This window comes from Aquitalea sp. LB_tupeE (assembly GCF_013391415.1).
Taxonomy (GTDB): Bacteria; Pseudomonadota; Gammaproteobacteria; order Burkholderiales; family Chromobacteriaceae; genus Aquitalea.
The window spans coordinates 1-56,186 of the sequence record NZ_JACAXB010000042.1; the positions used below are offsets into that span (position 1 = coordinate 1).

At 56.8% G+C, this 56,186-nt stretch carries 56 protein-coding genes, 1 tRNA gene and 1 other RNA gene; 26 read left to right on the top strand and 32 right to left on the bottom strand.

Translation table 11 applies throughout. From position 1 onward, the window contains the following. Together HWX34_RS19830 and HWX34_RS19835 are read left to right on the top strand one after the other, a co-directional pair. A partial coding sequence (locus HWX34_RS19830; protein ID WP_178973901.1) for a LysR substrate-binding domain-containing protein occupies positions 1–652 on the top strand: 652 nt, incomplete at its 5' end. A 1,294-nt stretch (positions 653–1,946) separates the two neighbouring features. After that, entirely contained in the window at positions 1,947–2,576 is a 630-nt protein-coding gene (locus tag HWX34_RS19835) for a hypothetical protein (RefSeq protein WP_178973902.1), read from the top strand. A 343-nt stretch (positions 2,577–2,919) separates the two neighbouring features. On the opposite strand, the gene HWX34_RS19840 is transcribed toward HWX34_RS19835, so the two are convergent. The 3 genes from HWX34_RS19840 to HWX34_RS19850 form a co-directional block, all read right to left on the bottom strand. Next, entirely contained in the window at positions 2,920–3,057 is a 138-nt protein-coding gene (locus HWX34_RS19840) for a hypothetical protein (protein ID WP_178973903.1), read from the bottom strand. Positions 3,058–3,080: 23 nt separating this feature from the next. Further along, positions 3,081–3,323, bottom strand: coding sequence for a hypothetical protein (locus HWX34_RS19845; RefSeq protein ID WP_178973904.1), 243 nt, complete (start codon positions 3,321–3,323; stop codon positions 3,081–3,083). Between the two features lie 67 nt (positions 3,324–3,390). Continuing rightward, on the bottom strand, positions 3,391–3,792 hold the full coding sequence (locus HWX34_RS19850) for a hypothetical protein (RefSeq protein WP_178973905.1): 402 nt from the start codon (positions 3,790–3,792) through the stop codon (positions 3,391–3,393). Between the two features lie 81 nt (positions 3,793–3,873). On the opposite strand from HWX34_RS19850, the gene HWX34_RS19855 reads away from it, so the two are divergent. The 4 genes from HWX34_RS19855 (at position 3,874) to HWX34_RS19870 (ending at position 6,794) form a co-directional block, all read left to right on the top strand. Further along, on the top strand, positions 3,874–4,188 hold the full coding sequence (locus tag HWX34_RS19855) for a helix-turn-helix domain-containing protein (RefSeq protein WP_255497615.1): 315 nt from the start codon (positions 3,874–3,876) through the stop codon (positions 4,186–4,188). 541 nt (positions 4,189–4,729) lie between these two features. Further along, complete coding sequence (locus HWX34_RS19860) at positions 4,730–5,383, top strand: hypothetical protein (RefSeq protein ID WP_178973906.1); 654 nt, start codon at positions 4,730–4,732, stop codon at positions 5,381–5,383. Between the two features lie 283 nt (positions 5,384–5,666). Continuing rightward, a complete protein-coding gene (locus HWX34_RS19865; RefSeq protein ID WP_178973996.1) occupies positions 5,667–5,969 on the top strand; it encodes a cupin domain-containing protein in 303 nt (100 codons plus the stop codon). 192 nt (positions 5,970–6,161) lie between these two features. Further along, entirely contained in the window at positions 6,162–6,794 is a 633-nt protein-coding gene (locus tag HWX34_RS19870; protein WP_178973907.1) for a transcriptional regulator, read from the top strand. A 66-nt stretch (positions 6,795–6,860) separates the two neighbouring features. On the opposite strand, the gene HWX34_RS19875 is transcribed toward HWX34_RS19870, so the two are convergent. Then, positions 6,861–7,802: an ornithine cyclodeaminase family protein gene (locus tag HWX34_RS19875; protein ID WP_178973908.1), complete on the bottom strand. Its 942-nt coding sequence runs from the start codon at positions 7,800–7,802 to the stop codon at positions 6,861–6,863. After that, positions 7,799–8,770, bottom strand: a complete 972-nt coding sequence (locus HWX34_RS19880; RefSeq protein WP_178973909.1) for a threonine/serine dehydratase — start codon at positions 8,768–8,770, stop codon at positions 7,799–7,801. The genes HWX34_RS19875 and HWX34_RS19880 overlap by 4 nt, the downstream gene beginning before the upstream one ends. Positions 8,771–9,289: 519 nt before the next feature. Between HWX34_RS19880 and HWX34_RS19885 the strand changes: the two genes are divergently transcribed. Continuing rightward, positions 9,290–10,570 carry a HipA domain-containing protein gene (locus HWX34_RS19885; protein ID WP_178973910.1) on the top strand — a complete coding sequence of 427 codons (1,281 nt, stop codon included), beginning with the start codon at positions 9,290–9,292 and terminating at the stop codon, positions 10,568–10,570. A gap of 56 nt (positions 10,571–10,626) precedes the next feature. On the opposite strand, the gene HWX34_RS19890 is transcribed toward HWX34_RS19885, so the two are convergent. The 3 genes from HWX34_RS19890 to HWX34_RS19900 all read right to left on the bottom strand — a co-directional run bounded on the left by HWX34_RS19890 (position 10,627) and on the right by HWX34_RS19900 (position 13,811). Beyond that, entirely contained in the window at positions 10,627–12,372 is a 1,746-nt protein-coding gene (locus HWX34_RS19890; RefSeq protein WP_218645266.1) for a site-specific integrase, read from the bottom strand. Positions 12,373–12,526: 154 nt separating this feature from the next. Then, positions 12,527–12,617, bottom strand: a tRNA-Ser gene (locus HWX34_RS19895). Positions 12,618–12,680: 63 nt separating this feature from the next. Continuing rightward, positions 12,681–13,811 (bottom strand): GNAT family N-acetyltransferase, encoded by a 1,131-nt coding sequence (locus HWX34_RS19900; RefSeq protein ID WP_370459804.1) that lies wholly within the window; start codon positions 13,809–13,811, stop codon positions 12,681–12,683. 73 nt (positions 13,812–13,884) lie between these two features. Between HWX34_RS19900 and HWX34_RS19905 the strand changes: the two genes are divergently transcribed. The 3 genes from HWX34_RS19905 (at position 13,885) to lolA (ending at position 17,325) form a co-directional block, all read left to right on the top strand. Then, positions 13,885–15,480, top strand: coding sequence for an NAD+ synthase (locus tag HWX34_RS19905; RefSeq protein ID WP_178973912.1), 1,596 nt, complete (start codon positions 13,885–13,887; stop codon positions 15,478–15,480). Positions 15,481–15,548: 68 nt separating this feature from the next. Further along, positions 15,549–16,556 carry a hypothetical protein gene (locus HWX34_RS19910; protein ID WP_178973913.1) on the top strand — a complete coding sequence of 336 codons (1,008 nt, stop codon included), beginning with the start codon at positions 15,549–15,551 and terminating at the stop codon, positions 16,554–16,556. A gap of 160 nt (positions 16,557–16,716) precedes the next feature. After that, positions 16,717–17,325 carry an outer membrane lipoprotein chaperone LolA gene (lolA, locus tag HWX34_RS19915; RefSeq protein WP_178973914.1) on the top strand — a complete coding sequence of 203 codons (609 nt, stop codon included), beginning with the start codon at positions 16,717–16,719 and terminating at the stop codon, positions 17,323–17,325. A gap of 30 nt (positions 17,326–17,355) precedes the next feature. Here lolA and HWX34_RS19920 read toward each other — a convergent pair whose 3' ends face one another. Next, the gene (locus HWX34_RS19920; protein ID WP_218645267.1) at positions 17,356–18,231 is read right to left on the bottom strand and encodes an alpha/beta hydrolase; all 876 of its coding nucleotides are present in this window, start codon (positions 18,229–18,231) and stop codon (positions 17,356–17,358) included. Positions 18,232–18,386: 155 nt separating this feature from the next. Between HWX34_RS19920 and HWX34_RS19925 the strand changes: the two genes are divergently transcribed. Both HWX34_RS19925 and serS read left to right on the top strand, forming a co-directional pair. Beyond that, positions 18,387–19,697 (top strand): replication-associated recombination protein A, encoded by a 1,311-nt coding sequence (locus tag HWX34_RS19925; protein WP_178973916.1) that lies wholly within the window; start codon positions 18,387–18,389, stop codon positions 19,695–19,697. A 312-nt stretch (positions 19,698–20,009) separates the two neighbouring features. Then, a complete protein-coding gene (gene serS / locus HWX34_RS19930; protein ID WP_178973917.1) occupies positions 20,010–21,296 on the top strand; it encodes a serine--tRNA ligase in 1,287 nt (428 codons plus the stop codon). A gap of 102 nt (positions 21,297–21,398) precedes the next feature. On the opposite strand, the gene HWX34_RS19935 is transcribed toward serS, so the two are convergent. Continuing rightward, the gene (locus HWX34_RS19935; RefSeq protein ID WP_178973918.1) at positions 21,399–22,310 is read right to left on the bottom strand and encodes an N-acetylmuramoyl-L-alanine amidase; all 912 of its coding nucleotides are present in this window, start codon (positions 22,308–22,310) and stop codon (positions 21,399–21,401) included. 263 nt (positions 22,311–22,573) lie between these two features. After that, on the bottom strand, positions 22,574–23,353 hold the full coding sequence (locus tag HWX34_RS19940; protein WP_178973919.1) for an enoyl-CoA hydratase: 780 nt from the start codon (positions 23,351–23,353) through the stop codon (positions 22,574–22,576). Between the two features lie 299 nt (positions 23,354–23,652). Between HWX34_RS19940 and HWX34_RS19945 the strand changes: the two genes are divergently transcribed. Beyond that, entirely contained in the window at positions 23,653–24,324 is a 672-nt protein-coding gene (locus HWX34_RS19945; protein ID WP_178973920.1) for a sulfite exporter TauE/SafE family protein, read from the top strand. Positions 24,325–24,532: 208 nt separating this feature from the next. On the opposite strand, the gene HWX34_RS19950 is transcribed toward HWX34_RS19945, so the two are convergent. Genes HWX34_RS19950 through HWX34_RS19975 form a run of 6 tightly spaced genes read right to left on the bottom strand, consistent with a single transcriptional unit; the run spans position 24,533 to position 28,614 of the window. Then, on the bottom strand, positions 24,533–25,420 hold the full coding sequence (locus HWX34_RS19950; RefSeq protein WP_178973921.1) for a metal ABC transporter substrate-binding protein: 888 nt from the start codon (positions 25,418–25,420) through the stop codon (positions 24,533–24,535). A 9-nt stretch (positions 25,421–25,429) separates the two neighbouring features. Beyond that, the gene (locus HWX34_RS19955; RefSeq protein WP_178973922.1) at positions 25,430–26,305 is read right to left on the bottom strand and encodes a metal ABC transporter permease; all 876 of its coding nucleotides are present in this window, start codon (positions 26,303–26,305) and stop codon (positions 25,430–25,432) included. Further along, positions 26,305–27,048, bottom strand: coding sequence for a metal ABC transporter ATP-binding protein (locus tag HWX34_RS19960; RefSeq protein WP_178973923.1), 744 nt, complete (start codon positions 27,046–27,048; stop codon positions 26,305–26,307). Before HWX34_RS19960 ends, HWX34_RS19955 begins: the two co-directional genes overlap by 1 nt. Then, complete coding sequence (locus tag HWX34_RS19965; RefSeq protein WP_178973924.1) at positions 27,045–27,257, bottom strand: hypothetical protein; 213 nt, start codon at positions 27,255–27,257, stop codon at positions 27,045–27,047. Before HWX34_RS19965 ends, HWX34_RS19960 begins: the two co-directional genes overlap by 4 nt. Positions 27,258–27,265: 8 nt before the next feature. Beyond that, complete coding sequence (locus HWX34_RS19970) at positions 27,266–28,192, bottom strand: GTP-binding protein (RefSeq protein ID WP_178973925.1); 927 nt, start codon at positions 28,190–28,192, stop codon at positions 27,266–27,268. Beyond that, complete coding sequence (locus HWX34_RS19975) at positions 28,180–28,614, bottom strand: Fur family transcriptional regulator (protein ID WP_178973926.1); 435 nt, start codon at positions 28,612–28,614, stop codon at positions 28,180–28,182. Before HWX34_RS19975 ends, HWX34_RS19970 begins: the two co-directional genes overlap by 13 nt. A gap of 145 nt (positions 28,615–28,759) precedes the next feature. On the opposite strand from HWX34_RS19975, the gene HWX34_RS19980 reads away from it, so the two are divergent. Both HWX34_RS19980 and HWX34_RS19985 read left to right on the top strand, forming a co-directional pair. Continuing rightward, positions 28,760–29,200 (top strand): cytochrome c, encoded by a 441-nt coding sequence (locus HWX34_RS19980; protein WP_178973927.1) that lies wholly within the window; start codon positions 28,760–28,762, stop codon positions 29,198–29,200. A 93-nt stretch (positions 29,201–29,293) separates the two neighbouring features. Beyond that, positions 29,294–29,731, top strand: a complete 438-nt coding sequence (locus tag HWX34_RS19985; RefSeq protein WP_178973928.1) for a cytochrome c — start codon at positions 29,294–29,296, stop codon at positions 29,729–29,731. Positions 29,732–29,807: 76 nt separating this feature from the next. Here HWX34_RS19985 and HWX34_RS19990 read toward each other — a convergent pair whose 3' ends face one another. Further along, positions 29,808–30,461 carry a cytochrome b/b6 domain-containing protein gene (locus HWX34_RS19990; protein WP_178973929.1) on the bottom strand — a complete coding sequence of 218 codons (654 nt, stop codon included), beginning with the start codon at positions 30,459–30,461 and terminating at the stop codon, positions 29,808–29,810. Positions 30,462–30,738: 277 nt separating this feature from the next. Here HWX34_RS19990 and tyrS point away from each other — a divergent pair, with 277 nt between their 5' ends. From tyrS to HWX34_RS20015, 5 genes are all read left to right on the top strand, one after another. Continuing rightward, positions 30,739–32,016: a tyrosine--tRNA ligase gene (gene tyrS, locus HWX34_RS19995; RefSeq protein WP_178973930.1), complete on the top strand. Its 1,278-nt coding sequence runs from the start codon at positions 30,739–30,741 to the stop codon at positions 32,014–32,016. Between the two features lie 120 nt (positions 32,017–32,136). Continuing rightward, positions 32,137–33,054, top strand: a complete 918-nt coding sequence (locus HWX34_RS21650; protein WP_370459805.1) for an NAD(P)-dependent oxidoreductase — start codon at positions 32,137–32,139, stop codon at positions 33,052–33,054. Then, positions 33,048–33,836, top strand: a complete 789-nt coding sequence (locus tag HWX34_RS20005; RefSeq protein ID WP_218645268.1) for a hydroxypyruvate isomerase family protein — start codon at positions 33,048–33,050, stop codon at positions 33,834–33,836. Before HWX34_RS21650 ends, HWX34_RS20005 begins: the two co-directional genes overlap by 7 nt. A 363-nt stretch (positions 33,837–34,199) precedes the next feature. Beyond that, complete coding sequence (locus HWX34_RS20010; RefSeq protein ID WP_218645269.1) at positions 34,200–35,555, top strand: DEAD/DEAH box helicase; 1,356 nt, start codon at positions 34,200–34,202, stop codon at positions 35,553–35,555. A 172-nt stretch (positions 35,556–35,727) separates the two neighbouring features. Next, complete coding sequence (locus tag HWX34_RS20015; protein WP_370459806.1) at positions 35,728–37,515, top strand: aminopeptidase P family protein; 1,788 nt, start codon at positions 35,728–35,730, stop codon at positions 37,513–37,515. A gap of 72 nt (positions 37,516–37,587) precedes the next feature. Here HWX34_RS20015 and argS read toward each other — a convergent pair whose 3' ends face one another. From argS to HWX34_RS20065, 10 genes are all read right to left on the bottom strand, one after another. Then, positions 37,588–39,306 carry an arginine--tRNA ligase gene (gene argS, locus HWX34_RS20020; RefSeq protein WP_178973933.1) on the bottom strand — a complete coding sequence of 573 codons (1,719 nt, stop codon included), beginning with the start codon at positions 39,304–39,306 and terminating at the stop codon, positions 37,588–37,590. A gap of 141 nt (positions 39,307–39,447) precedes the next feature. Beyond that, positions 39,448–40,512 carry an MBL fold metallo-hydrolase gene (locus tag HWX34_RS20025; RefSeq protein WP_178973934.1) on the bottom strand — a complete coding sequence of 355 codons (1,065 nt, stop codon included), beginning with the start codon at positions 40,510–40,512 and terminating at the stop codon, positions 39,448–39,450. Positions 40,513–40,601: 89 nt separating this feature from the next. Then, complete coding sequence (locus tag HWX34_RS20030) at positions 40,602–42,074, bottom strand: DUF3138 family protein (RefSeq protein WP_178973935.1); 1,473 nt, start codon at positions 42,072–42,074, stop codon at positions 40,602–40,604. Positions 42,075–42,208: 134 nt separating this feature from the next. Beyond that, positions 42,209–43,054, bottom strand: a complete 846-nt coding sequence (locus HWX34_RS20035) for an ABC transporter permease subunit (protein WP_178973936.1) — start codon at positions 43,052–43,054, stop codon at positions 42,209–42,211. Then, positions 43,051–43,959 (bottom strand): ABC transporter permease subunit, encoded by a 909-nt coding sequence (locus HWX34_RS20040; RefSeq protein WP_178973937.1) that lies wholly within the window; start codon positions 43,957–43,959, stop codon positions 43,051–43,053. Before HWX34_RS20040 ends, HWX34_RS20035 begins: the two co-directional genes overlap by 4 nt. 286 nt (positions 43,960–44,245) lie before the next feature. Continuing rightward, positions 44,246–45,346 (bottom strand): polyamine ABC transporter substrate-binding protein, encoded by a 1,101-nt coding sequence (locus HWX34_RS20045; RefSeq protein ID WP_178973938.1) that lies wholly within the window; start codon positions 45,344–45,346, stop codon positions 44,246–44,248. An 887-nt stretch (positions 45,347–46,233) separates the two neighbouring features. Continuing rightward, the gene (yegQ, locus tag HWX34_RS20050) at positions 46,234–47,580 is read right to left on the bottom strand and encodes a tRNA 5-hydroxyuridine modification protein YegQ (RefSeq protein ID WP_178973939.1); all 1,347 of its coding nucleotides are present in this window, start codon (positions 47,578–47,580) and stop codon (positions 46,234–46,236) included. Continuing rightward, complete coding sequence (locus tag HWX34_RS20055; RefSeq protein WP_178973940.1) at positions 47,574–48,014, bottom strand: hypothetical protein; 441 nt, start codon at positions 48,012–48,014, stop codon at positions 47,574–47,576. The genes yegQ and HWX34_RS20055 overlap by 7 nt, the downstream gene beginning before the upstream one ends. A 165-nt stretch (positions 48,015–48,179) precedes the next feature. Continuing rightward, the gene (locus HWX34_RS20060) at positions 48,180–48,392 is read right to left on the bottom strand and encodes a hypothetical protein (RefSeq protein ID WP_178973941.1); all 213 of its coding nucleotides are present in this window, start codon (positions 48,390–48,392) and stop codon (positions 48,180–48,182) included. Positions 48,393–48,520: 128 nt separating this feature from the next. Next, positions 48,521–49,348 carry a ferritin-like domain-containing protein gene (locus HWX34_RS20065; protein WP_178973942.1) on the bottom strand — a complete coding sequence of 276 codons (828 nt, stop codon included), beginning with the start codon at positions 49,346–49,348 and terminating at the stop codon, positions 48,521–48,523. Positions 49,349–49,513: 165 nt separating this feature from the next. Between HWX34_RS20065 and fliW the strand changes: the two genes are divergently transcribed. Both fliW and HWX34_RS20075 read left to right on the top strand, forming a co-directional pair. Beyond that, complete coding sequence (gene fliW, locus HWX34_RS20070; protein WP_178973943.1) at positions 49,514–49,957, top strand: flagellar assembly protein FliW; 444 nt, start codon at positions 49,514–49,516, stop codon at positions 49,955–49,957. A 40-nt stretch (positions 49,958–49,997) separates the two neighbouring features. Then, positions 49,998–50,585, top strand: a complete 588-nt coding sequence (locus HWX34_RS20075) for a DNA-3-methyladenine glycosylase I (protein ID WP_178973944.1) — start codon at positions 49,998–50,000, stop codon at positions 50,583–50,585. On the opposite strand, the gene HWX34_RS20080 is transcribed toward HWX34_RS20075, so the two are convergent. The 3 genes from HWX34_RS20080 to argE all read right to left on the bottom strand — a co-directional run bounded on the left by HWX34_RS20080 (position 50,576) and on the right by argE (position 53,716). After that, positions 50,576–50,815: a hypothetical protein gene (locus HWX34_RS20080; protein ID WP_178973945.1), complete on the bottom strand. Its 240-nt coding sequence runs from the start codon at positions 50,813–50,815 to the stop codon at positions 50,576–50,578. The two genes, HWX34_RS20075 and HWX34_RS20080, sit on opposite strands and share 10 nt — an antisense overlap. Positions 50,816–51,021: 206 nt before the next feature. After that, complete coding sequence (locus tag HWX34_RS20085; RefSeq protein ID WP_178973946.1) at positions 51,022–52,410, bottom strand: sodium-dependent transporter; 1,389 nt, start codon at positions 52,408–52,410, stop codon at positions 51,022–51,024. A gap of 124 nt (positions 52,411–52,534) precedes the next feature. Continuing rightward, positions 52,535–53,716 carry an acetylornithine deacetylase gene (gene argE / locus HWX34_RS20090; RefSeq protein ID WP_178973947.1) on the bottom strand — a complete coding sequence of 394 codons (1,182 nt, stop codon included), beginning with the start codon at positions 53,714–53,716 and terminating at the stop codon, positions 52,535–52,537. Positions 53,717–53,885: 169 nt separating this feature from the next. Here argE and ffs point away from each other — a divergent pair. Beyond that, an RNA gene (gene ffs / locus HWX34_RS20095) (signal recognition particle sRNA small type) lies at positions 53,886–53,984 on the top strand. 273 nt (positions 53,985–54,257) lie between these two features. Continuing rightward, positions 54,258–54,581, top strand: a complete 324-nt coding sequence (locus HWX34_RS20100; RefSeq protein ID WP_178973948.1) for a DNA-binding transcriptional regulator — start codon at positions 54,258–54,260, stop codon at positions 54,579–54,581. 103 nt (positions 54,582–54,684) lie between these two features. On the opposite strand, the gene HWX34_RS20105 is transcribed toward HWX34_RS20100, so the two are convergent. Continuing rightward, on the bottom strand, positions 54,685–55,134 hold the full coding sequence (locus tag HWX34_RS20105; RefSeq protein ID WP_045848646.1) for a universal stress protein: 450 nt from the start codon (positions 55,132–55,134) through the stop codon (positions 54,685–54,687). 119 nt (positions 55,135–55,253) lie between these two features. Here HWX34_RS20105 and HWX34_RS20110 point away from each other — a divergent pair, with 119 nt between their 5' ends. Next, positions 55,254–55,679: a thioesterase family protein gene (locus HWX34_RS20110; protein WP_178973949.1), complete on the top strand. Its 426-nt coding sequence runs from the start codon at positions 55,254–55,256 to the stop codon at positions 55,677–55,679. A gap of 17 nt (positions 55,680–55,696) precedes the next feature. Then, positions 55,697–56,110 carry a TerB family tellurite resistance protein gene (locus HWX34_RS20115; protein WP_178973950.1) on the top strand — a complete coding sequence of 138 codons (414 nt, stop codon included), beginning with the start codon at positions 55,697–55,699 and terminating at the stop codon, positions 56,108–56,110. Positions 56,111–56,186: the final 76 nt, after the last annotated feature.

Consider the following 56,186-nt stretch of genomic DNA (forward strand, 5'->3'; position numbering starts at 1 on the left):
CCGCCAGGTCACATTGAGCGTAATCCCGTTGTTTGGTTTGGGTTGGCTTATTCCCCGACTGAATCGGCTGAATTTTTCTACTCCTCACGTTGACCTCAATCTGCTCTATGCACACCACCGCCACTACTTGAGTGACGCAGCAGACTTGTCTGTACGTTTTGGCAACAAACAATGGAAAGACTATCGCAGCACCTTTCTCCTGCCTGGTGCCGTTGTGCCGATTTGTAGTGCCACATTCCTCGAAGAATACGGTCCATTCCATGACCCTGCAGACCTCATGTCGGTCCCGTTGCTACACGACGAGGATCGCGGGACGTGGGGGCTATGGTTCGAAAACGCGGGAGTCGCTGACCCCGGACGTGCAAGTGGACTTCTGTTTGAGGATGGTTTGCTGACAATGGAAGCAACGAAAGCCGGACTGGGTTGCGCCCTGCTGCGAGAGGCTGTTATTTACGACGAGATTGCATCAGGTGCCCTGATAAAGCCGTTCGACCTACCCTACGATGACGGGCGTCACTACTACTTATGCAGTCGCTCAGACAATGCATTATCACCAGACGCACAACGGTTATGCGACTGGCTGGAGGCAGAAGCAAAGGAATTCATGCATGACTCGCAAATATCAGGAACTTGCAGTGGACTATCCCAATAATTCATTGAATCACTGGCATTGACCGCCAAAATCTGAACGTGGTAATTCTTTCCCAAAGGTGGGGATTGCATCGTTGGTCAAAAACAAGCCAGAGGAACCACCCCGCAAAGCGGGGTGGTGAGAGAATGAGTGAATACAGAGCAACATATCCACCCGGGTTTACCTTCATCAATATGCCTGCTTTGCTCGCTGACCGGCCAAGATCAGCATTCATCCCGCTCGCTGCCAGGCGAGCAGGATGGCACATCGCTACAACGGGCTGCCAAGCCCAACCACACACTTCGCAAAACACTCTAACCTTTCGGAACACGGTGCCGCCGTGTCGCTGCGATGCAGCTCCCAATACGCTTCGGTCGTATCACGTATCAGTCAAACCCTACTCAGTAGTCTCCCTCTCTCAGTTTCATTCTGCACGGTGCCACCCGATACAGTCCGTGAGAGACTCCCACGTTAGTAACCAGCTACTGCGCAACGCAGCGCCACTGCCTCCACATTCCCCTAGTCTTTCGACTCCCCGCAGGTTTCCCCAGCCCGATGTTCCATAGCGGCTCAGGTACTCAGTTCATGCTTCATCGACTACGAACCACGGCTCAATGCCTATGGCTCTACGTTGCTCCGCACAGCACCCTCGTGGGTGCCGTTACAGGTTTGAGCTATCCATCGACCCTCGGTTTCCCGAGGTGCCAGCTGCGCCAGGTTTCCCCTTGCAGCCCTCGTATGTCGCCATACGCTCAGAAGCCATCCTGTGCGGTACGGGTTACGCTCTTCCGATACGTCCCCCGAGTCGGCCTTGCACCGACTTTCACATAGTTACAGGTCAACAGGCCATTTCCTGCCTGCCGCCGTTTCCGTGTCGCCCAACCTCATACAACTCCACCGGTTGTACGGATCGGGTCGAAAAAGGGAATTTCACCCTCCTGCGCCCGTCGCAGCCGCACCAGCCCTACTAGAGGCATGCAGCTACAGTGTTTGCTCGATTCCAGACTGGCGATCTGGAATCTTCCGGGGTGGCGCCCCGGCATGTCCTTTCGGACGTGTGTGTTTGCAGTTGGCAGCCTGCTCAGTACGCCCTCCTCGCCCCAAAGGCGCACTGGGCAGGCTGCCGTGCGTGCAAATCACCTCGGTTTTCACCGAGTCCATTTCCTGCATTTTTGGATGTTCTGAAGCTGTATAGCGAAAAGCGCTGAAAATCTCGGAACATCATTACGTACGAGTCGTAGCTACCGAATCACATTGCACAGATATACGTTTTCTTCGCTATACAGCGCATCAACAACTGAATGAGAGAACTTGTATGTCTGCTTCAACACCGATTGCACGCAGTAAAACCGCAGCCCTGGCCCGCATTCTCGATAACGTCCCCAAGGGCTATCACCGCTATACCTGCGGTACCGTGGCAGCACGGAAAGCCGAGGCCCTGGCGCAGAAATTTCATACCTTATATGGCATAGGCTGCTCACCCGCTCAGCGACTCATCCGAAAGGGTAAAGGGCTGGCCAATGTGGTGTTGGTCATGCACTGGCCGGTGGATGCAGAAAAAGTGGAGTGGCTACTACTGGCTACGGATGGCAAAGGGCTGGAAACGGAAACCTTGCGGGATGTAAGCGATAAACAGCGCTTGAAATGGCTTGGCTATGAATTGGCGCGTCACACCAACCGGGCGAAAGTAATGTGGACGTGGAGACGGACAAAAGAGGAAATGACAGAACTGCATGCGCTGATTGCCATGCAAGCCAACCAGCACAACACCGAGGCAATATCAGAAACGCTGGAACGCATCGCCAGGCAGCCTGGATTTCGCGGTGTACGAACCCAGTCGTGGGCACTATGCGAGGCGGCGCTACAGCGTGGATATGATGGACCACTGCCGCATCTGTATTTTGTGCAAAAGATAAGTCATGGGGAACGTCTGCCGCTGGACTAGCCTGAACGGTGCCTCACTGATACCCCAAGGCAGGAAAGCATTATCTTGGGGCTTTGGAACAAAGCGTCTTCACGTGCTGGATACCATCTGGGACACCAGCAGCAGGTGCGTGACACATGGCCATTCTCTGGCTGCAAAAATGGAGTTCACGCACAAATAGGTCAAAGCTGCGCGTTTCAACGGTGACTGACGATTGCGTCTGAAAATCCGCCTGTGAGCACTCTGCTCCAGCCTTGAAATCAGTTACAGCAGTGCTTCGGTGTCGGCACTGGCACTGCTTGCAACTGAATCAGCAATACACAGACGAGGCATTGCATCGTCAGATACCAGGACGAATCTGCGGTCAGGGTTGGCTATCTGCTTTGGCTGCCAATTGCTCGGCTTCCTGTAGCAGTGTTGAGGCAGGGTCGCCCAGCGCATCCGCAATCTGCCAAAGCGTGCCGACTGACATCGCGACATCACTTCGTTCAATGCGTCCCATGACGTTCCTGTGCAGCAATACAGTCAGCGTGATCGTGGCTCAAAGGTGCAGTGAATGCGCCTTCCGGCATGTAGCACCATATCAACCAGCTTATCAATCGTGAAGTCACTGGTCTGCTGCTGCAGAATCGCTAGTCTTTGTTGAGCGGTGATGCCGAGATTTATCGCCTCGTTTTCCGTTGAGACAAATTGTTTGAGCTCGGCTATCAGTGATTTCTTGATGTCCTCTGAAAGACTAGGGATGCTGGGGTCTGGGCTATGGTGCATAACATTTCCTTTCGGCTCACTTCTCCCACCCGTATTGGTTGGTTTGAAGCACCTGCTATCCCTATTTTCAAGCAGCCTGGCTGTGTATCTGCTTGTACTTGAGTATGGCTCGTAGCGCGGCATCTGCGTACGACACACCTTCTGCTACTACATCATTCACGACACAAATTACTTTGTCGCCGCATACATTGAAACTTGCACCTTCTTCTTGCACGCTCTTGAGTACCCCAAAAAGAGAGTCTGTTTGATGAGCGACCATATGGACCCTGTCAGGAGATTCCGCGAAGATATACAAGGCTTTCTTATCGGCATGATAGGTGGCAAATGCATGCGCGGGGTCTCCGACCACGGCCACACCTTCCAGATGGTGCATGTGGTACAGCATTTCTAACGTGGTCAGGTCGAGATTATCAATATCGAGTGTGTTTTCCATCGCAAAATTCAGTCCTGAAGTATGTGCCTTGGCCATGCCGTAACCACCAGTGGCTGTTGATGTATCTACAGCCGGGCAGAGGCAAGTTTGGTTGAATGTCTCATTCAATAGTCGATTTTGGACTATTCGATTTTGGACTGCAAGCTGACTGACCAAACTATTTTCAGTCCTGAGATGGAAAAATCGATTTATACGAGGGAGTACACGCTCCTGCTTGAAGTCCTTCGGACTGCACGTGAGCGCGCTGGGCTTACTCAAGTTGAGCTTGCATCAAAGCTGGATGTAACGCAGACGTTCGTCAGCAAGTGTGAACGTGGCGAACGACGCCTGGACATTATTGAACTGCGCAACTGGTGTGCTGCGCTTGGCATCACGCTGGATGAGTTGATTCGTAGCCTGGAGTTGGCTATCTCAGGTTCTGCTGAGAGCTGAGGGCTCGGCTCGGGTCGGCTTCAAAGGAGAGATTTGTCGTGAGTCCGAGCGAGACTTGGAAATGTGGAGATTGCGGTGAGCCGTGCATCCCCGTCAGTGTGGGCCAGCCAAGACCTCCTTGTAGTCGATGCGGGAGCTTTGCGAAGCATATCCACCTAGTGTTCGTCGAAGAAGCTAACCTGACGGTGACAGACTTTTTAGACGTTCAATCCAAAAATGTGAACATGACGGGCAAGCGGAAAATCCGGCGACACCTTCAGACGGGAAGCCAATGGAGCGTGTCCCGGGAGAAGTTTGTTGACAAGGTGCGAGATATCGATCGAGATGCTGGCACTTACTACGAGCGCGTCGTAGATCCTGAGACCGGGGAGGTGCTTAGACACTGCGAAGAGCCGTTAAGCGAACATTTCGGACGGGGGTCGGCGAAGCCCCGGTCGGAGTAGCCTCGCGAACGGCTGAGCAATCGAGCTTTCGCTCTTTCTCCGCACTGGGGCTTGTCAAAATACTGCAACTTCGGCGCCAGCAAAATTATGAAGGGACTATGGACTCCGGCATCGTTTATGTCAAAAGCTACAAGGAAGGATCAGATGTCGTGGACTTTCTCAAAGAAGTCTATAAACATCCAGAATTCTCTCATTTTCTCGTTGCAAGATTCGATGCGATCAATGCTCGCGATTACTTTCGCGAATATATTGTTGAGAATGGAATTTCCTCTTTGTTCAATTTTTCGCTGGCTTGCGATGCTGTGATGCATGGAGGGATCCATGTAGATGAAATCGCGGACATCGTTCTTCAATTTGTTGAAAAATTGAAAGGCGTAAGGGATCTTTTCATTATTGATCCCTATTTTTATTCCGATGACCCTGATTGTGTCGCCCTTTTTGGAAAAATGATGTCCGTGCTCTCCGAGCAGCTATGCTCCGTGACATTCTTCACGAACGGTAGTAGGGCGAGTAAGAAGTCGACTATGCATTCGGTCCTGATGGCAGTTGCACCAAATGTTTCGATCAAGGACGTTGTTACCGACGAATTCCATGATCGTTTTTGGGTAGATGCAGCAAACATGGTCGGAATTGTTATGGGCACCTCCTTGAACGGGATTGGAAAAAAAATCGCGCTGATTGATCACCTATCGAAATCCGATGCGTGCGAGATCGCCAAACTGGCACGCCAACTAATCAATCCCACAACATAGGGCGGCAACCCTACATTCAACAGGATATACTCTGGCGCTCCTCTTCCGGGCATCATTTCATTCTGCCTGGAGTCCCTACTCGGTTGTATGCTGGCAACTCAAACGTTAGCCATCTGGAGACCGCTTTGGTCGACCAACAGTCGGTGGTGAAGCCTGGTCGGCGGCTGTTCGGTCTTAGCGGTCACTCGACAGGTAATTGTGGAGCGACAGGTTTACACGGAATAACGGACACGTCCCCCCGTCGATTCATGTAATCGAACAAAAGGACATTCCAGTGCTCTGGATGGGACCAGAGGGAGGCAGCGCACGTTTGCTGGCAGGAACCAGTGGCCCTGACATGGTGGAGTTGTGGCGCTGGGAAATGCACCCTGGAGAGGTATTTACCTCCCTAGGTCACCCGCATGGCACATTTGAACTGTTCCATGTCGAACAAGGCATATTGGAATTGTGCGTGGTGGATACGGTGACAACCATAGGTGCTGGCAATGCTGCGGTGGCCCGTACCGATTCACCACATCATTACGCTAATCGTGGTGATGGCTTGCTGATATTTACCATGACGGTTGCAGAGCCAGGCTCATTATGAATAGAAATGCATAGTGCCGCATTGTAATATCTCTGGCATGCCGGTCATAAAAGTATTTCTCACACATGCCGCCATCAATAAAACAGTTGTAATTGTTGTAATGTGACAGGCTCAAATTGACTGGAAGCAAGGTAATCTTATATAGTTTTTATCGCCTTACCTGGTTGAAGATCATCCATTTAGGTGTCCTTAATGAATAAAAAAGACAAATCTCAGGTTAATGAAATATTGTTAAAACGTTATGGCAGCGTAGCTGATGGCATTGCTACTTTATTTTTTCCCTACGCGGAAGTTGTCATTCATGAGTTAGTCAGCCAGTCTGTGCTTTATTTGGCGAATAATCTTTCCAAGCGCTCGCTGGGGGATGATTCAGCTTTGGAGGAAATTGAACACTCCAAGCAAGAGGATGTCATCGGTCCTTACGAAAAGCTTAACTGGGATGGCCGAAAGATGCGCTCAGTGAGCATGGTGTTGTTTGATGATGCTGAAAATGCTATCGGCATGATGTGTATCAATTTTAACGTGGCGGTGTTCGAAGATGCCAAATCTGTTCTAGATACATTCATCAAGGGTGTTGGTGTAGTCGCACAACCGGCCGAACTTTTTAAGGACGACTGGCAAGAGCGTATCAATACCTTCTTGCACCGCTGGCTACACGAGCATCAGGTTAGTCTGAATTCGTTGACTCGAGATCACAGGCGTGCGCTTGTTGAGGCATTGTTTAAAGAGGGGGCGTTCAACGGTAAAAGCTCTGCTGACTATATTGCAAAGGTACTAAATATGGGACGAGCTACTGTTTACAAGTACCTGAAAGAAATGAAGTAGAACTGCCTCCCCACAAGAGTAAAGAGGTGCCGTTGCACCTCTTTACTCTTACAAGTATTAAGCAGGTTAACTTACAACACTTTCTGCGATCTGAGCATCTTGAACTGCCACTCCAGTCAGGTCTGCAATTGTTATCTGCATTTCGTTCACATCGTCACGAGCGCGGCCCCCTTGTGACAAGACGTTACCCAGCTCCTTCAGCATGTCAAGTTGAATCAAACCTGCATCTACTGCATGTGAGACTTCCCCGTATTTACTGCACTGCTCGATTGAGTCGACGACTATTACACCTGCCCGAGCCACAATTTGTGGATCCAATTCCTGCTTACCCTGACTATCAGCGCCGACTGCCGTAATGTGTGTCCCCGCACTAATCCATTCCGATTTAAGCAGGGCTTCGCGAGAAGGAGTTGCAGTGACGATAAGATTTGCATTCCTGGCTACGGGTTCGGGTGATTTGTGCAAATGGACTGTAAAGCCTTGTGCTGTCATGACTGTAACGAATCGCTCTCCCTGCTGGGCATCTGGTCCCCATACGTGCACTTCACGGCAAGTTGTCACAGACTTAAGGTATTCCAGTTGCAGTCGGGCTTGGTCGCCGGTGCCGATGACACCAATACCTTTAACAACTCGTGGAGCAAGGATGCGAGCGACTAGTTGACCAGCAATCGCCGTCCGCACACCTGTCAACCAGCCTTCATCCTTAAGTAACGCAACAGGCAGCCCCGTTTTTGCTGAAAAAATCATCACGAGTCCACTATTGCTCGGTAAGCCTATTGAGGAATTGTTATAAAATCCGGCGGATACTTTAACAGCAAAATTTTCACTACCCTCAACATAGGCAGACTTAATACAGCAATCACCATTAGCAGTTTTGAAATAAAAGTTTTGCACCGGAGGGACGAGTACGGCCTTCTTTGAGTAAGCAACGAAACCTTTCTCAATTAAATTAGTGGCCCGATCTATATCAAACTTGGCAATGATTTCTTCTTTGTTCCAGATTTTCATTTTACTGCCTCAATAAATTTTTCCAGCATGATGTTCCTGCCACATAGAACAACCACAACGTTGCGCCCTTGATAGTTGTGAGACTGTTTCAACATTGACGCCAGTGCAACACCCGCAGCCCCTTCTACCATCCAACGATCCGTCTGCGCGAGAAGCTTCATTGCGGCCTTGATTTGCTCTTCAGTCACCAGTTCAGTGCTGGAAATAACTTCCTGCCCAATTGCTAGAGTAATGGTGTCAGATTCGATCCCCCCCGCAGTACCGTCCGAAATGGTGTCGAGCTCTTCACTTTCAACAACTGTTCCGGCTTTCAAGGAGCTATAGAGAGCAGTCGAATTTGCGGGCCAGCACCCCACTACCGCTGTTTGAGGGCGGAAGTTCCGGATTGCAGTACCTATGCCTGAAATCATTCCTCCACCACCAACTGCTACGAAAACAGCGGCTAGTTCGATTCCTTCGATACTCGCTTGCTCATGAATCTCCATACCGATCGTTCCCTGGCCTGCAATAACATCAATGTCGTTATAAGGGTGTACGAACGCAACTCCTTGGAGGGTGGCTTGACGTCCAGCTTCTATCTCAACAGCTAGAGAGGTATCGTCGATCGTAATGACTTGTGCACCTAATGCACGAATCGCATCTAGTTTGACCGGGGAGGCCGAAGTTGGGGCGTAGACCGATACTTGAACACCTGCAAATTTACCAGCCAAAGCAACCCCCTGGCCGTGGTTCCCAGTCGAAACAGCAAGCACCCCTTTATTGCGAATAGCTGGATCAAGCAAACGAATCTTGTTCGTTGCACCACGATATTTGAATGCACCGGTATGTTGAAGGTGCTCGCACTTAAGGTATACGTTGCAGCCAGTCAGTTTGGACAGCATCGGACTGAACGTAAGTGGCGTCACCGCAACATGCGGACGAATCCCATGGTGCGCATCCTCAATCCGCTCTAACAGATTCTTTGTCACGCTAAACCTCACTAATTCTTCAATCGTTGAAAATTGCCTTGCAACCCTACTTTAGGTGCTGCTGCAGGAACAGAGCGGTGCTTATCACTTTAAGCACCTTACTCAATGCAGTATGAAAGGCTGCCGCATGGCGTGTACATTAAGTCTATAGTAGACAAAATTATCCATCAATAGAAAAATTATCTACATGCTGCCCATTTCACCTTGGTTACTCAGATCCAGGATGATGGCGGTATGTAGGGTTTTGACCGAGGTCGAACTAGGGCTTCGCTTTCAGTTAACGAAATTGCTGCAGACTTCGATGTGTCCACTAAGTCGACCAGCAGGTTCAAAAAAGTGGTGTAACGCTGTTAGAATTTTCAGTTGAAACGGCCCAAAACGACCAGTATGCGGCTGAAAGCCGACGCTATGAGCTAGCATATGGAGGACTGCTTTGGCCGACTCACTGCCATCTGTTTTGATGCCAGCAGTCATTCAGACACTGACCTTGGTACACTCCTTCACCAAGGAGAGCGGACCATGCAGTTGCAAATCGAGAAGTGCATAGACGGGGTGTGGTGGTTGGCAGCGACGCTGCACATCGACCATCCGGCCATGGGGCTGGCGTCGAGCTGCACGCTGGAGTACCTGCCCGACTATGTATTGGAGTTTCTTGATCGCAGCGACGAAGCCAGTCTGGATTTCCGGCACCCTCTTTCCTTCAGCCACTATCGCTGTGATGGGTGGCCTGCTTTTTTCCTGGACTTGCTGCCAAGCGGCTATGGCCGGGATGCCCTACTGACGTTGCTGAATGGCAGTGCCCGCGATGGCGCGCAGTACGACGCCAGTGTCTTGATGCATGGGGCCAGTCAGCCGCCTGGCTGCATGCATATTCGCGAAGCGCATCAGTATTTGGCTGATGCGATGCCTCAAGGCTTTGGGGGCTGGTCTGAGGCGGAACTGGCGGATGTCGACACCGGGCTTGAATCGCTGCTGCAAGAACATGATGTCCTGCATGGCGTCACTACCATGTTGGGGCAAGCCCCCAAGCTATGGATGAGCCGCGCCAGGGATGGCCGGTTTTATCCGGATGCCTGCCTGGCCGAAGACGATATCGTCGAGCGCTTTCTGGTCAAATTCCCCCGTAATCGCGAAGAGCAGGTTTTGCTGGAGCATGAGCTTTTCTGGCTGAAACTGGCCAAGGCGGCGGGGCTAGGCGTGCACGGCCAGCCTTTCATGCTGGGCAGCTTGCTGTTCATCCCGCGCTTTGATTGCGCTTTGGTGCGGGGGCAATGGCAGCACCATCATCTGATGAGCATGTATACCCTGCAGGATGCGCAGCAGCATGGGCTGAAGCTGTTTCATGAAGACGTGCTGACGAACTGGCAGGCCCATGCCGAGCCAGACGAATTCCTGCCTCAAGTGGCTGAGTATTTACGCCGTGACGTGCTGTCCTATTGTCTGAAGGCGGAAGACAACCACGGGCGTAATACCGCCTTTCTGAAGCATTGCAGCCGTTTGCAGCTCAGCCCGCTTTTCGACTTTTCTCCGATGTTCCTGACCCGTGACCCACCTACCCGCCTGACTAGCTGGCGTAGCTTTCCGGTAGGTCAGCATCAGCAATGGCCGCTGCTGTTTGAGGCATTCCTGCCCACGCTTCTTGGCGAGGCGGCATGCCATACCCTGCGCACCTCCATGCGTGACTGGTGCTCCACACTCGCCGAGGTGCAGCAGCAGTTCGCTGCGCTGAAGCTGGACGAGCGCACGGATGCATGTCACATCCGTTTTGCGACGGCATTGGCGGCGCTGGACTCGCTGTAAGCGCTGAGTATCCGCATCTCAGCAGGATTCAGCCTGCTCGGTCGAAAGCCTCCCTGTTAAGGCTTGTCCGCCCGAATGAACTCCACTTCCGGGAAGGTGATGCGCGACAGGATTTCCAGCTTCTTGTCGACCGGCAGTTCACCGCGGTATTTCTTCACCACCGCCGAGGCTTCCTGATTCACCTGTCCGTTCTGAATGGTTTCGATGCTGGTGATGTTGCTGGCATGGCCGGTGATGGTTTCCGCGCTGACCACACCGAGCACCATCGCTCGATGCAGGAAGGTGGAGCGGAAGGCATGCATGCCGACAATGCGAGCATTCGGGGTTTCGTCGCGCAGCCCGATTTCCTGCAGGAATTCGGTGAACCACTTCATCGCCTTGGGCGAGGCGCGACCTGCTGCGGTCGGGAAGGCCTGGAACAGCAAGGTGTCGCCACGTTTCTTGGCTGCCGCCACATAGTCGAGGAAGCCCAGCTCAATCAGTTTGGGATGGATAGGTAGCTTGCGTTTGGAGCCACCAGTCTTCACCGATTTGTCGATGCGGGCATCCCCTTCGGACTCATCGGTAATGTCCATATACCAGGTGCCTGTTTGCGCATCCTGTGTGATATCGACTTGCGGGTTCAGTTGGCAAAGCTCATTGACCCGTGCGCCGGTGAACAGGCCCAGATGGGGGAGCCAGTATTTGTGGGCCATGGCTGGTCGTCTGGCAAAGCGTGCCATTTCCGGCCCTTCGAACAGACGCTTCAGTTCTGCCGATTCAAAGGCCCGTTGACCGCCTTCGGGGTCACGGCGGGAGCCGAGGTATTGCACCCCTTCGGTAGTCAGTGTCATCGGCCAGCCGTGGTCCTGCCACTTGCGGCGGCAGTACTTGATGAACGGGGTCATCACGGCGAGGTAGGTGCCGTCGAAGGTCCCCTTGCTCATCTCGCCGCGTTGCTGCTTGGCCAGTTCCAGTGGTCGCAGTTTTTCCTGACGGCAGATGTCTTTCCAGCGCGGTGGCAGGGTTTGCACCGCTTCGAAGTAAGCCTCAAGGTCGGTTTGCTTGAGCAGGCCGATGGGTTTGTCGCCGATGATATCCACCAGCAGTGGCATCACCGCTGTCACCTTGCGCAGCATCGCCACCTTGTCCAGCTTCTGGTAGTAGGCCAGATAGCTTTGGGTGACTTCTGACAGCATCGGCGTTTCCAGCCGCTGCGCCATCACCGGGGTTGGCACTTCCTTGCCGTCATAACGACTGAGCAGTTTCTCGTTGGTACGGATGGCCATGCGGCCATAGGCCAGTGCCAGTCGGCGCATTTCGGGTTCAGTAGCTTTGAGCTGGTAGCGATACAGCCGCAGGAATTGCTCCAGCGGGCCACGCAGCAGTTCGTAGTCACCAATAGCCACCGCGCCTTTGAGAATGCGGTTGGCCTCGGTATAGCCGGTCTGGTATTCCTCGACTTCGTCCAGCGTGTAGTGACCGTTTTCGCGGCGAGCTTCATCGCCAGCCAGGCTGACTGACTCAGCGTGCAGGCAGATGGCGTCGATGACGTCAGGAGTGAGTGCGTCGATGTGGGTAATAGCGGCGAGTTGCGTACGCGCGTAGCGCTCCGCCTGCCGTTGTCGTTTTTCCTCCCACTCGGAGGTCAGACGGGCTTCTTCCGCGCGATGGCGCTCGACGGCCGTACGGTAGTCTTTGGTGCGTAGCGAAAACGTGATTTCTTTTTTGCCGGGGTAGCAAACAAGAACGTCAGTAGGGATGCGACGACGAAGATAGTAAGTGCCGGATTGGGGGTGGCGTTGCAGGCCTGTGGGTAACATTGGCATCGTTCATTGAGTTCCGATCCAGAGTATAGGAAGCCAAGAAGAAAATTGAACTCTTATCGCCAATGTGTAGGAGTGTTGTGTAGAACTCAGGGGGAAAAAAGCCTTATACAACCTGAATTTACTGTAAAAACAACACTTTAGGGGTGTTTGGCGGAGAGGGGGGGATTCGAACCCCCGTTAGGGTATTACCCTAAACACGCTTTCCAGGCGTGCGACTTAAACCACTCATCCACCTCTCCAGATGGCTGCTGAGGCTGTGTTTACTGCGTTTCGGCCTCAGAGGCTGCGCAGTATATAAGCCCTTATTGCGTAGTGCAAGGGGTTTTATAGGCAGCATGTAAAAAAAGCTGTTGCTGGTAGTCGCCAATGGCCTCGCGCTCGCGGGCCAGCCAGTCGGCAATGGCGCGGCGAAATTGCGGGTGGGCAATCCAGTGGGCCGAGTGGGTAAGCACCGGAGTAAAGCCGCGCGCCAGTTTGTGCTCGCCCTGCGCACCACCTTCGAAGCATTGCAAGCCATGCTGGATGGCGTATTCGATGCCGCTGTAATAGCACAATTCAAAGTGTAGGCAGTCCACGCTTTGCAGCGCGCCCCAGTAACGGCCATACAGTGTGCTGCCGTCTTGCAGACACCAGCTGGCGGCAATCGGCTGGTTTCCTCTGCTGGCGATAAACAGAACGCAGTGGCTGGGTAGCACCTGCCCTGCCATACGGAAAAAATCCAGATTCAGATAAGGCGGCGAGCGGTGTTCCAGGTAAGTCTGGCGATAGCAACGTTCGAAAAACTGCCAGTGCTGATCATTGATTTCCGCGCCTCGCAGTACTTCTATGCTGATACCTGCATCGCGCACCTTGCGCCGTTCCTGGCGGATTTTCTTGCGCTTGCTTTGCGACAGCGCCGCCAGAAAAGCATCGAAATCTGCGTAGCCCTGGTTTTGCCAGTGAAACTGCACCCCATGGCGAATCAGCCAGCCGGCCTGCTGCAACAGCGCCAGTTCTTCTGCCACAGGAAACAGCACATGGGCGGAGGACAGTTGATAATCCGCCACCACTTGTTGCAGGCCGCCGATGAGCGCGGCTCTGGCTTCGCCCTGACCCAGCAGGCGGCTGCCCGTCACCGGAGTAAAGGGTGAGGCCAGCAGCAGCTTGGGGTAGTAATCCAGCCCTGCGCGTTGCCAGGCTTCGGCCCAGGCCCAGTCAAACACGTACTCGCCACGCGAATGGCTTTTGAGCCAGGCGGGTGCCAGGCCTTGCAGCTGACCCTGCTGTTCGGACCAGACGGGCAAGGGTTGCCAGCCAGTGGCAGCAGTGGCACAGCCACTATCGTGTAAGGCAGTCAGCCACTGCCGCTGCATGAACAGGCCGGCATCAGCGGCAAGCTGGTCCCAGTCTTCAGCATTCAGGGCGTTGAATTGGTCGGCCAGATGCAGATTCACGTGGTTTCCTTTCGGGCAAGTGCGCATTCTTGGGGTAAAATCGTTGCCATCCAAACCCATGGTTGTGTTCAACATGCGTATTGCGCTCGCTCAGTTCAACCCCGTTGTTGGCGATATCGCCGGCAATACCCGAAAAATTCTCGATCTGGCCCAGGCTGCCATCGCCCAGGGGGCGGATGTGCTGGTGACGCCGGAGCTGGCTCTCACCGGTTACAGCCCGGAAGACCTGCTGCTACGTGACAGCTTCTATCAGGCCTGTTCAGCGGCCATGGACCAGTTGCTGGAACTGGATGGCATTACGCTGGTGATTGGCCATCCGGTCAAGCTGGGTCATGAACGTTTCAATGCGGCCACCGTGCTGCGCGACGGCAACCGCCTTGGCCAGTATCACAAGATGCTGCTGCCCAATAACGAAGTGTTTGACGAGTGCCGCTACTTTACCCCGGGTGCCACACCGCTGGTATTCCAGCAGGGTGCCCACAAGGTGGGCGTGCTGATTTGTGAGGACGTGTGGTCGGTAGACCCTGCCGCCGAAGCCGCCGATGCCGGGGCCGATGTGGTGGTGGTGCTCAATGCTTCGCCTTTCCATCGCAACAAGATTGAAACCCGTCATGAAGTGCTGCGCTATCGCAGCGAGGAAACCGGCCTGCCGTTTGCCTATGTCAATCTGGTGGGTGGTCAGGACGAACTGGTGTTTGATGGCGCTTCGTTTGCCGTCAACAAGGCAGGCGATGTGATTGCCCAGGCCGCCGCCTATGACGACGAATTGCTGCTGGTGGATTTTGCCGATGGCGACCTGCAAGACGCTCCCGCCAACGCTGCCCTGCCAGACCCGCTGGAGAGCGTATACCGCGCGCTGGTGGTAGGTGTGCGCGACTACATCAACAAAAACGGCTTCCCCGGCGTATTGCTGGGTCTGTCCGGCGGTATTGATTCCGCCCTCACCCTGGCCATTGCCGTGGATGCGCTGGGCGCGGACAAAGTGCATGCAGTGATGATGCCGTCGCGTTATACCGCCGATATTTCCGTCATTGATTCGCGCGACATGATAGGACGCGTCGGCGTGAAATACGACGAAATTGAAATCTGGCCGATGTACGAAAGCTTCATGAATGCGCTGGCCGCCAATTTTAACGGCCTGGCGGAAGACACCACCGAAGAAAACCTGCAGGCACGCATTCGCGGCACCTTGCTGATGGCCTTGTCCAACAAAACCGGCAAGCTGGTACTGACCACTGGCAACAAATCGGAAATGACCACCGGCTACTGCACGCTGTACGGTGACATGGCCGGTGGTTTTGCCGTGCTGAAGGATGTGGCCAAAACACTGGTGTTTGCGCTGTGCCGCTGGCGCAATACCCAGGGTGAAATCATTCCGGAGCGCATCATCACCCGCCCGCCTTCTGCCGAGCTGCGTCCGGACCAGAAAGACCAGGACAGCCTGCCGCCTTACGAAGTGCTGGATGCCATCATGGCGCGCTATGTGGAAGAAAACCTGTCTGCCGAGCAAATCATCGCCGATGGTTTTGCCGAGGCGGATGTACGCAAGGTGGTACGCCTGCTCAAGATCAACGAGTACAAGCGCCGTCAGGCACCGGTTGGCCCGCGCGTTACCCAGCGTGGTTTTGGCAAAGACTGGCGCTACCCCATCACCAACAAGTTCAGTTGAAGTCAGGCGGGCTGCACAGCCATGCTGCCCGCTCCCCTGCAAACATAACAAATGACTCCGGGATAACCATGAACCTTCGCCCTGCACTCGCCGCTCTTCCGCTTGCCGCTTTGTTGCTCACCGGCTGCGCCAGCCCGCTAGCCGGAAAACCGGCAGACCTCGCCACCCGCCAGATATTGCGCGACAACCTGCAAAACGCCAGTTACAACTACAGCGGCGAGCTGGGCTTTACCTCGCTGCACGGCAGTAGCGCCGACGATGCCAAGCCGCAACTGTCCTACACCATCAATCAGATAGCACGCTCCACCAAGGTGGCCTTCAATGGCGCGCTGGACCAGTCCACCAAGCGGATGGAACTGATTCCGTCCTTCCGTTTTGAACGGCGCAATCTGCAAGCCAGCCTCAGCCTGCCGCTGGAATTGAACCTGCAGGATTTCTCACTGTTGGTGGACCCCTCCGCCTTCGACTTGTTCGTGCCCGAGCTGTATAGCGAGCAAACACGTTTTGTCCGCTTCAAGCTGCCCAGCGATATCGCCGCCAGAATTCCGCTGGATGCCATGATAAAAGCCCTGCCCGGCCTGGTGGATGAAGGTTACGGCACGGTGGACAAGCAGGTATTTGCACTGGAGCCGCTGGATGCCACCGCCCGCCAGCTCGGTGCCAGCTACCAGTTGCGCATTGCCATGAATCCGCTGCAGGAAAGCCAGGTTGTGGTGCATATCGTGGATGGCCTGGTCAAGGTCATTCAGCAGGAAGCCGAACGCCAGGGCCGCCCGGAAGATGGCAAACAAGCAGCATCTGCCGCGCAATTGATACGCGCACTGACCCAACGCTCGGCCACCGACATGCAAGCCAGTCGCACGGTATCGCACCTGTATGCCAACCGTCAGGGCCAGCTGTTGGGGGTAAATCAGGAAATCACGCTGGATTCCCCGCAGCTGCGTGGCCTGGCCTATATCCACATGCGCTACAGCAATCACAGCAAGCCGGTGTTTGCCTACCAGCCGACGGCAGCAGACATCATCGATTACGACAAGCTGCCCAAGCCGCAATGGCTGCAGGACTTGACCAAGTAATCGTTCCCAACACTCCTTAACAGCATGATCCGAACCGCCGCCCCCACTTGCTGTCACACTTTGCTGCCCAGCAAGGTGAGCATGACGGGGGCGGCGATTGCCATCCGGCCCCTGCCGGCACTGTCATGACAGTCACCTGCAATTGCCTCAAGGACCCCAGATGAAAAAATTTGCCCTGGCCATGCTGGCCACCGTGCTGACCTTGCCAGTACAGGCTGCGGCCATTGCCCAGCTCAAGGCCTTTGTCAATGACACCAAAACCCTGTCCGCCAACTTTACCCAGGTGGTGAGTGCCAAAAACAAGAAAGAAGAAGTCTCCGGTCAGCTGGAAATCTACCGTCCCGGCAAATTCCGCTGGAGTTACAACAAACCGTACGAACAGCTGATTGTGGGGGATGGCAAAACACTGTGGATTTACGACAAGGATCTGGCCCAGGTCACCCGCAAGAACCTGGATGGCGCGCTGGGTAGCAGTCCGGCCGCGCTGCTGGCGGGCAATAATGCCATCGAACGCGACTACATCCTGAAAGAAGCGGGCAAACAGGGCGACGTAGAGTGGCTGAACGCCAGCCCGAAAAAGCAGGACAACACCTTCAACGCCATCCGCATGGGCTTTAGCAACAAGATGCTGGTGGAAATGGAGCTGACCGACAGCTTTGGCAATAACACCCGCATCCGTTTTGCCAATCAGCAGAAAAACCCGGTCATTCCTGCCAATCATTTCAGCTTTACGCCCCCCAAAGGTGCGGATGTGGTCAGTGGCGACTAAGCCTCAAGCAGCAGACCGGATGACGCCGGTTCAGGGTGACACCATCCAGCCGGTTTGCAGCAAGAAGCGGTCTACCTGCCGGGTATAGTCGCCAGCCACGCCTAACTGCTGGTTGATCTGGCCGTGGCTGAGGGCCTGCGGCAGCACCTGCACCATCACCCCAAGCTGGCGGCCCCTGTCGGCCAGGCCCTCGGCCTGCGCACAAGACTGTGCCCGTTGACTGGAGCACACTGCCAGCAGCGGCGGACTGTGCCCATTGAGCAGCGCGGTGGGCGACAGCCGCTCCCAGCGAGCGGCATCCGTGCCAAAGGCCTTGTCATACAAGGGGAAATGCGGGCCGCGCATGATGCCCGCCACATCCATTGCCGCACTATCCAGCAACACCGATGCCTGCCACGACTGCACGCCATGACGCTGGCGCAGCGCGGCATCCGTACTCAGCAAGCCCACCAGATGCGCACCGGCAGAGTGCCCCATCAGCACCAATTGACGGGCATCAGCCCCCCACTGTGCGGCATGTGCCTGCACCCAGGCTACCGCACGGGCCACATCGTCGGCCTGCTCCTCCACCGCAGCTTGCGGTAACAAGCGGTAGTCCAGCGACACCAGCACCACGCCGGCGGGCGACCAATGTGCCAGCTTGTTTTCCACCACATTGGCAGCCTGCTTGCTGCCCATACGCCAGGCACCACCATGCACCATCACCAGCAAGGGATGCTTGCGACCTTCCGCAGCCAGCAAATACACATCCAGCCGCTGGCGCACATCCGGGCCATAAGCCAGATCGGCCAGCTTGCGCACCCCGGTTGGCAGGCTGTGCGTGCTGGCGCTGTCGTCTTCACTCACGGCATCGCGGTCTGGCTGGCCACCATGACTAGCCTCCCGCTGCTGCAACCAGTTTTGCAATGGCCCCGCCTGCACCGGCAAAGCCAGTACAAGCCATAAACAGAGCATACCCGGCTTCATGCTCTCCCCCCCCTTTTTTCCGATTCACAGCGCCTGCGGCAGGCAGAACACAGCTGATATACTAGCAGCCTGTTTCTTCTGCCGTGTCAGCCACCATGAATGATCTGTTTGCCCAGGAAGCCAAAAAACCGCTGGCCGAGGCACTACGCCCCGCAGCACTGGACGAGGTCATCGGCCAGCAGCACCTGATCGGCCCCGGTAAACCGCTGCGGCTGGCAGTGGAATCCGGCACCCTGCACTCGATGATTCTGTGGGGCCCGCCTGGCGTGGGCAAAACCACGCTGGCGCGCATTCTGGCAGGCAGTTTCGATGCCGAGTTCATTCCGCTCTCTGCCGTGTTTTCCGGGGTAAAGGACATTCGTGACGCGGTGGAGCAGGCCCACGCCGCGCTACAACGCTCCGGCCGTCATACCATTTTGTTTGTCGACGAAGTGCACCGCTTCAACAAAAGCCAGCAGGATGCGTTTTTGCCTTTTGTCGAATCCGGCCTGCTTACCTTTATTGGTGCCACCACGGAAAACCCCTCCTTCGAGGTGAACTCCGCGCTGCTGTCACGGGCGCAGGTGTATGTGCTGAACAGCCTGGGCGAGGACGAACTGGTGCAACTATTCCAGCGTGCGCGCGACAAGGGCGTACTGCATGACCTGGAATTCGACGAACAGGCCATTGCTGCCCTCACCGGCTATGCCGATGGCGATGCACGGCGCTTTCTCAACCTGCTGGAGCAAACCCGCACCGCCGCGCTGGCACGCAAAACCGGCCAGATCACGCAGGATTTTCTGGCCGAAGTGCTCAGCGTCAACGCCCGCCGTTTCGATAAAGGCGGCGATGCCTTCTATGACCAGATTTCCGCCCTGCACAAATCGGTGCGCGGCTCCAATCCGGACGCCGCACTGTACTGGCTCACCCGCATGCTGGATGGCGGGGCCGACCCGCGCTATCTGGCGCGCCGCCTGGTACGCATGGCCTGGGAAGACATCGGCCTGGCCGACCCGCGCGCCATGCAGATTGCCAACGACGCCGCCAACACCTACGAGCGACTGGGCAGCCCGGAAGGCGAACTGGCGCTGGCGCAAGCCGCCATCTACCTGGCAGTGGCGGCAAAGAGCAATGCCGGCTACATGGCCTACAACCAGGCCCGTGCCTTCATCAAGCAGGACAAGAGCCGCCCGGTGCCGGTGCACCTGCGTAATGCCCCCACCAAACTGATGAAAGAGCTGGGCTATGGCCACGAATACCGCTATGCCCATGACGAACCCAATGCCTACGCCGCTGGCGAAAGTTATTTGCCGGACGATATGACAGAACCGGGCTGGTATCAGCCGGTGCCACGCGGTCTGGAAATCAAGATAGGCGAGAAACTGGCACAACTGAAAAAGTGGGATGAAGAAGCAGGCAAGAAATAAAGCTGCCGCGCCAGCCAAGCGCTGAGCCATGCCAGACCTGCGTCGGCCACAGCACGGCAGCACGTCGCCTGCCAGCATCTACAAGCCCGCCAGCATTGCTTATAATGCTGCTTTTGCCAGCAACAGGCAGGACAAAGCCTGTCGCTTGCCGTTACACTTGCGTTTTACAGAACAAGTTGGTGCTGCCAGCCACTGGCAGACAGTGCAGCACCACAGGCGGTTACTTCCCGCCGCATACCGGATTCAGCAAGAGGCTGCTGCTATTGAACAGCCCCTTGCCAGCAAGACACTTCAATACCATCAGGATTTTCCATGCTAGACATTCAATTGCTCCGTAACGATCTGGACGCTGTTGCTGCCCGCCTGGCCAGCCGTGGCTACACCCTGGACACCGCCGCTTTCACCGCAATGGAAGCCGACCGCAAGGCACTGCAAACCCGTATGCAGGAACTGCAATCGCGCCGCAACGCCACCTCCAAGCAAATTGGTGAAGCCAAGCGCAAGGGCGAGGATGTGTCTGCCATCATGGCCGAAGTAGCCAATCTGGGCGATGAACTGAAAGCAGCAGAAAGTGCTTTCGAGGCGGTGCAAGCCAAGCTGGACGCCCTGCTGATGAGCATTCCCAACCTGCCGAACGAATCCGTTCCGGTGGGCAAGGACGAAAACGACAATGTTGAAGTACGCCGCGTGGGCGTACCGCGCCAGTTCGACTTTGAAGTGAAAGACCATGTCGACATCGGCACCCCGCTGGGCCTGGATTTCGACACCGGCGCCAAGCTGTCCGGTGCCCGCTTCACCGTACTGAAGGGCGACATTGCCCGCCTGCACCGCGCGCTGGCGCAATTCATGCTGAACACCCACACCGGTGAGCATGGCTATACCGAGCACTATACCCCCTATATCGTCAATGACAGCGCGCTCCTGGGCACCGGCCAGTTGCCGAAGTTTGCCGAAGACATGTTCAAGGTGACCAAGGGCGGTGAAGAAGGCACGGTGGACCAATACCTGATTTCCACCTCGGAAATCACCCTCACCAACACCGTGAGCAACAGCATCCTGAAAATGGAAGAGCTGCCGCTCAAACTGACTGCCCACTCGCCCTGCTTCCGCTCCGAAGCGGGCAGCTATGGCCGTGATACCCGCGGCATGATTCGCCAGCACCAGTTCGACAAGGTGGAAATGGTGCGCATCGAGCATCCGGACCACTCCTATGCCGCGCTGGAAGAAATGGTTGGCCATGCCGAAAACATCCTGAAAGCACTGGAACTGCCCTATCGCGTGATTACCCTGTGTACCGGTGACATGGGCTTTGGTGCAGCCAAGACTTACGACCTGGAAGTATGGCTGCCGGCACAAAACACCTACCGCGAAATTTCCAGCTGCTCCAACTGTGAAGCCTTCCAGTCGCGCCGCATGCTGGCCCGCTTCAAGGACGAAAACGGCAAGAACCAGCTGGTGCACACCCTGAATGGTTCCGGCCTGGCCGTGGGCCGCACCCTGGTGGCCGTACTGGAAAACTACCAGAACGCCGATGGCAGCGTGACCGTTCCGGCCGTGCTGCGCCCGTATATGGGCGGCAAGGAAAAAATCGGCGGCTAACACCGATCGGTTCTGCCAAACAAAAAGCCACGACTTGTCGTGGCTTTTTTATCTGGTGCAGCAGATTGGCATTGCATAAACAGGCCTGCGGACAGGGACTGGCTATTGGCGGTACTTTTCCAGCAAGGCTTTGGCAATGGCTTCGGTTTGTGCATCGGCATTGCCGCTGTAGTCGGATGGGCGAAAGTGCATCTGGAATGCACTGATGGTTTTTCGGGTATCTTCATCCAGCTCGCCGGTTTGCGGAATCTGGTCATAACCATAGCGTTTAAGGCTTTTTTGTACCTCCAGCACCACCGCCGCTTGCTTGGGGGCGCGACCGGCCAAATGCTTCTCGACAACCTGCTGATCTGGCCAAGCACCAATGCCCTTGCTGGCCAATTGTTCCCAGGGGAATAACGGCCCCGGATCAGACTTGCGCAAGGGTGCCACATCGCTGTGACCCAGCACGTTATAAGGCTCAATCCGGTTACGGGCAATCACATCCTTGAGCAGAATGGACACTGCCTCAATCTGCTGTGCCGTGTAGGGATACCACTGACGCCAGCCAGAGGATAATTCGGTGTAGCCGCGATTCACCATTTCCACGCCCACTGAAGATGCATTCAGCGCACGCCAGCCACCCCAGCTGCTGACGCCAGCATGCCAGGCACGCTTGTTTTCCGGCACCAATTGCATGATGACCGGCTCTCCTCCGCGCCATTGCGGTTTTTCCGGCACCAGATAATGTGTGCTGACCTGTGGCCCGGTCAGCATGGCGAGGGAATCTGTCTGATTCAGTGCCGTGTAGTGCAGAATGACAAAACGGATGCGCTCGTCCTGGCCCTGAGCGGTAAAGCTGGTATTCAGCAAGTAATGCTCCGCCATTTTTTCGTAGGCAGGCCGGCTTGCTGGCGATTCAGCCAGCTTGGCCGACATGGTGTTGCTGCAGCCAGCCAGAACAAGCTGACTGGTGCTCAGGACAATGGTTTGATACAGATAACCGCGGGAAAGAACTGGTTTTTTGGTTTGCATGGGATTCTTGCTTCGTTGAATAATTAAAAACAATCAATACTTACGTTTCGATTGATAATAATTATCAAAAACATGAAAATCAGACGGTACTGACCAAAGTTCCAGTTTTCTTCTATAAAAAAAGCAAATTCTGAATAACAGCCTTGTTCATCAGAGAACCAGCCTAGGTGCTGCTGCCCTTCACTTCACCCGCCGCTACCGGCAATAAAACAGCCGGGACGCACCCGGCTGTTTTATGATCCACCGCTACGAAAACGCCAGTGTCAATCCTCATCTGCCCAGCTTGGCGAACGCTTGCCCAGAAATGCGGAAACGCCCTCCATTTGCTCGGCTTCACCAATCAGGGACAACAGGGCTGCACGCTCCCGTTGCAGGTGATCCTCCAGGCTTGCACCAGCACTGGCTTCAACCAGCTGGCGTGCACGGGCCACCGCCAGCGGGGCCTGATTGGCCACCTTGCCCGCCAGGCTCACTGCCATGATCTTGGCAAAACCCGGATCGACAATTTCCTCCACCAGACCGATTTCGTAGGCTTTTTCTGCACTCAGGATTTCCCCTCCCAGCAAAATGCGCTTGGCCCAAGACACACCGACCTTGTCAGCCAGCGTCTTGCTGCCACCACCGGCAGGCAGCAAACCAACCCGCGCCTCCGGCAAGCCCAGCCTGGCGCCGCGTTCCACCACCATGTAGTCACACATCAGCGCGCATTCCAGGCCACCACCCAAGGCATAACCATTGATGGCAGCAACGGTAACACCGGTATAGTTGCGCAACGCAGCGAAAGCCGATCCGAAGGCATCCAGTAAATCTGCCACGTCCTGCTTGCTGCCCTGGCTGAACAGATTCAGATCGGCACCGGCACAGAAGAAGGCGTCGCCTGCTCCGGTAATCACAACTGCACGGACTGCGCTATTGGCTTGCAGGTCAGTCATCACGGCTGCCAGTTCGCGCAGGCTGGCGATGGTCCACACATTGGCGGGAGGATTGTTGATCGTGATGATTGCAGACTGGCCCAGATGTTCGAGCGTCAAATACTTGGCCATGTAGTTTCCTCAGTTTTTTGTGGGTCGTCACACATTGCAGCACCTGTCCGTTTGGCCTTTTATTTTGTGGCCATCCCCGATTACGGCAGGAAAGAATGACCATTTTCAGGGCTTGGCTCGCCTTTTTCCAGCGCGAATAACCGATTCCCCGCACTTTTTTTCTAGCTGGCATTCGCCCTCAATGCCAAACAGAATTTGGCTTTTTTTTACTATTACATTGTCACAATTTGCTTAAAAATCAGGCAGGCCTACCTTACAAGCCCTCTGGTAGAATAGGGATTTAAGCAACAGGTTGTCGCATGTTAGAAACGAGTTTCTGGGTGATTTTCCTGGCTGGCCTGCTGGGTGGCGGGCATTGCATGGGGATGTGCGGCGGCATTGTCACCGCATTGACCTTGAATCTGCCCAGCGGACAGCAACGCTGGAAAATCATGCTGTCGTACAACAGTGGGCGCTTGCTCAGTTATGTTTGCGCAGGTGCGCTGCTGGGAGGTCTGGCCGAGGCCGGGCTGAGCCTGATTGCCACCAGACCGGCACAAATGGCCTTGCTGGTATTGGCCAACCTGATGCTGATTGCCCTGGGCCTGTATCTGGCCGGGCTTTCCAGCGCCATTACCACCCTGGAAAAAATCGGCCGTCCAGTGTGGGCAAAACTACAGCCCTTGCTGGCGCGCCTGCTGCCCATCCGCAGTGCCAAGACTGCCTTACTGGCTGGCATGTTGTGGGGCTGGTTGCCATGCGGCCTGGTGTACAGTGCCTCGCTGTCGGCGCTGGCCAGCGGCAAGGCGGTGCAAGGCGGTTTGCTGATGTTGGCATTTGGTTTGGGCACACTGCCCAATCTGCTGCTGATGGGGGTATTTGCCGATACGCTGCGCCAATGGATACAGCAAAAACCGGTGCGCCTGCTGGCGGGTTTGCTGGTGGCGGGCATGGGGCTGAGTCGCCTGCTGCTACTGGCGATGCAGGCATGAAAAAAGCCGCCCCGAGCTTAGCGAGGCGGCTTTAGGCTGCTGACTAGTGATTCAGTCTGGTAGCACAGGACCCGTCAAAGCCGGGCCTTCCGACTGAGTCATTGATTCCTCAGCCTTTCCATCTATTCCCTCCCCCCGCTCTTTCCCTGAAAGGGTGCCTCGCTTTCTTTTCAGAAAGCGAGGGGAGATTGCCAACAAGCAGCGCAGTTTAGCGGAAGGACTGCATGATGGTTTCCACGTTGTGGTGGAACAGCTTCAGATAACTGCTGGCCGGGCCATTGGGCTTGGACAGGGCATCGGCATACAATTCGCCGCCTATCTTGACCTTGGCTTCGCGGGTCAGTTGTTCCAGCAGGCGCTTGTCGGTCATGTTTTCCATGAACACCGCATTCACCTTTTCCTGACGGACCTGCTTCACCAGCTGCGCCACACCCTTGGCCGAGGCTTCTGCTTCGGTACTGACGCCCTGGATGGCCAGCATCTTGATGCCATAGCGCTCACCAAAATAGCCGAAGGCATCGTGTGAGGTCAGCATCTTGCGCTTGGCCTGCGGCACAGCGGCAAATTGCTTGGCCGCCCAGTCGTCTTCCTGCTTCACCCGGGCTGAAAAATCGGCAGCACGGCGTGTGTATTCATCCTTGCCTTGCGGGTCGGCCTTGATCAGCGCGGCAGTGATATTGCGGATATAAACCTGTACCCGCTGCGGGTCGTGCCAGGCATGCGGGTCCACCACATCGTGGCCATGCGCCTCGCCCTCTTCTGCCGGGGCCATGCGGGTCTTGATCCCCTTGCCGGCTTCCACCATCACCCCCTTGTAGGCAGATGCCTTGGTCAGCCGTCCCATCCAGCCTTCCAGACCCAGCCCGTTGGTGACAAACACGCGGGAGGCCGACAGTGCCTTCACATCGGCCGGAGAGGGTTGAAACACATGGGCGTCCTGGTCCGGCCCCACCAACGACACCACATCCACCCGCTCGCCACCGATCTCGCGGGTCATGTCCGCCACAATGCTGAAACTGGCGACAACCGGCAGTTTTGCGGCCATGGCTGCCATGGGCAAACCCAGCAGCAACAGGCTCAACAGACTTTTTTTCATGCCAACTCCTCAGGATTCAAAATGCCGCGCGCGGATATAGCGCGGCAAAGCACCCCCCGCCGGGGCAAACAGCAAGGAAAACAGGTAGAACAAGCCAGCAACCAGAATGATGGCCGGGCCGGATGGCAGCTCAAAGTGATAAGACAGCAAGAGCCCGGCCAGACCACTGCCAAACGCGACGCTCACTGCCATCACCAGCATGCCTTCCACCGTTTCCGACCACAGTCGGGCGGTGATGGCAGGCAGCATCATCAGTCCTACTGCCATCAACGTGCCCAACGCCTGAAAACCGGACACCAGGTTCAGCACCACCAGCATCAGGAAGGCCATATGCCACAGGCCACCACGCGCGCCTACCGAGCGCAGGAAGACCGGGTCCAGGCTTTCCAGCAACATGGGACGATAAATAAAGGCCAAGGTAATCAGCGTGACCGAGGCGACACCGCCCACCAGATACAAGGCGGCATCATCCACCGCCAGCACCGAACCAAACAGGATGTGCATCAGGTCCACATTGCTGCCGCTCTTGGACACCAGCAGCACACCGATGGCCAATGACAACAGGTAAAAGGCAGCAAAGCTGGCGTCTTCCTTGATACCGGCAAAGCGCGTAGCCAGGCCCGCCAACACTGCCACCAGCACGCCGGCAACAAAACCACCCAGACTCATGGCCGGCAGGCTGAGGCCAGCCAGCATGAAGCCCACGGCGGCACCGGGCAGCACAGCATGGCTCATGGCATCGCCCATCAGGCTCATGCGGCGCATCACCAGGAACAGGCCGATGGGACCACTGCCCAGCGACAAGGCCAGGCAACCGGCCAGCGCACGGCGCATGAAGGCAAAGTCGACAAAGGGGGCAATCAGTACTTCGTAAAGGTGTTGCATCAGGCATTGACTCCGTCGACCTGACACACCGCGGCACGGTCCTGCCAGTGGGCGGCCGTATCCACCGCCCGTTTCAGATTGGCATCGGTCAGCACCTGTTCGGTACGACCCCAGGCCACCACTTCGCGCGCCAGCAGCAGCGTGTGCGGGAAATAGGCACGTACCTGCTCGTAGTCGTGCAGCACCGCAATGATGGTGCGGCCTTCTTCCTTCCAGCGCCGTACCAGCTCCAGCAGGTCGAAGGTGGTTTTGGCATCCATGGCGGTAAAGGGCTCGTCCAGCAGGATCAGCCGCGCATCCTGCAGCAGGATGCGGGCAAACAATACACGCTGGAATTGACCACTGGACAAGGCCGAGATGGAGCGCGTGGCAAAGTCGGCCAGGCCCACTTGTTCCAGCGCATCCATGGCCTGTCCCAGGCCGGCACGCCCTACCCGGCCAAACGGCCCGGTTTTGTGCCACAAGCCAGTGGCCACCAGGTCGAGCACACTGACCGGCAAGGAACGGTCGATTTCCGACTGCTGCGGCAGATAGGCAATGTCCTGACGGGCAAAACCATCCAGCCTGGCCTGGCCGGAATCGGGCTTGAGCGCCCCGATCATGGCTTTGAGCAAGGTGCTCTTGCCCGCGCCATTGGGGCCGAAAATGGCCGTGGCATCAGCGGTGACAAAGCTGCCACTGACATGATGCACTGCCGGATGGCGCTGGTAAGACACCGTGATGTTGTCGAGAATGACCTTCATGCCACCTCCTGCAATGCCCACAGCACCACAGCCCACAGCACGGTCAGCACCCCTGCGGCCAGCGCCAGCCGCTGCCAGGCCGACATGGCCAGCAGGCTGATGGGGGGACGCAGGTTGGCGGCGGTCAGGTGTTGATGCGGAACGACATCATGTTGATGGCCATGGGCATGGTCATGCTGATCATCAGTCGAAGAATGTTGATGTTTCATCTGTTGATTTACTCGAAGCAGGCTTGCAGCGCGGCCTCGACCGCAGCGTTATCCAGGGCTGGCGCGATCAGCTCGAAACGGCTGTCACGCCGCCAGGACACCTGGCTGGCACCCCACTGCCCTTCAGCCCAGTTCAGCCACACCCAGCTGTCCAGCACCTTGAATACGCCTTTGGCGCGCACCAGTCCGGGCACCAGTTTGGGCAGCTGGTCAAAAAAATCGGTCAGCTTTTCGCCGCTAAAGGACTGTTCCGGCGGGAAGGTCCAGCCGGCAGAATCCCAGCCATTGCCACTCTCCACCGGAATGGCTGGCCGGTAGCGCGGCTTGACGGTGACGGCGGCATTCAGCCAGTTGACATCCACCAGGCCATCACGCACTTCGGCAATCACCGTCTTGGGCGGAAACAGCTTACCCGCCTGCGCCTGGAAGGCTTGCAGGGTTTCCACATCGGCCATGTCTATCTTGTTGGCCACCAGTACGTCGGCAATGGCCACCTGGTCGCGATACAAGGGCTGGCGCAGGTAGTCCGGGCTGACAAACTGGCGCGGGTCCACCAGCGTCAGCACCGCGCCCACTTCCAGTGCATCCCCCAGGGGCTTGGCACGCAACTCGTCGATCACTCCGGCAGCATGCGCAAGACCACTGGCTTCAATCAGCAAACGGTCCGGCCGCTCGCGTCGCAGCAAGGTAGCCACGGTGGTGGTCATTTGCGGGCCAGCCACACAGCACAGGCAGCCACCGGCGATTTCCGCCACCGGCAGGTCGTCGTTCATCAGTGCGGCACCGTCAATGCCCACTTCGCCAAATTCGTTCACAATGACCGCCCATTTTTCACTGGCCGGACGGGTAGCAATCAGATGGCGCAGGGCTGTGGTCTTGCCCACGCCCAAAAAGCCGGTAAACAGATTGACAATGGTTTTTTTCATATGCGGCATGCCTTGCAAAGTCCGGTGAGGGTCAGGTTCTGGTGGCTGAGGGTGAAGTCGGCCGCATCCGCCACATCGTGCAGGCCGGCAAGTGCTGCCATGACGTCCACTTCCTGCACCTTGCCGCAGGTTTCACAGACCAGAATCATGCTTTCGTGCTGACACTCGAAATGGTCACAGACAACAAAGCCGTTCAAGGCATCCACCCGGTGCAGCAGGCCCTGCTCCACCAGAAAGTCCAGCGCGCGATATACGGTGGGCGGGGCGGCAACGCCGCGTTCCTTTTGCAAATCGGCCAGCACCTGGTAGGCCTTCACCACGCCCTGATGGCGCAGCACCAGCTCCAGCACCTGCCGGCGCAGCGCGGTCAGCTTGCAGCCACGGCGCTCGCAATGCGCTTCGGCAGCCTGGAGGTAATCCGTGCGGTTCATTGGCGGCTCCTGTTAACGATGGCGAATGTTACTGTATAACATCGCGACGATACAACCATTAACACTCAATGGGTATTGCCTGTCATCCGTCCGTGATAGCCTGCGTTATCCCCTGTAGCAGCTTGCAACCTTCAAAGGAGTTCACATGAAAAAAAACCTCATGCTCAGCCTTTGCGCCGTTCTGGCCAGCTCTGCCTTTGCCGCCACCGATCCGGTATCCGCCCGGCAGGATATCTTCAAGCAGTTCAAGAAAGATGCCGGCGCGATGGGCAAGATGGTGAAGAGCGATGCCATCAACAAGGAAGAATTCAGCAAGCTGGCCGCGCATCTGGATGAAGTGGCCCAGCAACCCTGGCAACACTTCCCGGCGGGTACCGCCAGCGGCCAAGCCACCAAAAAGACCGAAGCCAAGGCTGAAATCTGGAGCAAGCCCGCCGAATGGACCAAGGCGACAGATGCTTTCAAGGCAGAAACCGCCAAGTTGAAGCAAGTTGCAGCAGCGGGAGACACCGCCAGTATCAAGAACCAGTTCGCCGCGGTGCAGAAGACCTGCAAGGCCTGTCACGACGCCTTCCGTAAAGACTGATAGAATTTTCCAGCTGTCGCAGGTGCGGCCCGGCCTTGCGCTCTGGTTTGCACCTGCCATCCATCTTGCCAACATCACCCCAACACCGACTCCATGAAACACACTATTACTGCCCTGCTGCTGGCTACGCTGGCCATTCCTGCCGCCATGGCCGACTCCCCGGCTCAAATCCGCACCCAGAGCTTCAAGAAAATCCTGCGTGCCTTCGAGCCGATGGGCATGGTGGTGCGCGACCGCGACCCGTACAACAAGGCAAAATTCATTGCCATGGCCGAAAGCCTGAAACAGGTTTCTGCCGAACCGTTCAATCATTTCCCTGCCAACAGCATTGATGACAAGAGCCGCGCCAAACCGGAGATCTGGAGCCAGCCGGCCAAGTTCCAGGCCGCACGCGATACCTTCCTCAAAGCAGTCAACGACCTGGACAGCACCGCCCACAATGGCGACCTGGCCAGCATCAAGAAGAGCTATGGCGTGGTAGCACAAAGCTGCAAAGCCTGTCATGACAGCTTCCGTGGCCCGGAAAAATGAATCTGTAGCCAGCCGCACGGCAGCAAAACAAAAAGCCCTGATCACTCAGGGCTTTTTCATTAATACAAGATCATGCTCACAAGCGGGTCAGCAGCAGATACACCCCGCCACAAGACAACAGCAGACTGAGCAGTGCCAGCTGCCAGGCACGGAAATACGGTGCCGGCGTCTGGCCATCGGCCACCTGATAGCCAGTCAGCATGGCGCGCACCAGGTTCTGCTTCTTGATCACACGGTAGGCCACAATGGCAGCAATATGCAGGCCTACCAGCAGCAGGATGAGGTTGAACAACAGCTTGTGAAAGCGGGTGACGGATTCGGACAGCTCGCCCGAAATCAGCCGGGCCAGCGGGCCGTCAAAAGTGTAGCTGTCCACGTCGGTGGCAAACAGGCCGCTGCCCACCTGCACCAGCAATACCGCCAGCAAGGCCAGCACCATCAGCGCACCCAGCGGGTTATGCCCGGGACGCGGCGTCCACTTGCCTTGCAGATAGGCGCGGATGGCAGCCGGGCCTTTGACAAACTGGCTGAAGCGGGCGGTTTCACTGCCTATCACCCCCCAGATGAGCCGGAACAGCAACAGCACGGCAATCGCCTCGCCACTCCAGATGTGATATTGCAACCAGTCGCCGCCCTGCTCACCGGTAAACCACATGCCGCCGAACAACAAAACCAGGCTCCAGTGAAACAGGCGGGTTGGCCAATCCCATACCTTGATGCTCTTTTCCATGTGCAACCTCGTGCAGCAAACAGTGCAAAGAACGCAGTTTAACCAGCCGCCACCGCACTGCCTACTACCAAGTGCTGAAGAACTGTTGCGCCAGCCTGGCCTATGAAGCGTGAGGGAAAAATGCCGGAATTGGATTCTGATCCAGCCGTTTTCGGGTAGTATTACCCCTTTCGCCGTCCATGGCCGGCCAGCGCGCAGACAGCATGCTGACCGTAGGCGGCCAACGTACTGACAGCCCGCTGCGGCTGTGTTTTCACGCATTGAGTTGGAGAAAGTAATGACCCAAGCTTCACTGATCGAGGATCTGGAGGCCCGCGGCCTGATCGCGCAAACCACAGACGCCGCCGCCTTGTCCGAACTATTGGCCAAGGAACAGGTAACCCTGTATTGCGGATTCGACCCGACTGCTGACAGCCTGCACATCGGCAGCCTGGTTCCCATTCTGATGCTCAAACGCTTCCAGCTGGCAGGACATCGCCCCATCGCCCTGGTGGGCGGTGCCACCGGCATGATCGGCGACCCCAGCTTCAAGGCCACCGAACGCAAGCTGAACACCCCGGATGTGATTGAAGGCTGGGTGGACAAAATCCGTGCCCAGGTTTCGCCCTTCCTGTCTTTTGAAGGCGATAACGCCGCCGTCATGGCCAATAACTACGACTGGTTTGGCGGCATGGGTGCGCTGGAATTCCTGCGCGACATCGGCAAGCATTTCTCGGTCAATGCCATGATCAAGAAAGAAGCGGTGCAACAGCGTATCAACCGCGACGACCAGGGCATTTCCTACACCGAGTTCTCCTACAGCCTGCTGCAGGGTTATGACTTTTCCGAGCTGAACCGTCGTCTGGGCTGCAAGCTGCAAATCGGTGGTTCCGACCAGTGGGGCAATATCACCGCCGGTACCGACCTCACCCGTCGCCTGAACCAGCAACAGGTGTTCGGCCTGACCATGCCGCTGGTCACCAAGTCCGATGGCACCAAGTTCGGCAAGACCGAATCCGGCACCATCTGGCTGGATGCGCGCAAGACTTCACCCTACGCCTTCTACCAGTTCTGGCTGGGCACCGCCGATGCCGACGTGTACAAGTTCCTGCGCTACTTCAGCTTCCTGTCGGTAGCAGAAATCGCCACCATCGAAGAAGCCGACAAGGCCCGTGATGGCAAGCCGGAAGCCCAGCGCATCCTGGCCGAACAAGTGACCGAACTGGTACACGGCAAGGCCGCCCTGGCCGCTGCCCAGCGCATCACCCACAGCCTGTTCAGCAACGACCTGTCCAGCCTGACCGAAGACGACTTCGCCCAGCTGGCGCAGGACGGCCTGCCGCACTTCGTGCTGAATGCGACTGAGGACAGCCTGATCGACGCGGTGGCCAATGGCGGCCTGGCCAAGTCCAAGAGCGAGGCACGTACCTTCATCCAGAGCGGTGCGGTCAGCATCAACGGCAACAAGGCCGACAGCATCGAACATCGCTTCACGGCTGATGATCGTCTGTTTGGCCGCTTCAGCCTGCTCAAGCGCGGCAAGAAGAACTATGCGCTGATCGAGTGGCAGGCCTGATACCGGCCTGATGCCCGCCTTGTCGGCGAATGCCAAGGCGACCCGCTTGCACACGCGACCGGGTCGCTTTTTTCATGCACATCGCGCAAGACTCGACGCTAGGGCAAGCATGCCACTAGAATTTGGCCATCCCGCTTTGTGACAAAGGCTAGCACCATGGAAAGAATCGGTTTTATCGGCCTGGGCCTGATGGGCCTGCCCATGTGCGGCCGGCTACAGACTGCCGGCTTCCCGCTTAAGGTCTGGAACCGCTCGCCGGACAAACTGGAGCTAGCCCGCGCCGAAGGGATGGCAGCCACTCCCTCGCTGGTGGAACTGGCTGCCAGCAGCGACATCCTGATGCTATGCATTGCAGATGCCGCTGCGGTGCAAAGCGTGGTGGCGCAATTGCTCCCCGTCTTGCGGGCCGGGCAGCTCATCATCGACCTATCCAGCATCGACCCTGACACCACCCGTCATTGCGCAGCACTGGTCAAACAACAGGGTGCCAGTTGGGTGGATGCCCCGGTATCCGGCGGAGTCCGGGGTGCAGAACAAGGCACACTGGTGATCATGGCCGGTGGCAGTCCTGAAGACATCAGCCGTGCCAGCCAGGTACTGCAGCCGCTGTCGCAACGCATTACCCGCATGGGCGATGTCAGCAGCGGGCAGGTGACCAAAATCTGCAATCAACTGATTGTGGCCGCCAATGCCATGCTGATTGCCGAAGCGGTGTCACTGGCCGAAAACAATGGCGTTGATGCCAGCCTGCTGGCTCCTGCGTTGGCGGGTGGCTTTGCCGACTCGCTGCCGCTGCAAATCCTGGCTCCGCGCATGGCAGCACGTCAGGCAGAGCCGGTGCAATGGAAGGTAGCCACCCTGCTGAAGGATCTGGACAACGCCGGTCAGCTATCAAAACAAAGCCAGTCCGCCACGCCGCTGGCCGCACTGGCCAGCCAGCTGATGCGCCTGCATGCCGCACAAGGCCATGCCCTGGCCGACCTCAGCAGTGTCATCAATCTGTATCAGGAGCAGAATCAGGAAACCCGATCATGTTGAAGCTTTGCGCCAACCTCAGCATGCTGTTCAGCCACCTGCCGTGGCCGAAGCGCTTTGCCGCCGCCCGCGCTGCCGGTTTTACCGCAGTGGAAATCCAGTTCCCCTATGAACATACGGTGGAACAGCTACAAGACTGGCTGCATCAGCATCAATTGCAGCTGGTGCTGATCAACGCCCCGGCTGGCGACCTGATGCAAGGCGGTACCGGGCTGGCCGGGAACCCCGGCAAAGAAGCGGAATTTACCAGCGGCCTGCAACAATGCCTGCATTACGCCACGCAACTGGGCGTGGAGGCAGTCAACATTCTGCCCGGACGCCTGGCTGCAGGCTGCAGCCGCCAGCAGGCACTGGATACGCTGTACGGCAATCTGCAACTGGCCGCCACCGCGCTGGCCGGACAGCACATCCGCTGCACCGTGGAAGCCATCAACCGCCACGACATGCCGGGCTTTCTGGTAAGCACCCTGGCAGAATTGCAGCAACTACCCGATCATCCCAATCTTTTCTGGCAAATCGACCTTTATCACATGGCCCGGATGAACGAAGCGCTGGCTCCTTTGCTCGCGCAGTACTGGCCGCGCATCGGCCACTTGCAGTTTGCCGACCACCCTGGTCGTGGCGCGCCGGGCAGCGGTTCGCTGGACTTTGCCAGCTTGTTCAGTCAAATCAAGGCCCTGCCTTATGCCTTCTGGAGTGGTGCTGAATACCGCGACAACAACGGCGACATGGGCTGGCTAGCCTTACTGCCAGGCCAGCAGGATAATGCTGCGCTGCGGCACTAAAACTTGCAGCCGGTTGCAATTTTTGATTTTTTGCCACATCTCCTGACAGGGAATCAATCACTTAGCAGGCCATTTTGCAGAAAAGGCTTGCAAAAGGCCATTTTTTACCGTAGAGTGCGAACCCTTCTGATTTCCAAATTCCACCGGCAGCTTCAGCAGCAGCAATGCAGCCACTGCCGGCGTGATGCTTCATCGTCCCTGACCGATATTCCAGGCTTCGTCCACGTAGTGTCTCTTTTGACTGGACTGCTGTTCGCCGCTTGCACAGGTTGGTGCCGATGACCGACAGCCTCACACGAGGCTGCTAACCGCCACATCTCCTGGCCAAGCGACACCGGCTCTACTCCGGTTTGAAAGGACATTATGCATTTCTCCGACTTGGGCGTTGCCCCGACCATCCTGCGTGCACTCGAAGCTGCCGGTTACGACACCCCCACCGGCGTACAGGCCGAAGCCATCCCCGCTGCCATTGCCGGCCGCGACCTGCTGGTTTCCGCCCAAACCGGTAGCGGCAAGACCGCAGCCTTCCTGCTGCCGGCCCTGACCAAGCTGTCCGAGCGCTCCACCGGCAAGGGCCAAGGCCCGCGCGTTCTGGTGCTGTGCCCGACCCGCGAACTGGCCCAACAGGTGGAAAAGAACGCCCTGGAATACGGCAAGGACCTGCGCTGGATGCGTACCGCCTGCCTGGTAGGCGGCGCTTCTTTCGGCTACCAGACCCGCGCCCTGTCCCGCCCGATCGACCTGATCGTAGCCACGCCGGGCCGTCTGATGGACCACATGCGCTCCGGCCGTGTTGACTTCTCCCGCCTGGAAATGCTGGTGTTGGACGAAGCCGACCGCATGCTGGACATGGGTTTCATCGAAGACATCGAAACCATCGTCAAGGCCACCCCGGAAAGCCGTCAGACCGTACTGTTCTCCGCTACGCTGGATGGCACCGTTGGCCGCATGGCGGAAAAAATCACCCGCGAACCGCAGCGTATCGAAATTGCCCGTACCGAGACTTCCGGCGGCACCATCGAAGAACACCTGCTGTACGCGGACGACCTGAACCACAAGCATCGTCTGCTGGATCACATCCTGAAAGAATCCGGCTTTGACCAGTGCGTGATCTTCTCCGCCACCAAGGCTTACAGCGAAGAACTGGCCGACAAGCTGTCCGACCAGGGCTACTCCGCTGCCTGCCTGCATGGCGACATGCCGCAAAGCTGGCGTAACCGCACCCTGAACGACCTGCGTCGCGGTCGTATCAAGATTCTGGTGGCCACCGACGTTGCTGCGCGTGGTATCGACGTACCGACCATCACCCACGTAGTGAACTTCGACCTGCCGAAACAGGCTGAAGACTATGTGCACCGTATCGGTCGTACCGGTCGTGCCGGTCGTGACGGCACCGCCATCACCCTGGCGGAATCGAAAGAATTCCACAAGGTACGCCGTATCGAGCAATACCTGAAGCGCCAGATCACCGAAGGCGTGATCGAAGGCATGGAGCCGACCCGTCGTCCGCCGAAAGGCCCGCGTCGCAATGGCAAACCGGGCGGCTACGGTGCTCAGGGTCAACGTCGCGGTGGCAGCGGCAATGGTAACGGCTATGGCCGTGACCGTCGCGAAGGCGGCTATGGCCGTGGTACCGGTGGCAATGGTGGCGGCAGCTATGACCGTCGTGGCCCGCGCTCTGCCGGTCAGGGTCAGCGCAGCACCCAGCGTGCCGACTAAGCACCCAGTCGTTGAGTAATACAAGAAGGCGATCCTCGGATCGCCTTTTTTGCGTCCGCCGGTTTCAGGCATGCGCAAAACGCATGGCGACCCCGGCATAAACTCGCTTGTCAGCCTGCCATACGCACACCAGAATAGCTGTACACACAGCACTGGAAAACGCATGACACCCCTGCTCACAATTCCCCAGCGCCTGGCCGCCTTGCGCCTGGCCATGCAACAACAACATATTGATGCCTGCCTGCTTCCCTCTTCCGACCCGCACCTGTCTGAATACCTGCCCGCCCACTGGCAGGCCCGGCAATGGCTGTCCGGTTTTCATGGTTCGATGGGCACGCTGATTGTGACAGCAGACCAGGCCGGCCTTTGGGCCGACAGCCGTTACTGGGAACAAGCCGCCAAGGAGCTGGACGGCAGCAGCATCACCCTGATGAAAATCCAGACCGCCGCCAGCACGCAGCATCTGGACTGGCTGGCAGCCAATCTGCAAGCCGGGCAAGCCCTGGCGGTAGCCGGTGATGTACTGAGCCTGGCAACAGCCAATGCGCTGCACAGCAGACTGAGCGCACGCGGCATTACCCTGCGCACCGAGCTGGATTTACCTGCCCGGATTTGGAGCGATCGCCCCTCCCTGCCGCAAACCGCCATCTATCCTCACCTACCACCGTTTGCCAGCACCAGCCGCCAGGACAAACTGACCGCAGTACGACAGGCCATGCAGCAGCACGGCGCGGATTACCACTTCATTTCCACGCTGGACGATATTGCCTGGCTGCTGAACCTGCGCGGTGCGGACGTGAATTACAACCCGGTATTCATCAGCCACTTGCTGCTGAGCCCGGACAGCACCACCCTGTTTGTTGATGGCAAGAAAGTGGATGCCAAGCTGCAAGCCGAACTGGCAGCCGACGGCGTGCAACTAGCCGATTACCACAGTGCCAAGTCGGTACTGACTTCCCTACCCCACAGCAGCACCATGCTGCTGGACCCGCGCCGCATCACGCTGGGTTTCCATCAGGCCATGCCACAAAGCATGCCGCGCGTGCAGGCCATCAACCCCAGCACCCTGCTGAAAGCCTGCAAGACCGCTGGCGAGGCAGAACACATCCGCCGCACCATGGAACAGGATGGTGCGGCGCTGTGCGCGTTCTTCGCCTGGTTCGAACAAGCAGTCAACCGCGAAGCCATCACTGAACTGGACATTGACGAGCAGATCACCACTGCCCGCGCCCGTCGTCCCGGCTTTGTCTCGCCCAGTTTTGCTACCATTGCCGGTTTCAATGCCAACGGTGCCCTGCCGCATTACCGCGCCACGGCAGAGGCCCATGCCAGCATTGCCGGTGACGGCCTGCTGCTGATCGACTCCGGTGGTCAATATCACGGTGGCACCACCGACATCACCCGCGTGGTGGCGGTCGGTACGCCCAGCCCGGAACAAAAGCGCGACTTCACCCTGGTGTTGAAGGGAACCATCAATCTGTCGATGGCCCACTTCCCGCGCAGCACCCTGTCGCCCATGCTGGACGCACTGGCCCGCGCCCCGATGTGGCAGCACGATATCGATTTCGGCCACGGCACCGGCCATGGCGTGGGTTATTTCCTCAATGTGCACGAAGGCCCGCAAACCATCTCGCGCAGCCTGCCGGATGCCAGCATGGCGATGCAGGAAGGCATGATCACCTCGGTGGAACCGGGCATCTATCGCCCCGGCCAATGGGGGGTACGCATCGAGAATCTGGTATTAAATGTGCCTGCACAGAAAAACGGCTTTGGCGATTTCCTGCGTTTTGAAACGCTGACGCTCTGCCCGATCGATACGCGTTGCATCGAGCACAGCCTGCTGTCACGTCAGGAAGTGGACTGGTTGAACCATTACCATGCCGAAGTACAAGGCCGTCTGCTACCTCTGGTGACAGGCGCCGCCTGCGACTGGCTGCTGCAGGCTACACAAGCCATCTGAGCGAGACCAGCCACAATAAAAAACGCCCTGATGTTTCAGGGCGTTTTTTCATAGCAAGCCAGCCAGAATGGCTTACATGGCTTCCAACACCTTGATGCCCAGCAGATCCAGACCGGTGCGCAGGGTCTTGGCAGTCAGCGCTGCCAGTTGCAGACGGCTGGCACGTACTTCGCCTTCGCTTTTGAGGATGGGGCAGGCTTCGTAGAAGCGCGAGAACAAGGTGGCAATCTGGTACAGATAAGTGGACAGGTAGTGCGGATAGCAACCTTCTGCCACCGACAGTAGCGTGTCTTCAAACTGCGCCAGTGCTGCAGCCAGCTGCTTCTCTGCCGGTTCGGTAATCACGATGGGCGCATTGGCATCCACGTTTTCCGCCTTGCGGAATACGCTCTGCACGCGGGTGTAGGCATATTGCAGATACGGCGCAGTATTGCCCTCAAAAGCCAGCATGGTGTCCCAGTTGAAGATGTAATCGCTCATGCGGTTCTTGGACAGGTCGGCATATTTCACCGCACCAATGCCCACTGCCGCAGCGATTTCACGCTTTTCAGCCTCGGACAGCTCCGGGTTCTTTTCCGACACCAGCGCGTAAGCACGTTCTTCCGCCTCGTCCAGCAGTTCGATCAGCTTGACAGTGCCACCAGAACGGGTCTTGAACGGCTTGCCGTCGTCGCCCATCATCACGCCAAAGCCGATATGCTCAAGCTTCATGCTTTCCGGGGCGAAACCGGCCTTGCGGCAGATGCTGAACATCTGGGCAAAGTGCTGGCTCTGGCGGGCATCCACCACGTAGATGACACGGTCCAGATTCAGCACCTTGTGACGGTAGCGCACCGCGCCCAGGTCGGTAGTGGTGTACAGGAAGCCGCCGTCTTTCTTGCGGATGATCACGCCCATCGGCTCGTCGTCCTGAGTGCGGAATTCTTCCAGGAACACCACCTCGGCGCCTTCGCTTTCGCTCAGCAAGCCAGCGGCGCGCAGCTCTTCCACAATCACCGGCAGGTCGTCGTTATAAGCCGATTCGCCACGCACATGCTCGCGCTTCAGGCCGACATTCAGCTTTTGGTACACCGCTTCGCAATGCTTGAGCGAGATGTCGACAAACTGCGCCCACAGCTTGAGCACTTCTTCATCGCCGCCTTGCAGGCGCACCACGTAGTCACGGGCGCGATCGGCAAATTCTTCGCTTTCGTCAAAGCGTACTTTGGCATTGCGATAGAAGGTTTCCAGGTCGGAAAGCTCCAGCGCGTTGTCACCCGCCTGGCGGATTTCCACCAGGTAAGCAGTCAGCATGCCGAACTGGGTACCCCAGTCGCCCACGTGGTTGGCGCGCACCACATCGTGACCCAGGAATTCCATCACCCGCGCCAGTGCATCGCCAATAATCGACGAACGCAGATGACCAACGTGCATTTCCTTGGCCAGATTGGGCGAGGAGTACTCCACCATTACCCGCTGGGCCGTCACTGGGCTGATGCCCAGCTTGTCGTCTTTCAGCGCTGCTTCGCTGCGGCGGGCCAGGTATTCGGGGGCAAGATGAATGTTGATGAAACCCGGACCAGCAATTTCCACCTTGTCGGCAATGCCTTGCAAATCCAGCGCAGCCACCACTTTTTGCGCCAGCTCACGCGGATTGGTCTTGAGCGCCTTTGCCGCACCCATCACCCCGTTGGCCTGATAGTCACCGAATTCCGGTTTGGAAGCCGGCTGGATCACTGCCGGCGCGTCCGGCGCACCGGCAGCCGCCAGTGCTACCTGTACGCGTTGATTGATCAACTGCAAAATTGTCATGCTTGCCCCATATTGCCGTGAAAACGAAAAAACGCCTTCGTTTTCGAAAAATTTAACAGTGTCGATTGTATGCCCCCAGGCCTTGACGGGCAATGTTTGCATCGCAGCAAAAGGTGATAACTCACGCCAACACGCAGCTGATCATGACAGCCAGATGGTTTCCCCTATCGCCGGCAACTGGAAGTCGCGCGCAGACACGCCCTGCTCACGCAAGGCCATGGCCAATTCAGCCATCGGTTGCTGGATGGGTTCATCGGTGAGGATGAAAGTCCCCCAATGTACCGCCCATGCTCGCTTGGCCCGCACGTGCCGGAAAATGCGCACCGCCTCCTCCGGATTGACATGCTGCTGGCGCATGATGTGGCGCGGCTCGTAGGCACCAATCGGTAGCAAGGCGAAATCCACCGGGCCGATGCGCTGGCCAATCTCCTCGAACAATTGCGCCTGATAGCCGGTATCGCCGGGGAACCAGATTCTCAAGCTGGCTCCCTGCAATAAAAAGCCGCCCCACAAGGCCTGGTTCAGGTCGCCCCATGGCCCGCGATTGCTCCAATGGTGTGCCGGGGTAAGTTGCACATTGACCGCCCCGTGCTGATGCTGCTGCCACCAGTCCAGCTGGGTAATGTGCTGTGCGGGAAAGCCCGCCCGCTGCAAGGCACGCGCCACGCCCAAGGGGACGATGGCCTGCGGTGCGCCGCCCGGCTGTGCGGCCAGACGCTGCAGGGTGGGGAAATCCAGGTGGTCGTAATGCAGATGTGTGACCAGCAGCAGGTCGATACGCGGCAGGTCTGGCAAATCCAAGGGTAATGGCACCTGGCGCTTGGGCCCCAGAAAACGGAAGGGTGACACCCTGGGGGACAACACCGGGTCGAGCAGGATATTGCAACCGGCCAGCTGGATGAAACTGCTGGCATGGCCCAGCCAGCTCACACTGCTGCGGCTATGGTTGGCACACAAGGCAGCCGCCTCACCGGCAGTGAGCGGTATCATCTCTGGCCGATGATCCGGCTGCGCTCCCCACCAATGGCGCAGTTGCCACACCAGCAAACTGCCTAATGACGGCAGGGCAAACGGATGTTGGTTGCGATACCCCCGCCCACCATGATGCGGGCGGTCGGGGTCAGCCACATAGGGCTGGCGATTGAACAGCGAGCGGAACCATTCCGGCGCATTGAACATGGTGATTTCCTGGCAAGCGGAGTGCATGAAATGCGGTCACAAGCAGCATTTGCCAAGCCACCCCAATAAAAATGGCCTCCAGCGGAGGCCATGCGTGACAACGGGACAAGTCAGAATCAGAAGCTGTATACCGCCTGCGCCGCGAAGATGTCGTTGCTCTTGCGATAGTTGCCATCACTACGCAGGAATACGTTGCGGTTGGCCCAGTCGTGGCGGATTTCCATCTTCAGGGTCAGCTGGTCGGTCGGATAGAACAGCAAGGCTGCAGTCAAAGCCTGACGGGTGGCGCCAGAGCAATCAGTACCGTTGACAGTGCTGCTATTGAAACATGCCTGGGAAATACCAAAGCCGTTGGTGCCATCCACGCCATTGGACTGACTCAGCGCGATACCGCCGCCGCCGCCACCGTTCTTGCTGTCATTCAGGTAGTCATAGCGCAGGGTGGCACCCATGCGGCCGAACCACTCGGAATTCCATTTCTGATGTGCCAGCAGCGAGAAGCCATACCATACGGCATCGCCACCGTTCCAGGCACCCTGCTTCAGGCGGCCATAGTCGAGTTCGGCATTGTAGACGCTGTCGGTGCCGGTCAGCGTGGCATCGATTTCGCCAAAGTAGTAGCCACCATAGGCGCTGTTGGAAGTCCCCTGATAACCATAAGTGCCATCGGCCTTACTGTTGGCATCGGTGTGCACGAACAGGCTTTGACGACCAACGTTCATCGAGCCACCGATGTCCAGATTGCTGGTCATGGTGTAGTCGACACGGCCAGTCACTGTCGGCGTGCTGTTGCTATGGGTATGCGTACCGGAGTCGGTTGCACTGTTCGGGTTGGTGTGGAACTGCTCGTTGGCAATCATGAACTTGGTAGCCCAGGACCCGTGCGACCAGTTGAACCCGGCACCCACATAGCTGCCCGGATCGCTGAAGTCATACAGCAGGCCATGGGTGATGGTGTTCATCTGGTTGGATTGCTGCACTTCGTAGCCACCAAAGCTGTTCATCAGCCCGGCCACCAACTGGGTAGTATCCGACAGCGGGAAGTTGATGATGGCGGTATTGATGATGTTGTTGCCGGAACTGCTGGAGCCGCCGCTGGTCAGCAGATTATTGCCGGAACCACGGTTAGGCAGGATGCTGACTTCGGCGCTGGGGGCCAGCGGGCCGACACCAAAGGTTTTCTTGATGTCCAGGTAGACATCGCCAAAAGTACTGTTGGTATAAGCATACTGGTTGCTGTGATTGACAAACTGGAAGCCGGCACTCTTGCCCACGCGGCTGGCCACGTAGGTCGGGTCCATGTAACCGGTGATGCTCAAGCCGGCAATCGGGCCTTCACTGGCATCGGTAGTCAGCTTGTCGACTTTCATCTCCATGCCGGCCACGCGCTGCTTCAGTTCGGCATTGCCGTCGTCCGCCTCGGGTGCCTTGGCGGCAGTTGCGGCATTCACTGCTTGCTGCAGCTGTTGCATTTGCGCCTGCAGGGCCTCTAGCTGGGCCTTGAGCTTGGCGATTTCATCTCCCTTGGCGTCGGCCATGGCCACACCGGGAAGACCTGCGATCAGTGCACTGATCAACAATTTCTTCATTTCATTTCTCCCTTGTACTACAGCATGAACAGCTTTTGCTCCTACGCTGACAGAACAAACGGGGTAACAGCCGGACTGGTCTGACCTCCCAACCCACTGCTACCCCGCTGTCGTTACACTACTCCTCGACCGACTCAGGCTGCTTTGAAGGCCAACTGCATTTCGCGCTCACGCTTGCGCTGCACAGAACGCATGTACAGATTGCCCGCCACCACGCCTACCGACACCACCAGGATGAACAAGGTGGCCAGTGCGTTCATTTCCGGGTTCAGACCCAGACGAACCCGCGAGAACACCACCATCGGCAAGGTGGTGGAGCCCGGGCCGGACAGGAAGGCAGTCAGCACCAGGTCATCCAGCGACAAGGTGAAGGACAGCAACCAGCCGGACACCAGTGCCTGGGAAATCAGCGGCAGGGTAATCACACAGAACACCTTGAGCGGACGGGCGCCCAGGTCCATGGCGGCTTCTTCCAGCGAGCGGTTCAGTTCACGCACACGGGACTGCACGATGATGGCTACATAGGACACACAGAGCATCACGTGACCAATCCAGATGGTGAACACACCGCGGCCTTCCGGCCAGCCCAGGGTTTGTTCCATGGCCACAAACAGCAGCAGCAGCGAAATACCCTGAATCACTTCCGGGATCACCAGCGGGGCGTTGATCATGCCGGCAAACAGCGGAAACAGGCGGAAGCGGTTGAGCCGTGCCATCACGAAACCGGCCCAGGTGCCCACCACCACCGATGCCGTGGCCGTCATCAGCGCAATCTTGATACTGAGTAGCGCAGCGGTGATCAGCTCATCATCCTCCAGCAGCGCCCAGTACCATTTGGTGGAGAAACCGGACCACACCGTCACCAGCTTCGATTCGTTGAACGAATAGACGATGAGCAACAGGATGGGCAGGTACAGGAAAGAGTAGCCGAAGCCAAGTACCGCATAAGACAGCGGCTTGCTGGGTTTCAAGGTGCTCATTTCACTTCCTCCATCACTTTTGCTTGGTAATGCTGGAACATGGCCATGGGCACCAGCAGCAGCAGCACCATCGCGCAAGTCACGGTAGCCGCCATCGGCCAGTCCATATTGTTGAAGAATTCATCCCACATCACGCGGCCGATCATCAGCGTGTCCGAACCGCCCAGCAGTTCCGGAATCACGTATTCGCCCACCGCCGGAATGAACACCAGCAGGCTGCCGGCGATGATGCCGTTCTTGGACAGCGGCAGGGTGACCTGCACAAAGGCCTTCCACGGACGGGCACCCAGGTCGTAGGCGGCTTCCAACAGACGCAGGTCCATTTTCACCAGGTGCGAGTACAAGGGCATGATCATGAACGGCAGGTAGGAAAACACCATGCCGATATAAACACCCCAGTTGGTGTGGTACAGGCGCAGCGGTGTGTCGATGACGCCCAGCCACATCAGGAACTGATTGAGGAAACCGTCGTTCTTCAGAATGCCGATCCAGGCATACACGCGAATCAGATAGGAAGTCCAGAACGGCAACATCACCATCATCATCAGGGTGTCACGGGCGGAATCCGAGGCACGGGCAATGTAGTAGGCCATCGGGTAACCGATCAGCAGACACAATACCGTGGACACAAAAGCCATTTTTACCGAGCTGATGTAGGTGGCGAAATACAGATCGTCACCCAGCATGAACTTGTAATGGCCGATGTTGAGCACCAGAGTGAAGACATCGTCTTCCATCTTGGTGAGCGGTGTGTAAGGCGGAATCCCCAGCTGCTGCTGGGAGAAGCTGATGCCTACCACCAACAGGAAGGGCAGCAGGAAGAAAACAAACAGGAACAAAAACGGAACACCAATCACGGTTGTCCTGCCGGACGGTAACCATCGACTGAATTTGAGACTTTTCATGATTTAGCACCACTTGGCCGGGGAACCCGGCTTGCCAAGCCCATCTTTACAGCCATCATATCAAGGCCCTGTCACGACTCGCCCTGATGTGATGACTTACGTTTCACTGCAACCCGACCCTGCCGGACCGGCTTGCAACCCTCACTCCAGATACTTTTTTTAGCCAGCCACCTGCCACTGCTGAACGGCAGCCGACGCTTGCATCAGTCTGTCTGTTTGATACCTAGTCAGACCGTGCTGTCTTGCAGCACCGGGGTGCCAGCACCCCGGTGATTCAGGACTCGGTTTAGCGGCCAGTTTTCAGCTGGGTCCACAGACGGTTTTGCAGACGGACGATTTCGTTCGGCAGCGGCTTGAGCAGGAACAGGGTCTTCATGACCGATTCCGGCGGATAAATGGACGGGTCGTTGGCGATTTCCGGTTTCACGAACTTGCGGGCAGCCGCATTGGCCGTGGGGTAGAACACTTCATCAGTAATCGCGGCATTGACTTCCGGATTCTGAATGTAGTTGATCCACTTGTGTGCGGCTTCCACGTGGCCGGCGTCTTTCGGAATCACCATCACGTCAAACCAGATCGGCGCACCGGATTTCGGAATCACATAGCCCAGCTGATAGGTACGCTTGGCTTCAGCCGCACGGTGCTTGGCAATGTTGACGTCACCGGACCAGCCCAGCGCCAGGCAGATGTCGCCATTGGCCAGGTCATTGATGTAGCCGGAAGAATTGAACTGGGTGATGTAGGGGCGGATTTTCTTCAACAGTTCGAAGGCGGCCTGGTAGTCTGCCGGGTTCTTGCTGTTCGGGTCCTTGCCCAGATGGTGCAGTGCGACTGCAAAAACGTCGTTGGCCTGATCTAGCACCGAAACGCCGCAACCTTTCAGCTTGGAGACGTTTTTCGGGTCAAACAGGATGTCCCAGCTATCCAGCGGGGTATTGGCACCCAGAATGGCTTTCACCTTGGTGAAGTTGTAACCCAGGCCGTCAGTACCGTAAGCCCATGGCACACCATGGGCATTGCCCGGGTCGGCATCCTGGATCTTGGCCATCAGTCCCTTGTCCAAATTGGCCAGGTTCGGGATCTTGGACTTGTCCAGCTTCATGTAGATGCCAGCTTCGATTTGCTTGCCCATGAAATTGGAAGTAGGCACCACGATATCGTAACCGGCACGACCGGTCAGCATCTTGGCTTGCAGGGTATCGTCGCTGTCGTAAACGTCGTACTTCACCTTCACGCCGGTCTGCTTTTCAAAGCCGGGAATGGTGCCCTTGGCAATGTAGTCGGACCAGTTATAAACGTTCAGTGCCTTGTCTTCTGCCAGAACGCCAGCACTTGGCAACAGCAGAAGCAGCGAACACAGCACTTTCTTGACAAGTTTCTTCTTCATTACAGGCTTCCTATGTATTGCAAGACCATAAATTCCCTTCGTCTGGGGACGCGAGGGACCTGATGCACTGCACCTCATGAGACCGGTCGGGGATTCTCCCTCCTATCCGGTCACGCCAAACCTGGGGCCCATGTGACACGCCTATTCACCAAGCAATAAGCGTGCACGACATTTATAACCCCATCCTATCCATTCTGGCTATTTCCAATCCAGAACAGCAGGCAACTGTCAGGCAAGAGACGAAGGACAAGGCAAACAAGCTGCCAGTCTTTTCACATTATTGTTATCGCAGGAAAGCCGTGAAACGCTGCCGACACCAGGCCGACCGCACTTCGACAGGTTCAAGCCAAGGCTCGAACCAGCCTCCTCCGTTGTAGATATCACCTCGGTTATGTTTAATAAAATCCACAAATTGTGCTGAGGTGTTACAGCTTTTTAACCACAAAGACATTCAGCCGCAACATGATTTTTTTTTGCAGCGCAAAAAAACTGCACACAGCAGGGGCTTGACATCTGCACGGCATGCACACCTCGGCACATCTGATCATTTATCGGGCATATCCAGCACCACAGCGCCAAATTGACTAAACATATGATCAAAAACTACGCCCCGCTTGGTGATTCAAGGGTTTAGCCAGTATCAGGGCATGTAGCGGTCTGCAACAGCGCTGGTGATGGCATGCAGTGCCCCTGAACGGATTAACGCACCGATTCAGCTGCCGGTGGACAAAAAAAGTTTTTTCTTGCCCCAGTTCAGAATGAGGCAGTTTTGCCACAGATCAAATCTAGCCATACCTTGCTGTGTGTACCGGCGAAATAAAAGCGGCTTACCCCCTCAGGAAAGCCGCTTACGTTTTAGCACTGCTTGTGCGGTGCTATATATTTGATCAGATCAAGCGCGCCAGCAGCGCTTTTTCCATACCAGCCATATCCGGAATCCGCACCTGCATGCCATTACCGGCCGCCAGCTCGACTGCCACGCCGTTACGGGTCATCTGGCTTAGCTGCACGATGCGATTGCCACGCGGATGAATCACCTCGATACGATCACCCACCGCAAAGCGGTTTTTCACTTCGACCAGCGCCCAGCCGTCAGCATCCACTTCCAGCACATCGCCTACATACTGGCTTTGTTTGGCCTTGGAATGGCCATCCAGGTAATTCTGGTAATCCTGGGTCTGGTGACGCTCCAGGAAGCCCGGGGTGTAGCCACGATTAGCCAGACCATCCAGCTCGGCCAGCAAGCCTAGGTCAAACGGGCGTCCGGCCACGGCATCGTCAATGGCCTGTCGATATACCTGTGCGGTGCGTGCCACGTAGTACAGGCTCTTGGTGCGCCCTTCGATCTTCAACGAGTCCACGCCAATCTTCACCAACTTCTCTACCTGCTCTACCGCACGCAGGTCCTTGGAGTTCATGATGTAGGTGCCGTGCTCGTCTTCGATGATGGGCATCAGTTCGCCCGGACGGCTGCCCTCTTCGATCAGGTAGGTTTTATCGGCCAGCGGGTGACGCTCGGCACCACCACAGGCGGCGAAGCTCTGGTTGGCTTCTTCCAGTGCCTTGTTGAAGTCAAGCTTGATGGTTTGCACATCGCCCGCGTCGTCACCCTGGGTATCGTGCATCTTGTAGTCCCAGCGGCAGGCGTTGGTACAGGTGCCCTGATTGGGATCGCGGTGATTGAAATAGCCCGACAACAGGCAACGACCGGAGTAGGCAATGCACAAGGCACCGTGCACAAACACTTCCAGTTCGATATCCGGGCATTCCTGACGGATTTCGGCAATCTCGTCCAGGCTCAGCTCGCGCGACAGGATGATACGTGACACACCCAGCTTCTGCCAGAACTTCACCCCCATGTAGTTGACGGTATTGGCCTGCACCGACAAGTGGATCGGCACTTCCGGCCAGCGCTCGCGCACCATCATGATCAGGCCGGGGTCTGCCATGATCAGCGCATCCGGCTTCATGGCAATCACCGGCTCCATGTCGGCCATATAGGTCTTGATCTTGCTGTTGTGCGGCAACAGGTTGCTGGCCACAAAGAACAACTTGCCACGCGCATGGGCTTCATCAATACCGGTTTTCAGTTCTTCAAGCTTGAAGTCGTTATTGCGCGCACGCAGCGAATAGCGCGGCTGACCGGCATAGACCGCATCCGCGCCAAAATCGTAGGCTGCGCGCATCTTGTCCAGCGTGCCGGCGGGCAGCAGCAATTCCGGGGCTTTTAACATAGGGCTTCGCTTTCTTGTTGGGACAGACAGGCAATCGGCAAGGGCATGCGATCCGGCGGCACAAATGCACGCCGTGATACATCCTGATTCAACCTGTCATCCGAGTAATATTGGAACAACACTGCTCTGGCGTCGTGCAATACATCGTCACACTGCGCCAGAAAAACCGGCCATTCCTGCACCATGGCCGGCATCTGCTGGGCACGGTGATACAGGATGGACAACAAGGACATGGTGAGGGTGTGATGGTATTTTTCTGCCGCGCCCTGCGCCATGGCATAGCGCGACAGCGCACGCGCACAGCGCACGGCCGCCTCCGGCGCCGGATACTGGCGACGGTAAGCCCAGGCAGCATACAAATGCGCCTGGTGGGTAAATTCGGATGCAGGCAGCGTGCTGGATTCCAACTGACGCAAAAACGCCTGATAGTCCATGATCCGGGTTCTCCGAAAACTGTAAAAACAAAAAGGCCCCGCCGTATCAGGGGCCTTTTTTCTATGTTGCGGCGCGATTATGCGCCGCCGGACGCGGCATCGTCAAGCCTGGCATCAGCATGGACCAAATCCATTAAGCCCATGTTTTCAATGCCATTTTCTGCTTCATGGTTTTTTGGCCAGCATCGCCAGCAGCAGAAGCTGCACCAGCAGCGACCACACCATCAATACGCCCCAGCACACAGTCAGTACCGGCTCCTGGGCAAAGCTCAGGCTGCTCATCATTGCGGCGCTCAGCACAAAGGCCAAGGTAGCCGCCAGCAGGCACAGCACCGCCTGTTTGCGCCGCATACGGATACGGCGTATCAGATTCCACATCGTCGATCTCCCTCATCTTGTTCAGCAAGCATCGCTCATGGCCCATCAAGCGCGAAAGCCACCGGGACCAGGTGCGCAGCACCTGATGTCAGGCCCGACACAGTGTCCTCTGCACCCGGCAATGTCAGTTAAGCTTGGGGGCTTGGCCGTTCTGGTTTTGCCTGCTGCAACCATTGCAACTCGGCCTCGCTAAACCCGGCACAACGCCGGGCATCCATATTGTAGCTGCCACGATGAGCAGTCAGATCGTACTCGTCCAGCAAGGCGCAAAACGCGGTCATCGGCTCCAGGCCACGTTCGCGGCACAGCCAGTGAAACCAGTGATTTCCCACCTGAACATGACCGATTTCATCTTCAAGAATGATGTCGAGAATCGCCACGCTGGCATGGTCGCCGATATTCGCCAGTTTGCGTTTCAGTTCCGGACTGGCATCCAGGCCCCGGGCTTCCAGCACACGCGGCACCAGCGCCATGCGCACCAGCACGTCATGGTCGGTGCGATGGCAGATTTCCCACAAACCGTTATGTGCCGGGAAGTCACCATAGTCATGACCCAATTGCTGCAAGCGCTGTTGCAGCAGCCGGAAATGCTTGGCCTCTTCAGCAGCGATACGCAACCAGTCGGTGACGTAAGCGTCAGGCATGTCGCGAAAGCGCCAGGCAGCATCCAGCGCCAGATTGACGGCATTGAATTCGATATGGGCGATGGCATGCAACATGGCCGGCTGCCCCTGCGGAGAGCCGGTCCTGCGTCGCGGTACCTTGGTGGCATGCACCAACTCCGGCCGTGCCGGATGACCTGCCAGCGGCAGGCGTGACAAAGGGGCGTCTTGCCGATGCAGCAAGCCTGCCTCCCACGCCGCTTGGACATGGTAGGTGGCGGCCAATTTGGCGGCAACATCGTTGCAGCGCAAGGCCGCTTCAATCTGGGGATACAGCGATTCAGGCTTCATCATGGTGCTGCATTCTAACGGTTTGCACTGCACTTGTGCGACGCAGCACCAAAATGCATGCAGCCAGTCCACCCGAAAGCGCAATGAAAACACCCAGTACTGTACAAGAGCATCGTCGGCTTCATAGGCTTGATGCATAATGCTGGCATCTGCCACAGGGAGAACAACATGCTGTTCAATTCCAGCCAACTCGGCACCGTAGAAGTGGATGAAAGCACCATCATCAATTTTGCCCAAGGCATTCCTGCTCTGGAAAACTGCACCCAGTTCAAACTGTTCCACAATGCCGACAGTGCCAACCCATCGGTTTTCTGGATGCAGTCGCTGGACGATGCCGGCATCACCCTGAGCGTGACCCACCCCACGACACTGGGCGTTCGCTACGAAGTGGAACTGAACGATGAAGAAGTTTCCCGTCTGGAACTGAGTAAACCGGAAGATGCGGTGATTCTGGTATTGCTGTATCAGGAACAGTCCGAGTCCGAATCCCACCCGGCACTGGGCGAACTGAAAGCAAACATCCGCAATCCGCTCATCCTGAACCTGTCCAGCCGCAAGGGCCTGCAGAAAACCGGCTTGTCCTGCGACATCCTGATGCACAACCTCGGCTAAGCCATGGCCCGGCACCCGCCGGGCTGCTACGGAGCCTTTCATGACAGCTTCTTCTGTACCGCGCTGCCCCTGGTGCGGGGATGATCCTTTATATATTGCCTACCACGATCAGGAATGGGGTCGTCCGCAACACGACGACACCAAGCTGTTCGAAATGCTGATTCTCGAAGGCGCGCAAGCGGGTTTGTCCTGGATCACCATCCTGCGCAAGCGCGAAGGCTATCGCCGGGCATTCCATGGCTTCGACCCGCAACGGGTCGCGCAAATGACGGAAGAGGATGTCGAAAGACTGATGCAAGACAGCGGTATTGTCCGCAATCGCCTGAAGATACGCAGTACCATTCGCAATGCAGCGGTATTCCTGCAATTGCAGCAAGAGCACGGCAGTTTCGACCGCTGGCTATGGAATCACACCCAGGGTCAGACTGTGCTCAATCACTGGCCATCATTGCAAGACTGCCCGGCCAGTACGCCCTTGTCCGAGCAGATCAGCAAGTCACTGAAAAAAGCCGGGATGAATTTTGTTGGCAGCACGGTGATTTACGCCTATCTGCAGGCAACCGGCGTGGTGAATGACCACCTGCTGGACTGCCACTGCCACCCGGACTTTGGCAAGAATCAAGCCTGAACCGGCCTGAACACCACGGTACGGAACATGCCATCCGTGGAATGAAAGGGATGGGCCTGCACCGGCTCATCCTCCTGGCAGAATGCCATCATGCGCCAACCGTGAATCAGCTCGCGCACCTCCTCTTCCGACCAAGGCCCTTCCAGACGGTCCGGCACCAGTGCCGACAGCTCCTGACACAGCGCACGCAAACGGCCTGGGACCTCCAGTTGCTGCAGTGTAAAAACCAAGTTCCGCTGATGACTCATGCTTCACCTCTCACCCCTGTGGGTGTGCAGTAAGCCATCATCATTTCATGTCTTATTATTAAAATCCAGTTAAATCACAATTCGTAATTCAATTTAATAACACGCCATTCCATTTGAAAGCTTTACGTAAAAGCAAAGGGCCATCCCATGGATGACCCTTCCGTTCATGCAATACAGCTGCAAAGCATTTAGAACAGCTTCAGCCCCTTGAGCATCACCACCAGAATCAACAAGGGCGAAACAAAGCGAACCACCACCAGCAACACACGCACCAGAGCTTCGTTATGCAGTTGCCCCTCATTGGACAAAGCAGCCTTCAAGCGGTCAAAACCCCACACCCAGCCCACAAACAGGCAGAGGAAAATGCCGCCCAGCGGCATCAGGATATTGGACGTGACAAAATCGAACAGATCGAACATGGTCATGCCAAACAGCTTGAAATCAGCCATGGTGCTGTTGGACAAGGCACACGTGGCCCCGAACAGCGCCAGCACCAGCAAGTTCAACACGGTGGCCTTGGGTCGGCTGATAGCAAAACGTTCGCTCAACACCGATACCGGCACCTCCAGAATGGACAGCATGGCACCGGTCGAGGCAATCGCGGCCAATATAAAGAAGGCCACCATGAACAGCTGGCCCATGGGCATGCTGGCAAACACTGCCGGAATGGTGATGAACAGCAAGGAAGGCCCTGCTTCCGGCTTGAAGCCAAAGGCAAACACCGCCGGGAAAATGGCAATGCCGGCCAGCATGGACACAAACAGGTCGGCACACATCACGCGCAAGGTAGTGGCAGGGATATTCTGATCATCACGGAAATAGCTGCCATAGGTCATCATGGTACCCATGCCGATGGACAGCTTGAAAAAGGCCAGACCCACTGCGGTCAGCACCACCGCCGCGGTGATCTTGGAGAAGTCCGGGGCAAACAGGAAACTGATGCCCTGCATGGCGCCGGGCAGCATCAGGCTGCGCACACCAATCACCAGTAGCAGCAAAAACAGAATAGGCATCAGCTTCTTGGTGACGGCTTCAATACCCTTGGCCACCCCCATCAGCAAGATACCGCCAATCAAGGCCAGCACCAGCCATTGCCACAACAGCGACTGCACCGGGTCGGAAATCAGGCTGCCAAACGCAGCCGAGGTCACTTTCGGGTCGCTGGACAGAATGCCACCGCCAATGGCCTTGAACACATAGGCAAACACCCAGGCAGCCACTTCGGAATAAAAGGCCATGATCAGGAAGGCCGACAACACGCCAAAGGCGCTGATCAGCCACCACGGCTGGCCGGCCGGTGCCAGTTTTTTCAGGGCAGTGACCGCGTCGGACTTGGCGCGGCGCCCCAGCATGATTTCGGAAATCATCACCGGCAAACCTACCAGCAAGGTGGCACAGACATACACAATCAGAAAACCGGCACCGCCATTGGTCCCGGTCAGATAGGGAAACTTCCAGATATTACCCAGCCCGACCGCTGAGCCGAGCGTGGCGGCAAGCACGCCAAAACTGGAGGTAAATCCGTCACGTGCCTTGCTGGCACCTGCGGACGCCGAGGATCTGCTGTCCTGTTTCATTTGGTCTCTCATCACGACAAAAATCAAACCCGTTCAAGCGATAACCTGAACGGATTACACGGGTTTCCGGGGTCACCGGAGCGGCGATTCTGAAGTGATTTTCCAGACCATGCAAAAATATTTGTCAGTCGCCACCCTGCACGCGACACAACTCGGCAGTCAGCCGTGCCAGCCAGTCAAAACAGGCTAGCAGTTGACTCTCCTCAATAAACTCATCCGGGCGATGTGCCTGCTCGATCGAGCCTGGCCCCAGTACGACACAAGGAATGCCGGCCGCATGGAAAACCCCGGCTTCCGTGGTGTAAGCCACACCGTCACCACCCTGGCAAGCGCACAGCTTTTCCACATACTGCAACACTTCGCTATCCGGCGTAGCCTCGAATGCCGGGCAATACACGCGGGAAGCGATACTGATGTCCGCCTCCGGTGCCACCTGGCGCATCTCCAGCAACAGGTTGTCAGCATAATCCCGCACCGAATCGACAAAGCGCTGCGGGTCGTCACCCGGCAACCAGCGGCACTCAAAGGTGAATTCGCAATCCTTGGGAACAATATTGTTGGCTGTCCCGCCCGAGATGGTGCCGGTTTGCAAGGTGGTAAACGGCACATCATACAAAGGCTGGTGATGACCGAACGACGCCTCGGTATCGGCCAGGCGGCGCACATGGGTGATCAGCCTGGCAGCATATTCAATGGCATTCACCCCTTGCGGTGTGAGCGAGGAATGCGCTGCCCGGCCCTGTACATGGCAGTGATAATGAGCGATGCCTTTGTGTGCAACCACCGGACGCATTGAAGTAGGCTCACCGATAATGCAACCGGCCAGTGGCACCTGCTCCTTCAACAAGGCATCAATCAGACGCGGCACGCCCAGGCAACCCACCTCTTCGTCATACGACAAGGCAATACCAATGCCTTGCTGCAAACGCCCCTCCCCTGCCAGCCTCACCCACTCCGGCACATGCGCCAGTACGCAGGCAATAAAGCCCTTCATATCGCATGCACCACGTCCATACCAACGGCCATCTCCCTTATCGGTCAGAGTAAACGGCGGTGACGTCCAGGCCTGTCCGTCAACCGGCACGACATCGGTATGACCAGACAGCAGCAGGACCGGCAAATCTGGCCGACCAATCCGGGCAAACAGGTTGGCCTTGCTGCCATCATCATTCAGGGTCAACTGACTGCTCAAACCATAAGCCTGCAGGTACTGCTCCACCCAACGGATCAGTGCGAGATTGGAATGACGGCTGGTGGTGTCAAAGCCCACCAGCGTTTGCAGCAGGGAAAGATAGGAGGAAGACATATGGCAATCCTGTAAACAAGGCAAAACATAGGCGGAGTCTGCCCCCAGTACGACCGGTCAGGCAATATGCCTGCTCATAAAAAAAGTGCCCTGCTCCTGGCTGGATAACCTATTTCTACAGCACGCTTGGCAAGCGTGATGAAACCCGTTATTATTCGCACTCTTCTGCGGCGGGTCTCCTCGCATTGTACGGTAGCAAACCTGGTCAGGTCCGGAAGGAAGCAGCCATAGTTACTTAGTACAAGTGCCGAGGGTCAGGCTCGCCACCCCTCCCCCTCTAGTTTGACCATCATCTATATACATGTTTACGACATGTAACTACCATTTTCTTGCCAGATGGATGACATTCCGTTGTATTTCTAGATAAGAATACGCTAACATATCATTCATGCGCATGTAATCCATGTCGGAACTTTATGATTTTTTTCAAATCACATTATTCCTTATGGATTTTCTTTGCTATTTTTAGGACATAGGGCAGTGTCCTAAGCCAAAACAATAATTCAATACAATACTGTTAGCCTTTTAAGAGGAACAACCCATGAAACTCTTTGAAAAAATCACCAACCCACGTGAAATCCGCCGCAAGCTGGGCCTGAACCAGCAAGAGTTCTGGAGCCGCATTGGCGTCACCCAGTCTGGTGGCTCCCGCTATGAAAGTGGCCGCAACATGCCAAAGCCGGTTCGTGAACTGCTGCGTCTGGTTCATGTCGAGCAGATCGAACTTTCCAAGGTACGTCGTGAAGACTTTGAAATTGTCGAGTACCTGAAAGAAACCCACCCTGACCTGTACAAGAGCCTGCGCAAGGCTGTACGTGCCAAGATGGAAGCACAGGAAGGCAGCAGCGAAGCAACCGCCAGCTGATTTGCACACCAGTAAAAAGGCAGCCGTCAAACCATCTGGTTCGCGGCTGCTTTTTTATGACCCATCCGTTATTCAACAGTACAAAGCGGCCAGGTGAACGTACTCACTCACCCGCATTGCGTACCAGCAAAACTGGCACGTCCGCCTGCTTGAGCAAGCCTTCGGCAACACTGCCCATCAGGATATGCATCAAGCCGCTCCAGCCATGAGTGCCCATCACCACCAGATCTGCCCCCCAAGTATTGGCATCGTCAATCAGCACAGATGCAATCTTGTCTCCCCAGCTTTCCAGAATCTTGACTTCCGGAGTCAACCCGGCAGCCACTGCCTGTGCTTGTGCCTGTCCCAGCACTTGTTCACCGGCCTGTTTGATGGACTTTTGCAGCTCGGCAGCATCCAGGAATTCCGTCCCACCCCAGCCAAACTGCGCCAGATCAACCACATGCACCAGACGAAGGGTGCTACCCATGCTCTTGGCAAGTCGGCATGCTTCAGCCAATGCCAGGTTAGACGTATCACTATCATCCACCGGCACGAAAATGCGTTGGTACATAAGCCTCTCCTTGTGTGTGTTGGCAGCCATGCATTCAGTCTAGCAAACCACCCCGGCTTGCTGTTGATACAGATTAAGACAGTCGATTAGACTGAAAGTCATTTTATTCAGGTGAAATCATGGCACGCATCAAGATTGCCCTACCCGAGCAGTTCATCTTCCAGACCAGCCTGGACGTACGAATTGGCGACATCAACTACGGCGGCCACATGGCTAATGATGCCATTTTGCGACTGGCGCACGAGGTGCGCCTGCGCTGGTTGAAAAGCATGGGCTACAGCGAGCTGGATGTCGAGGGCGTTGGCATCATCATGGCCGATGCGGCAGTCATGTACCGGGCAGAGGCCTTTCATGGCGATCAACTGTTATTCAAGCTGGGCACCGCCGATCACAACAAGTACGGGCTGGACATCGTCTATCAGGCGACAGATGGCAACAATGGCAAAGAAGTGGCAAGATTGAAGACAGGCATCGTATTCTTCGATTACCAGACTCGTCAGGTCGCAGCCATGCCCGCTGTCTTTGCGGCACGGCTTGATCAATAACAACAAGGAATTTCGTGATGCGTCCATACCCGATTAACAGCCCCGAGGCTATTGCCCGTTTGCTGGCCATGTTCATGATCACCGATGGCAACATGGACCCGCGCGAGCTGGATCTACTGGAGAAAGTCAACGTCTACGACCTGATCGGCCTGTCGCGCAAGCAATTTGCCCAGGTTCTGACCGACTACTGCGACGACATTTCGGACGAAGCAGAGCAGGACGGCACCATTCACCTGCTGGATACCGACCGGATCGAAACCATGCTGGCCGAGGTGACCAATCCGGCCAAACGCATCCTGACCTGTGTACTGGCCATGGATATCAGCAAATCCGATGGCACCATCAGCGATCCGGAAATTGTCTTGCTGCGCCACATGATGAAAGAATGGAACATCAGCCTGGACGACCTGGAACGCCAGTTCGTGCGCTGACACGCCAGACGCAGCTAACGGGAACGAGGCCTGTTAGCTGTGTTGCCGCATTGCGCAAGCCGCCCGGCCTGTCCCG

What these genes read in the sequence shown, in the direction of transcription:
- HWX34_RS19960 (WP_178973923.1), bottom strand. Translation starts at nt 27,048, where the DNA reads ATGAAGGTCATTCTCGACAACATCACGGTGTCTTACCAGCGCCATCCG.
- HWX34_RS20025 (WP_178973934.1), bottom strand. Translation starts at nt 40,512, where the DNA reads ATGCACTCCGCTTGCCAGGAAATCACCATGTTCAATGCGCCGGAATGG.
- HWX34_RS20105 (WP_045848646.1), bottom strand. Translation starts at nt 55,134, where the DNA reads ATGTACCAACGCATTTTCGTGCCGGTGGATGATAGTGATACGTCTAAC.
- HWX34_RS19965 (WP_178973924.1), bottom strand. Translation starts at nt 27,257, where the DNA reads ATGAAACATCAACATTCTTCGACTGATGATCAGCATGACCATGCCCAT.
- tyrS (WP_178973930.1), top strand. Translation starts at nt 30,739, where the DNA reads ATGACCCAAGCTTCACTGATCGAGGATCTGGAGGCCCGCGGCCTGATC.
- HWX34_RS19940 (WP_178973919.1), bottom strand. Translation starts at nt 23,353, where the DNA reads ATGGCCAAGTATTTGACGCTCGAACATCTGGGCCAGTCTGCAATCATC.
- HWX34_RS19945 (WP_178973920.1), top strand. Translation starts at nt 23,653, where the DNA reads ATGTTAGAAACGAGTTTCTGGGTGATTTTCCTGGCTGGCCTGCTGGGT.
- HWX34_RS20110 (WP_178973949.1), top strand. Translation starts at nt 55,254, where the DNA reads ATGGCACGCATCAAGATTGCCCTACCCGAGCAGTTCATCTTCCAGACC.
- HWX34_RS19860 (WP_178973906.1), top strand. Translation starts at nt 4,730, where the DNA reads ATGGACTCCGGCATCGTTTATGTCAAAAGCTACAAGGAAGGATCAGAT.
- HWX34_RS19955 (WP_178973922.1), bottom strand. Translation starts at nt 26,305, where the DNA reads ATGCAACACCTTTACGAAGTACTGATTGCCCCCTTTGTCGACTTTGCC.
- HWX34_RS19845 (WP_178973904.1), bottom strand. Translation starts at nt 3,323, where the DNA reads ATGCACCATAGCCCAGACCCCAGCATCCCTAGTCTTTCAGAGGACATC.
- HWX34_RS20040 (WP_178973937.1), bottom strand. Translation starts at nt 43,959, where the DNA reads ATGAAAAGTCTCAAATTCAGTCGATGGTTACCGTCCGGCAGGACAACC.
- HWX34_RS19935 (WP_178973918.1), bottom strand. Translation starts at nt 22,310, where the DNA reads ATGCAAACCAAAAAACCAGTTCTTTCCCGCGGTTATCTGTATCAAACC.
- HWX34_RS20010 (WP_218645269.1), top strand. Translation starts at nt 34,200, where the DNA reads ATGCATTTCTCCGACTTGGGCGTTGCCCCGACCATCCTGCGTGCACTC.
- HWX34_RS19975 (WP_178973926.1), bottom strand. Translation starts at nt 28,614, where the DNA reads ATGAACCGCACGGATTACCTCCAGGCTGCCGAAGCGCATTGCGAGCGC.
- HWX34_RS20045 (WP_178973938.1), bottom strand. Translation starts at nt 45,346, where the DNA reads ATGAAGAAGAAACTTGTCAAGAAAGTGCTGTGTTCGCTGCTTCTGCTG.
- HWX34_RS19870 (WP_178973907.1), top strand. Translation starts at nt 6,162, where the DNA reads ATGAATAAAAAAGACAAATCTCAGGTTAATGAAATATTGTTAAAACGT.
- HWX34_RS20065 (WP_178973942.1), bottom strand. Translation starts at nt 49,348, where the DNA reads ATGATGAAGCCTGAATCGCTGTATCCCCAGATTGAAGCGGCCTTGCGC.
- serS (WP_178973917.1), top strand. Translation starts at nt 20,010, where the DNA reads ATGCTAGACATTCAATTGCTCCGTAACGATCTGGACGCTGTTGCTGCC.
- HWX34_RS19985 (WP_178973928.1), top strand. Translation starts at nt 29,294, where the DNA reads ATGAAACACACTATTACTGCCCTGCTGCTGGCTACGCTGGCCATTCCT.
- HWX34_RS20005 (WP_218645268.1), top strand. Translation starts at nt 33,048, where the DNA reads ATGTTGAAGCTTTGCGCCAACCTCAGCATGCTGTTCAGCCACCTGCCG.
- argE (WP_178973947.1), bottom strand. Translation starts at nt 53,716, where the DNA reads ATGTCTTCCTCCTATCTTTCCCTGCTGCAAACGCTGGTGGGCTTTGAC.
- HWX34_RS19925 (WP_178973916.1), top strand. Translation starts at nt 18,387, where the DNA reads ATGAATGATCTGTTTGCCCAGGAAGCCAAAAAACCGCTGGCCGAGGCA.
- HWX34_RS19990 (WP_178973929.1), bottom strand. Translation starts at nt 30,461, where the DNA reads ATGGAAAAGAGCATCAAGGTATGGGATTGGCCAACCCGCCTGTTTCAC.
- HWX34_RS20075 (WP_178973944.1), top strand. Translation starts at nt 49,998, where the DNA reads ATGACAGCTTCTTCTGTACCGCGCTGCCCCTGGTGCGGGGATGATCCT.
- HWX34_RS19835 (WP_178973902.1), top strand. Translation starts at nt 1,947, where the DNA reads ATGTCTGCTTCAACACCGATTGCACGCAGTAAAACCGCAGCCCTGGCC.
- HWX34_RS19905 (WP_178973912.1), top strand. Translation starts at nt 13,885, where the DNA reads ATGCGTATTGCGCTCGCTCAGTTCAACCCCGTTGTTGGCGATATCGCC.
- yegQ (WP_178973939.1), bottom strand. Translation starts at nt 47,580, where the DNA reads ATGTTAAAAGCCCCGGAATTGCTGCTGCCCGCCGGCACGCTGGACAAG.
- HWX34_RS19875 (WP_178973908.1), bottom strand. Translation starts at nt 7,802, where the DNA reads ATGAAAATCTGGAACAAAGAAGAAATCATTGCCAAGTTTGATATAGAT.
- HWX34_RS19950 (WP_178973921.1), bottom strand. Translation starts at nt 25,420, where the DNA reads ATGAAAAAAAGTCTGTTGAGCCTGTTGCTGCTGGGTTTGCCCATGGCA.
- HWX34_RS20085 (WP_178973946.1), bottom strand. Translation starts at nt 52,410, where the DNA reads ATGAAACAGGACAGCAGATCCTCGGCGTCCGCAGGTGCCAGCAAGGCA.
- fliW (WP_178973943.1), top strand. Translation starts at nt 49,514, where the DNA reads ATGCTGTTCAATTCCAGCCAACTCGGCACCGTAGAAGTGGATGAAAGC.
- lolA (WP_178973914.1), top strand. Translation starts at nt 16,717, where the DNA reads ATGAAAAAATTTGCCCTGGCCATGCTGGCCACCGTGCTGACCTTGCCA.
- HWX34_RS19910 (WP_178973913.1), top strand. Translation starts at nt 15,549, where the DNA reads ATGAACCTTCGCCCTGCACTCGCCGCTCTTCCGCTTGCCGCTTTGTTG.
- HWX34_RS19970 (WP_178973925.1), bottom strand. Translation starts at nt 28,192, where the DNA reads ATGCCGCATATGAAAAAAACCATTGTCAATCTGTTTACCGGCTTTTTG.
- HWX34_RS20055 (WP_178973940.1), bottom strand. Translation starts at nt 48,014, where the DNA reads ATGGACTATCAGGCGTTTTTGCGTCAGTTGGAATCCAGCACGCTGCCT.
- HWX34_RS20115 (WP_178973950.1), top strand. Translation starts at nt 55,697, where the DNA reads ATGCGTCCATACCCGATTAACAGCCCCGAGGCTATTGCCCGTTTGCTG.
- HWX34_RS20035 (WP_178973936.1), bottom strand. Translation starts at nt 43,054, where the DNA reads ATGAGCACCTTGAAACCCAGCAAGCCGCTGTCTTATGCGGTACTTGGC.
- HWX34_RS20100 (WP_178973948.1), top strand. Translation starts at nt 54,258, where the DNA reads ATGAAACTCTTTGAAAAAATCACCAACCCACGTGAAATCCGCCGCAAG.
- HWX34_RS19840 (WP_178973903.1), bottom strand. Translation starts at nt 3,057, where the DNA reads ATGGGACGCATTGAACGAAGTGATGTCGCGATGTCAGTCGGCACGCTT.
- HWX34_RS19890 (WP_218645266.1), bottom strand. Translation starts at nt 12,372, where the DNA reads ATGTTACCCACAGGCCTGCAACGCCACCCCCAATCCGGCACTTACTAT.
- HWX34_RS20030 (WP_178973935.1), bottom strand. Translation starts at nt 42,074, where the DNA reads ATGAAGAAATTGTTGATCAGTGCACTGATCGCAGGTCTTCCCGGTGTG.
- HWX34_RS19885 (WP_178973910.1), top strand. Translation starts at nt 9,290, where the DNA reads ATGCAGTTGCAAATCGAGAAGTGCATAGACGGGGTGTGGTGGTTGGCA.
- HWX34_RS20060 (WP_178973941.1), bottom strand. Translation starts at nt 48,392, where the DNA reads ATGTGGAATCTGATACGCCGTATCCGTATGCGGCGCAAACAGGCGGTG.
- HWX34_RS19865 (WP_178973996.1), top strand. Translation starts at nt 5,667, where the DNA reads ATGGGACCAGAGGGAGGCAGCGCACGTTTGCTGGCAGGAACCAGTGGC.
- argS (WP_178973933.1), bottom strand. Translation starts at nt 39,306, where the DNA reads ATGACAATTTTGCAGTTGATCAATCAACGCGTACAGGTAGCACTGGCG.
- HWX34_RS19850 (WP_178973905.1), bottom strand. Translation starts at nt 3,792, where the DNA reads ATGGCCAAGGCACATACTTCAGGACTGAATTTTGCGATGGAAAACACA.
- HWX34_RS19980 (WP_178973927.1), top strand. Translation starts at nt 28,760, where the DNA reads ATGAAAAAAAACCTCATGCTCAGCCTTTGCGCCGTTCTGGCCAGCTCT.